General features: G+C 41.8%; 51 protein-coding genes and 2 tRNA genes (2 of these 53 only partly in view). 47 read left to right on the forward strand and 6 right to left on the reverse strand.

Translation table 11 applies throughout. From position 1 onward, the window contains the following. The 5 genes from DXB77_RS06835 to DXB77_RS06855 all read left to right on the forward strand — a co-directional run. A protein-coding gene (locus DXB77_RS06835) for an MBOAT family O-acyltransferase (RefSeq protein WP_118662874.1) crosses the window boundary here: on the forward strand, nucleotides 1–351 show its end. It extends 1,239 nt beyond the left edge of the window; the window shows 351 of its 1,590 coding nt (coding positions 1,240–1,590); the start codon falls outside the window, past its left edge; the stop codon is at nucleotides 349–351. Nucleotides 352–368: 17 nt separating this feature from the next. Then, on the forward strand, nucleotides 369–1,475 hold the full coding sequence (locus DXB77_RS06840) for a hypothetical protein (RefSeq protein ID WP_118662875.1): 1,107 nt from the start codon (nucleotides 369–371) through the stop codon (nucleotides 1,473–1,475). Nucleotides 1,476–1,485: 10 nt separating this feature from the next. Next, entirely contained in the window at nucleotides 1,486–2,961 is a 1,476-nt protein-coding gene (locus DXB77_RS06845) for a class I adenylate-forming enzyme family protein (RefSeq protein ID WP_118662876.1), read from the forward strand. A 4-nt stretch (nucleotides 2,962–2,965) separates the two neighbouring features. Continuing rightward, nucleotides 2,966–3,187, forward strand: coding sequence for a phosphopantetheine-binding protein (locus tag DXB77_RS06850; protein WP_008401081.1), 222 nt, complete (start codon nucleotides 2,966–2,968; stop codon nucleotides 3,185–3,187). Nucleotides 3,188–3,327: 140 nt separating this feature from the next. Further along, the gene (locus DXB77_RS06855) at nucleotides 3,328–4,494 is read left to right on the forward strand and encodes a DUF3810 domain-containing protein (protein ID WP_182439442.1); all 1,167 of its coding nucleotides are present in this window, start codon (nucleotides 3,328–3,330) and stop codon (nucleotides 4,492–4,494) included. A gap of 281 nt (nucleotides 4,495–4,775) precedes the next feature. Here DXB77_RS06855 and murI read toward each other — a convergent pair whose 3' ends face one another. Then, nucleotides 4,776–5,555, reverse strand: a complete 780-nt coding sequence (gene murI / locus DXB77_RS06860; RefSeq protein WP_118662878.1) for a glutamate racemase — start codon at nucleotides 5,553–5,555, stop codon at nucleotides 4,776–4,778. A gap of 391 nt (nucleotides 5,556–5,946) precedes the next feature. On the opposite strand from murI, the gene DXB77_RS06865 reads away from it, so the two are divergent. The 14 genes from DXB77_RS06865 to DXB77_RS06930 all read left to right on the forward strand — a co-directional run bounded on the left by DXB77_RS06865 (nucleotide 5,947) and on the right by DXB77_RS06930 (nucleotide 17,711). Further along, nucleotides 5,947–6,411, forward strand: a complete 465-nt coding sequence (locus DXB77_RS06865) for an HD domain-containing protein (protein ID WP_117785384.1) — start codon at nucleotides 5,947–5,949, stop codon at nucleotides 6,409–6,411. A gap of 201 nt (nucleotides 6,412–6,612) precedes the next feature. After that, nucleotides 6,613–7,896, forward strand: coding sequence for an O-acetylhomoserine aminocarboxypropyltransferase/cysteine synthase family protein (locus DXB77_RS06870; RefSeq protein ID WP_117808723.1), 1,284 nt, complete (start codon nucleotides 6,613–6,615; stop codon nucleotides 7,894–7,896). Nucleotides 7,897–7,992: 96 nt separating this feature from the next. Further along, nucleotides 7,993–8,814: a zinc ribbon domain-containing protein gene (locus DXB77_RS06875; RefSeq protein WP_226801033.1), complete on the forward strand. Its 822-nt coding sequence runs from the start codon at nucleotides 7,993–7,995 to the stop codon at nucleotides 8,812–8,814. Between the two features lie 2 nt (nucleotides 8,815–8,816). After that, on the forward strand, nucleotides 8,817–9,635 hold the full coding sequence (locus tag DXB77_RS06880) for an enhanced serine sensitivity protein SseB (protein WP_117822941.1): 819 nt from the start codon (nucleotides 8,817–8,819) through the stop codon (nucleotides 9,633–9,635). Continuing rightward, complete coding sequence (locus tag DXB77_RS06885; RefSeq protein ID WP_117808720.1) at nucleotides 9,628–10,104, forward strand: small multi-drug export protein; 477 nt, start codon at nucleotides 9,628–9,630, stop codon at nucleotides 10,102–10,104. The genes DXB77_RS06880 and DXB77_RS06885 overlap by 8 nt, the downstream gene beginning before the upstream one ends. An 89-nt stretch (nucleotides 10,105–10,193) precedes the next feature. Next, nucleotides 10,194–10,424, forward strand: a complete 231-nt coding sequence (locus DXB77_RS06890; protein WP_021943590.1) for a hypothetical protein — start codon at nucleotides 10,194–10,196, stop codon at nucleotides 10,422–10,424. 175 nt (nucleotides 10,425–10,599) lie between these two features. Then, nucleotides 10,600–10,749 carry a 50S ribosomal protein L33 gene (gene rpmG / locus DXB77_RS06895; protein ID WP_008401093.1) on the forward strand — a complete coding sequence of 50 codons (150 nt, stop codon included), beginning with the start codon at nucleotides 10,600–10,602 and terminating at the stop codon, nucleotides 10,747–10,749. Nucleotides 10,750–10,778: 29 nt separating this feature from the next. Then, nucleotides 10,779–10,982: a preprotein translocase subunit SecE gene (gene secE, locus DXB77_RS06900; RefSeq protein WP_008401094.1), complete on the forward strand. Its 204-nt coding sequence runs from the start codon at nucleotides 10,779–10,781 to the stop codon at nucleotides 10,980–10,982. A gap of 22 nt (nucleotides 10,983–11,004) precedes the next feature. Beyond that, the gene (gene nusG / locus DXB77_RS06905) at nucleotides 11,005–11,529 is read left to right on the forward strand and encodes a transcription termination/antitermination protein NusG (protein WP_008401095.1); all 525 of its coding nucleotides are present in this window, start codon (nucleotides 11,005–11,007) and stop codon (nucleotides 11,527–11,529) included. Between the two features lie 57 nt (nucleotides 11,530–11,586). Next, nucleotides 11,587–12,012 (forward strand): 50S ribosomal protein L11, encoded by a 426-nt coding sequence (rplK, locus tag DXB77_RS06910; RefSeq protein WP_008401096.1) that lies wholly within the window; start codon nucleotides 11,587–11,589, stop codon nucleotides 12,010–12,012. A gap of 60 nt (nucleotides 12,013–12,072) precedes the next feature. Further along, complete coding sequence (gene rplA / locus DXB77_RS06915) at nucleotides 12,073–12,765, forward strand: 50S ribosomal protein L1 (protein ID WP_021943593.1); 693 nt, start codon at nucleotides 12,073–12,075, stop codon at nucleotides 12,763–12,765. A gap of 216 nt (nucleotides 12,766–12,981) precedes the next feature. After that, nucleotides 12,982–14,307, forward strand: a complete 1,326-nt coding sequence (locus DXB77_RS06920; protein WP_118484664.1) for a phenylacetate--CoA ligase — start codon at nucleotides 12,982–12,984, stop codon at nucleotides 14,305–14,307. Between the two features lie 477 nt (nucleotides 14,308–14,784). Next, nucleotides 14,785–16,578: a glycerophosphodiester phosphodiesterase family protein gene (locus tag DXB77_RS06925; RefSeq protein WP_118662879.1), complete on the forward strand. Its 1,794-nt coding sequence runs from the start codon at nucleotides 14,785–14,787 to the stop codon at nucleotides 16,576–16,578. 101 nt (nucleotides 16,579–16,679) lie between these two features. Beyond that, the gene (locus DXB77_RS06930; protein WP_117808716.1) at nucleotides 16,680–17,711 is read left to right on the forward strand and encodes a branched-chain amino acid aminotransferase; all 1,032 of its coding nucleotides are present in this window, start codon (nucleotides 16,680–16,682) and stop codon (nucleotides 17,709–17,711) included. A 74-nt stretch (nucleotides 17,712–17,785) separates the two neighbouring features. On the opposite strand, the gene DXB77_RS06935 is transcribed toward DXB77_RS06930, so the two are convergent. After that, on the reverse strand, nucleotides 17,786–18,040 hold the full coding sequence (locus DXB77_RS06935) for a helix-turn-helix transcriptional regulator (protein ID WP_118662880.1): 255 nt from the start codon (nucleotides 18,038–18,040) through the stop codon (nucleotides 17,786–17,788). Nucleotides 18,041–18,460: 420 nt separating this feature from the next. On the opposite strand from DXB77_RS06935, the gene DXB77_RS06940 reads away from it, so the two are divergent. The 4 genes from DXB77_RS06940 (at nucleotide 18,461) to DXB77_RS06955 (ending at nucleotide 31,286) form a co-directional block, all read left to right on the forward strand. Then, the gene (locus tag DXB77_RS06940; RefSeq protein WP_118662881.1) at nucleotides 18,461–22,969 is read left to right on the forward strand and encodes a chitobiase/beta-hexosaminidase C-terminal domain-containing protein; all 4,509 of its coding nucleotides are present in this window, start codon (nucleotides 18,461–18,463) and stop codon (nucleotides 22,967–22,969) included. Between the two features lie 785 nt (nucleotides 22,970–23,754). Beyond that, entirely contained in the window at nucleotides 23,755–25,299 is a 1,545-nt protein-coding gene (locus DXB77_RS06945) for an ABC transporter ATP-binding protein (protein ID WP_347559478.1), read from the forward strand. A gap of 26 nt (nucleotides 25,300–25,325) precedes the next feature. Beyond that, a complete protein-coding gene (locus DXB77_RS06950) occupies nucleotides 25,326–27,164 on the forward strand; it encodes an ABC transporter ATP-binding protein (RefSeq protein ID WP_117808713.1) in 1,839 nt (612 codons plus the stop codon). A 309-nt stretch (nucleotides 27,165–27,473) separates the two neighbouring features. Next, nucleotides 27,474–31,286: an EAL domain-containing protein gene (locus DXB77_RS06955; protein ID WP_118662883.1), complete on the forward strand. Its 3,813-nt coding sequence runs from the start codon at nucleotides 27,474–27,476 to the stop codon at nucleotides 31,284–31,286. A 196-nt stretch (nucleotides 31,287–31,482) separates the two neighbouring features. On the opposite strand, the gene DXB77_RS06960 is transcribed toward DXB77_RS06955, so the two are convergent. Continuing rightward, nucleotides 31,483–31,556 (reverse strand) — tRNA-Arg (locus DXB77_RS06960). Between the two features lie 69 nt (nucleotides 31,557–31,625). Beyond that, nucleotides 31,626–32,366 carry a GTP pyrophosphokinase family protein gene (locus DXB77_RS06965; RefSeq protein WP_330584342.1) on the reverse strand — a complete coding sequence of 247 codons (741 nt, stop codon included), beginning with the start codon at nucleotides 32,364–32,366 and terminating at the stop codon, nucleotides 31,626–31,628. Between the two features lie 267 nt (nucleotides 32,367–32,633). Between DXB77_RS06965 and DXB77_RS06970 the strand changes: the two genes are divergently transcribed. The 21 genes from DXB77_RS06970 to DXB77_RS07070 all read left to right on the forward strand — a co-directional run bounded on the left by DXB77_RS06970 (nucleotide 32,634) and on the right by DXB77_RS07070 (nucleotide 53,707). Then, nucleotides 32,634–33,482, forward strand: coding sequence for a hypothetical protein (locus tag DXB77_RS06970; RefSeq protein ID WP_118662884.1), 849 nt, complete (start codon nucleotides 32,634–32,636; stop codon nucleotides 33,480–33,482). Nucleotides 33,483–33,613: 131 nt separating this feature from the next. Beyond that, complete coding sequence (locus tag DXB77_RS06975; protein WP_118662885.1) at nucleotides 33,614–34,132, forward strand: RNA polymerase sigma factor; 519 nt, start codon at nucleotides 33,614–33,616, stop codon at nucleotides 34,130–34,132. After that, nucleotides 34,129–34,944, forward strand: coding sequence for a hypothetical protein (locus tag DXB77_RS06980; RefSeq protein ID WP_118616000.1), 816 nt, complete (start codon nucleotides 34,129–34,131; stop codon nucleotides 34,942–34,944). The genes DXB77_RS06975 and DXB77_RS06980 overlap by 4 nt, the downstream gene beginning before the upstream one ends. A gap of 176 nt (nucleotides 34,945–35,120) precedes the next feature. Further along, a complete protein-coding gene (locus tag DXB77_RS06985; RefSeq protein WP_243100158.1) occupies nucleotides 35,121–36,956 on the forward strand; it encodes a VWA domain-containing protein in 1,836 nt (611 codons plus the stop codon). Nucleotides 36,957–37,145: 189 nt separating this feature from the next. Beyond that, nucleotides 37,146–38,885 (forward strand): indolepyruvate ferredoxin oxidoreductase subunit alpha, encoded by a 1,740-nt coding sequence (gene iorA, locus DXB77_RS06990; protein ID WP_021943606.1) that lies wholly within the window; start codon nucleotides 37,146–37,148, stop codon nucleotides 38,883–38,885. Beyond that, on the forward strand, nucleotides 38,885–39,454 hold the full coding sequence (locus DXB77_RS06995; RefSeq protein WP_117808707.1) for an indolepyruvate oxidoreductase subunit beta: 570 nt from the start codon (nucleotides 38,885–38,887) through the stop codon (nucleotides 39,452–39,454). The genes iorA and DXB77_RS06995 overlap by 1 nt, the downstream gene beginning before the upstream one ends. Nucleotides 39,455–39,777: 323 nt before the next feature. Next, on the forward strand, nucleotides 39,778–40,881 hold the full coding sequence (locus tag DXB77_RS07000; RefSeq protein WP_118662886.1) for a GGDEF domain-containing protein: 1,104 nt from the start codon (nucleotides 39,778–39,780) through the stop codon (nucleotides 40,879–40,881). A 210-nt stretch (nucleotides 40,882–41,091) separates the two neighbouring features. After that, complete coding sequence (locus DXB77_RS07005; RefSeq protein WP_117808705.1) at nucleotides 41,092–42,219, forward strand: SIS domain-containing protein; 1,128 nt, start codon at nucleotides 41,092–41,094, stop codon at nucleotides 42,217–42,219. Further along, entirely contained in the window at nucleotides 42,216–42,626 is a 411-nt protein-coding gene (locus tag DXB77_RS07010) for a PTS mannose transporter subunit IIC (RefSeq protein WP_118662887.1), read from the forward strand. The genes DXB77_RS07005 and DXB77_RS07010 overlap by 4 nt, the downstream gene beginning before the upstream one ends. Before the next feature lie 36 nt (nucleotides 42,627–42,662). Then, on the forward strand, nucleotides 42,663–43,130 hold the full coding sequence (locus tag DXB77_RS07015; protein WP_008401131.1) for a PTS sugar transporter subunit IIB: 468 nt from the start codon (nucleotides 42,663–42,665) through the stop codon (nucleotides 43,128–43,130). A gap of 22 nt (nucleotides 43,131–43,152) precedes the next feature. After that, nucleotides 43,153–43,947 carry a PTS sugar transporter subunit IIC gene (locus DXB77_RS07020; protein ID WP_173783667.1) on the forward strand — a complete coding sequence of 265 codons (795 nt, stop codon included), beginning with the start codon at nucleotides 43,153–43,155 and terminating at the stop codon, nucleotides 43,945–43,947. Next, complete coding sequence (locus DXB77_RS07025) at nucleotides 43,937–44,767, forward strand: PTS system mannose/fructose/sorbose family transporter subunit IID (RefSeq protein WP_117808702.1); 831 nt, start codon at nucleotides 43,937–43,939, stop codon at nucleotides 44,765–44,767. The genes DXB77_RS07020 and DXB77_RS07025 overlap by 11 nt, the downstream gene beginning before the upstream one ends. A gap of 18 nt (nucleotides 44,768–44,785) precedes the next feature. Next, nucleotides 44,786–45,646 carry an amidohydrolase family protein gene (locus DXB77_RS07030; RefSeq protein ID WP_330599193.1) on the forward strand — a complete coding sequence of 287 codons (861 nt, stop codon included), beginning with the start codon at nucleotides 44,786–44,788 and terminating at the stop codon, nucleotides 45,644–45,646. Next, nucleotides 45,646–46,074: a secondary thiamine-phosphate synthase enzyme YjbQ gene (locus tag DXB77_RS07035; RefSeq protein WP_021943613.1), complete on the forward strand. Its 429-nt coding sequence runs from the start codon at nucleotides 45,646–45,648 to the stop codon at nucleotides 46,072–46,074. The genes DXB77_RS07030 and DXB77_RS07035 overlap by 1 nt, the downstream gene beginning before the upstream one ends. Before the next feature lie 22 nt (nucleotides 46,075–46,096). Beyond that, entirely contained in the window at nucleotides 46,097–47,110 is a 1,014-nt protein-coding gene (locus DXB77_RS07040; protein WP_118484676.1) for an SIS domain-containing protein, read from the forward strand. An 18-nt stretch (nucleotides 47,111–47,128) separates the two neighbouring features. Then, complete coding sequence (locus DXB77_RS07045) at nucleotides 47,129–47,386, forward strand: HPr family phosphocarrier protein (RefSeq protein ID WP_117785315.1); 258 nt, start codon at nucleotides 47,129–47,131, stop codon at nucleotides 47,384–47,386. Between the two features lie 28 nt (nucleotides 47,387–47,414). Further along, nucleotides 47,415–49,034 (forward strand): phosphoenolpyruvate--protein phosphotransferase, encoded by a 1,620-nt coding sequence (ptsP, locus tag DXB77_RS07050; RefSeq protein WP_117808699.1) that lies wholly within the window; start codon nucleotides 47,415–47,417, stop codon nucleotides 49,032–49,034. Nucleotides 49,035–49,157: 123 nt separating this feature from the next. Next, nucleotides 49,158–49,919, forward strand: coding sequence for a GntR family transcriptional regulator (locus DXB77_RS07055; RefSeq protein WP_118484678.1), 762 nt, complete (start codon nucleotides 49,158–49,160; stop codon nucleotides 49,917–49,919). Continuing rightward, entirely contained in the window at nucleotides 49,909–50,643 is a 735-nt protein-coding gene (locus DXB77_RS07060) for a GntR family transcriptional regulator (protein WP_118662888.1), read from the forward strand. Before DXB77_RS07055 ends, DXB77_RS07060 begins: the two co-directional genes overlap by 11 nt. Before the next feature lie 94 nt (nucleotides 50,644–50,737). Continuing rightward, nucleotides 50,738–51,298 (forward strand): NUDIX hydrolase, encoded by a 561-nt coding sequence (locus DXB77_RS07065; RefSeq protein ID WP_118662889.1) that lies wholly within the window; start codon nucleotides 50,738–50,740, stop codon nucleotides 51,296–51,298. Between the two features lie 138 nt (nucleotides 51,299–51,436). Then, nucleotides 51,437–53,707, forward strand: coding sequence for a glycoside hydrolase family 3 C-terminal domain-containing protein (locus DXB77_RS07070; protein ID WP_118662890.1), 2,271 nt, complete (start codon nucleotides 51,437–51,439; stop codon nucleotides 53,705–53,707). Nucleotides 53,708–53,934: 227 nt separating this feature from the next. Here the strand turns inward: DXB77_RS07070 and DXB77_RS07075 are convergent, their stop codons facing one another. After that, on the reverse strand, nucleotides 53,935–54,669 hold the full coding sequence (locus tag DXB77_RS07075; protein ID WP_118662891.1) for an N-acetylmuramoyl-L-alanine amidase: 735 nt from the start codon (nucleotides 54,667–54,669) through the stop codon (nucleotides 53,935–53,937). 283 nt (nucleotides 54,670–54,952) lie between these two features. Between DXB77_RS07075 and DXB77_RS07080 the strand changes: the two genes are divergently transcribed. Beyond that, complete coding sequence (locus DXB77_RS07080; protein ID WP_118662892.1) at nucleotides 54,953–55,804, forward strand: amidohydrolase family protein; 852 nt, start codon at nucleotides 54,953–54,955, stop codon at nucleotides 55,802–55,804. A gap of 383 nt (nucleotides 55,805–56,187) precedes the next feature. Here the strand turns inward: DXB77_RS07080 and DXB77_RS07085 are convergent. Beyond that, nucleotides 56,188–56,260 (reverse strand) — tRNA-Gln (locus tag DXB77_RS07085). Between the two features lie 214 nt (nucleotides 56,261–56,474). On the opposite strand from DXB77_RS07085, the gene DXB77_RS07090 reads away from it, so the two are divergent. Continuing rightward, nucleotides 56,475–57,203, forward strand: coding sequence for an acyl-ACP thioesterase domain-containing protein (locus DXB77_RS07090; protein ID WP_021943622.1), 729 nt, complete (start codon nucleotides 56,475–56,477; stop codon nucleotides 57,201–57,203). Further along, a protein-coding gene (locus tag DXB77_RS07095; protein WP_118662893.1) for a S1-like domain-containing RNA-binding protein crosses the window boundary here: on the forward strand, nucleotides 57,200–57,671 show its 5' portion. 362 nt of this gene lie beyond the right edge of the window; 472 of the gene's 834 nt are visible here — the first part of the coding sequence; the start codon lies at nucleotides 57,200–57,202; its stop codon lies off the right edge, out of view. Before DXB77_RS07090 ends, DXB77_RS07095 begins: the two co-directional genes overlap by 4 nt.

Raw genomic sequence — 57,671 nt, forward strand, 5'->3', positions numbered from 1 at the left:
TTATGCGTGATCGGACGTATCATTTTTATGGGAAGTGGAATTCGTGCTTCCTTCCATATGATAGCTTCCTGTGTGGTTGACCGTGGTACATTTTATGACATTATAAATACATTTGCTTTGTCCCAGCGGGAATGGGGACTGGTTCTGATCGGTTGTATGATCCTGTTATGTGTATCAGTTGCACAGGAGATCCGGGAGCAGATGGGGATCAAAGAGGATATCAGAAGCTGGCTGCTACGTCAGAATCTCTGGCTGCGCTGGCTGGTTCTGATCGTTGGAATTTTATGTGTATTGACGTTTGGTGTATATGGTTCCGGCAGTCAGATCGCATTCATCTATGAACAGTTTTAAGTGTAGGAGAACAAAACATGAAAACAGGAAAGAAAAAGGTTTTGGCAATAATAAAAAAAGTAATTTCAATCCTTCTGTTTTTTGTCATATTGTTATATTCTATATCGAAGGTCGGACAGTTTGCCAGGCCGGATGAGAGTGACGCAGAAGCATGGGCAGAGTATTATGCGGAAGAAAAGGATACGGTCAATGCATTGATGATCGGATCCAGTGCAATATTCCGTTATTGGAACCCGCCACAGGCATATGAGGAACAGGATTTTACCTCGGCTATGCTGGCTAGCTCGATCCAGGATCTGAATATGGCACCATACATTATGGAAGAAGCGGTAAAAAGCCAGAATGTGGACGTGTTTGTTATCGAGGTCAGAACCATGATCGCCAGAAATACAAATGATGATCACAGCCAGGAAGAGCGGGACTATTGGTTTGAACTGCTTATATCCGGCATGAATCCATCCGTAACAAGGTTGCAGGCAATTCAGACTATACATGGTGGAAGCTGTGTGAAGAAAGCAGAAATGATGTTTCAGATATTAAAATATCATAATAACCTGCTGGAATTTGACCGGGAATTTATGATCAATCGTCTGAACAATCCATCCAGTGATGATAAATTTGCAAGACCAAAATCAACGATCACGAATCTCAAAAACAAGAAACCGGATTATACAACGGATCAGAGCCTTGAACTGTCACAGGCGTCTAAGGATACTCTGGATGCAATCGAGAAAAAGGCAAATGAACTGGGAAAAAAGGTGCTGTTTATAGCGACACCGTATGTACCGGATGAGAGTCAGATCCGGGAGCATCTGGCTGTGGATGCCTATTGTAAGAAACAGGGCTATGACTGCCTGGATCTAAATCAGTATGTTGATGAGATGGATATTGATTTTAAAACGGATTTCTATAATCCAAAGCATACGAATATAGCAGGATCAAAAAAGGTGACAAGCTTTCTTGGGGCATATCTGAAGGAGAAGTATCAGTTGCAGGAAACTCTGACTGAGGATCAGAAGGTAAGCTGGGAAGATGCCTGTAAGGTATGGGATGAGGAAGACCGGAAATTTATGGAAAAATGGAAGAAAAATGTAAAAAAGATTACAAAGAAAAAGGAGAAATAACAGGATCGATATGGAAACCGTGCTTCATTATGTAAAAAAATATGCAGAGACACAACCGGATACGCTGGCTGTCTGTGAGTTAAAAAAACATCTGACATATGCGGAGTATTGGACGGCAATCAGAAAGATGGCAAATGTCCTGCTTCAGAATGGTATAAAAAAGAATGCACATGTTATTTTACGATGCACACAGAACATTGAATATATGGTTTTGTTTTCAGCCTTGCAGTATATGCAGGTGCTTGTGATCCCTGTTGAGCGATCTACTTCACCGGAGCGTATGCAGGAAATCAGGGATAAGGTGGATGCAGAATGGCTGATCTCAAACAAAGAGTCAGAGGGGCTGCTCTGGTTATCCCCGAAGAAGCTGGTGGAACAGATGGAGAATACAGAAGAACTGGATGTTCCGCTTCCAAATGCAGATTCACGTTCGATGCTGTTGTTCACAACGGGTACGACCGGCAGTTCAAAGGGTGTTGTCATGCATCATAAGAATGATGTGGCAATTGCTGGGAATGTTATGAAGGGAACACAGATGAAACCAGGGAATGTGGAGATCATACCGATGCCACTCAATCATTCCTTTGGTATAAGACGGTATCAGTCGGATATGATTAATGGCGGAACTGTCTGTCTGATGAATGGTATGGCTATGATAGGCAATCTCTGGAAGATGCTTGAGCAGTACCATGCAACATCGATGGCAATTTCTCCAGCAACACTTGGAATGATCTTTCATTTGTCAGATGACAGGATTGCAGGATATGCCGATCAGATCGATTATATACAGGTGGGATCAGCCCCGCTTCCGGAAACGGACAAGGAAAAGCTGCTCCGGTATCTTCCACGTACAAGACTTTATAATTTTTATGGATCGTCGGAAGCTGGCTGCTCCTGTATTCTGGAATTCAGCCGTCAGAATAAGAATGGTTGTATCGGATATCCGACCGTCAATTCTCTAGTGCGGTTTATAGATGAAGAAGGGAATATTATAGAGAATGGATCTGAGAAACAGCCTGCTTTACTGGCCTGGGGTGGTTCGATTGTTATGGAGGGCTATTACAATGATCCGGAGCTTACTGCGAAAACGGTAGTGGATGGATATGTTATGACAAATGATCTTGGCTATATGGATGAAGATGGCAGTATTATTCTGGTTGGACGGGCAGATGATGTTATCAACTATGGTGGAAGCAAGATCTCGCCGGCAGAGGTAGAGACTGTTGCAATCCGGTATCCGGGGGTGGCAGATTGTGCTTACAGTTCCGTTCAGGATCCGATCACCGGAGAATTGCCGGTTATGCTGATCGTGCAAGAGGATGGATTTGACGAAACTGCATTCCAGAGCTATATGCAGCAACAGGTTGAAAGCTATAAGTTACCGCAGAAGATATTCTATATCGAGAAAGTTCCGAAGACATTTAAAGGCTCGCTTCTTCGAAAAGAAATAAAAAAGATAGCAGAATTAAAGAATAAAGGAGAATAAAACTATGAATGATTTTATTGCAATGTTAAAGAAGATCAAACCGAATGTTGATTTTGAAAATGAAGATGCACTGGTAGATGATGGAATACTGGAATCTCTGGATATCATAACGATCATTGCAGAGATTGCGGACAAATACGATGTTATCATTCCAAGTGATGAGATCACATCTGATAATTTCAATTCCGCAGAAGCTTTGTACGAACTGGTAGAAGATCTGAAATGATTTTGTTATAAATCTGTGAAGTGTGTCGTAAAAAGCAGAGCAGGATGATATACTGAACAGGTAGAAAAGGATGTTGTATGTATGAGAATCTGACAGGATGCATATCAGAAAATACACTATCTGGCAGGAAGAATAAAATTATGAATGTAATAGAGGAAAAGAAGAAAAAAAGGCATATTCACAGAACCCTTCTTTTTATAGGGATAATTCTGGTTATAGTGATAAATGCAGCAGCGTGGGCTGCTCCGTGGATCAGTGGAAAGACGGGATGGGAAAACTGGTGCGACTGGTATGCCAAACATGTGAATCCGGTTATCGTTGCAGTATTTGCAAGATTTGGCAATCTGTTTTCTTTTTCGCTCGGAGAGGTTATGATCGTTACGGCAATCCTGCTGATCCTTGCATTTCTGATTCTGAATATTCTGTTGATCTTTTTAAGAAAGCATAAGGGATATCGGAGATTTTGCAGGATCTATGACCTTGTTATTGCATATATAACGGTTGCGATCTGTCTTATTATGACCGGAAACTGTACGATCTATTATCATTGTTCCTCGCTTCCTGTAAATGAGGAAACGGAGGAACGGCAGTATAAGGTAGAAGAATTGCAGGCACTTCGCAATTATATCGTAAAGCAGTGTAACGAATACAGCACTAAAGTAGAGCGGGATGAAAACGGATACATAACATATGATGGAGATATGCAGGAACAGGCACGAAATGCTCTTCGGAAACTGTCCGGCCGGTATCCACGGTTGTCTGGCTACTATCCGGATGTCAAGCATATGATGTTTTCCGGGCTGATGAGCCAGAGTTATATGGCGGGGTATTATTTCCCGTTTTCGATGGAAGCAAACTGTAATGCAAATATGTATATCACAAATTATCCGGCAACCTATTGCCATGAGCTGGCGCATCTGCATGGGTATATCTATGAGGATGAGGCAAATTTTATATCTTATCTTGCCTGTATCGGCAGCGAAGATCCATTCTTTATTTATTCCGGGTATCTGAGTGTATTGTCCTATGTAGATAATGCCTATTATGAGGCTATCGGGGAGGATGCAGAACAGTATCTGGCAAATGAGAGGATTTCCGAACAGGTGCTTTCCGACGACATCTTTCTGCTCCCGGAGACTTGGAAAAAGGTAGAGGATAAGGCCATTCTATCGACGGATACCGTCAATCAGGCATCCAATACCTTCACTGAAACAAGCCTGAACCTGAACGGTGTCTCAGATGGTTTCGCAGCCTATGACCGCGTGACCGGACTGTTATTACGATACTACGATGAAGAGTTGTATTAAATGGTATGTTCATAAGAATTCGGCAATCTCTAACAGGATCATAGAAAAAGATTAACAGGTATCCGGTTTTATATACCTTTATGTAACAGACCTTTTTTCACGTCGGTCCTTAGCGAACTGCTAAAGGCAGTGAGGTTAGTACCGTTACGTGAAAAATAGAGCGCGAGCGTTCTGTGAAATAAAGGGTATATAAAACCGGATACCTGTTAATCTTTTTGCGAAATAGAACGAGAGTGATTTGCGAAATGAATGATAGCCTCCAGCTTCTTCCGTACGGTACATTATAATGCCAGCAGCTTCTTGCAGAGGGCAACATGTGCGTTCCCATCGGTCGTACAACTGTTATAAATCTCGACTGTACCCTGTTCAGCAGATTCTGACTTTAAGCCTGCGGCAATCAGGCGGCGACGCAGTTCTACGGCAGTTCCGTGGCTTCCGACAAAAATCTTGATATCCGGACCGACAACGGTTCGGATCATTTTTTCCACAAACGGATAGTGCGTACAGCCAAGCACGATCGCATCGATTCCCTTTTCCAGATAAGGCGATAGAATCTCCTGCAGATAATCATGAAGCTCCGGACTGTCCAGATCTCCGTTTTCCACAAAGCCAACCAGCTTTGGACATGGTACACGGTAGATTACGGATCGGTCTTCGTATGTATGCATAAGCGATAGAAACTTATCCTGTTTTAATGTCATAGGGGTAGCCATAACTGCGATCCGGTCATGTTCCTTCCAGAGAACGGCTGGTTTTAATGCCGGCTCAATGCCGATCACAGGGATGTCCGGATAGTCTGCACGAAGCATGGCAGCAGCAGCACTGGTTGCAGTATTGCATGCGATCACAATCGCTTTCGCGCCATGTTCAAGCAGGAATTCCACACAGTTCCGGCTTAGATGCTGAATGTCAGTGATCTGGCGTGTGCCATATGGAGCATTCGCGGAATCACCATAATATATATAATTTTCCTCCGGCATCAGTGAAACGATTTCTTTTAAAACACTGATACCGCCAATACCGGAATCAAATACGCCGATTGGACGGGAATTATCTTTCATTTGTAAAACCTCCTAAAAAAACCTGCACTTGAAAATTATACTACTATATGAAAAGAAAAGACAACCTATAAGTGAAAACAATACAAAACAATCTGCAGAAGACGATAAGACATAAATATTGGATAAACAGGGCGTACAGGAAAAAAGTTGCGTATTCTGTAGCAACCATATATAATCGGGGATGTGAGTACAGATAAAAACAAAAGAAAATAAGACAGAAATAGATCAGGTTAAATAAATATACTAAAACGGTCGGCAGACAGTCAGGAGGAAAGAAATGGAAACCGAGCAGAAACAGAGTACAGAAGCAGAGCAGAGTGAGAGATTGCAGCAGAATGTAGAAGATACGATTCCTGCAAGCCGGGAGCTGAAATCTCGGGTAAAAGAGAAGATGATCGAATATTATGCGGGAGATGCCAGACGGATCCATCATTTTCTGAAGGTTCATTCTTTTGCCAAGTTGATCGGGGAGATGGAAGGAGTCACAGGAGAAGAACTGGAGATCCTGGAAGTCGCTGCACTTGTGCATGATATAGGCATAAAGAACTCAGAAAAGAAATATGGATATAATACAGGAAAGACACAGGAAAAGGAAGGTCCGCCGGAAGCAGAAAAACTGCTTATTCCATTGACAGATGATGCTGCCTTTATTGAGCGGGTATGTTATCTGGTCGGACATCACCATACCTATTCCAATATTGACGGAATGGATTATCAGATACTGGTAGAGGCAGATTTCCTTGTGAACCTGTATGAGGATAAAGAGCATATCAAAGCAGTCCGGTCTGCTTATGAGAAGATCTTCCGGACACAGTCGGGAAGAAAGCTATGTAAGGAGATTTTTGCACTTTCGTAAAAATAAGGAAATCTTAACGGATTTTTAATTTTTGTAGGAGTACATGTGCTTGCAGGAACGGGATAAATTTTATATAATGAATTGATGTGCTAAATGGTACATGAAAAGACAGGTATTTATACTGGAAATAATAATGGATATGAATACAGAAACTTGGAATAGATCATAAAACACAGAAGATATAGTTATCAGGAGGATGTAATGAGTAAATACAAGATTAATACAACATGTGTACAGGGAGGTTATGAACCGGGAAACGGAGAACCACGTCAGGTTCCAATCTATCAGAGTACAACATTCAAATATGCAACAAGTGAAGATATGGGTAAATTATTCGATCTGGAGGCAGATGGATATTTTTATTCCAGACTTCAGAATCCGACAAATGATCTGGTCGCAAAGAAGATCTGTCAGTTAGAGGGCGGTGCAGCGGCGATGCTTACCGGTTCCGGTCAGTCAGCAAACTTCTATGCAGTATTTAATATTGCAAATTGTGGTGACCATGTTGTAGCATCAAATTCCATCTATGGTGGAACCTATAACTTATTTGCGGTAACGATGAAGAAGATGGGAATCGATTTCACATTTGTTGATCCGGACGCATCTGAAGATGAGATCCGTGCAGCGTTCCGTCCGAATACCAAGGCATTATTTGGTGAGATCATTGCAAATCCGGCTCTGACCGTATTAGATATTGAGAAGTTTGCAAAGGTAGCGCATGAGCAGGGAGTACCGCTTATTGTAGATAATACATTCCCGACTCCGATCAACTGTCGTCCGATCGAATGGGGAGCAGATATCGTAACTCATTCCACAACCAAATACATGGACGGACATGGAGCAGCTGTCGGTGGATGCATCGTAGATGCCGGAAAGTTCGACTGGATGAAATACGCAGACAAATTCCCGGGACTTACCACACCGGATGACAGTTATCATGGAATTACATATGCAGAGAAGTTCGGAAAAGAGGGCGCATTTATCACAAAGGCAACTGCACAGCTGATGCGTGATTTCGGTTCTGTACAGTCTCCGCAGAGTGCATTTATCCTGAATCTCGGACTGGAGAGTCTGCATGTCAGAGTAAAGCGTCATTGTGAGAATGCACTCGCAGTTGCAAAATATCTGGAACAGAATGATAAGGTTGCTTATGTGAATTACTGCGGGCTGGAAAATGACAAATATCATGCACTTGCAGAAAAATATCTGCCAAACGGCTCCTGTGGCGTTGTAAGCTTCGGTGTAAAGGGTGGAAGAAAAGCAGCGGAAGAATTCATGAAGCACTTAAAACTCGGTTCGATTGAGACACATGTAGCTGATGCAAGAACCTGTTGTCTGCATCCAGCAAGTGCAACACACAGGCAGATGAATGATGAAGAACTGACAGCATGCGGTGTATATCCTGATCTTGTCCGTTATTCATGTGGACTGGAAGATGCGGAAGATCTGATTGCAGATCTGGAACAGGCATTTGCGCAGATCTAGGATCTGAACCGGTCTGAAATATAGAAAGAAGATAGCCACAGCAGAACTGTTATAGAAAATAGCAAAGGAAATATCCTGCTGTGGATGGAGGAAGAAATGAAGTTAAGAATTGCCAAGGGTTGTATTGTAATTATGCCCATGATCGGTACTCTGGGACTGTTTATATTTACATTTGTTGGAAAGATCATATACGGATGGGGACTGTTTGTTATCATGCTGCTGTTGTCTGGTATTATCAATCAGATGTTTTTCCGTTGCCCGCACTGTGGGAAGTCAATTCCTGCAAATGCGACACTGAATCAGAAATACTGTCCGTTGTGTGGAGCTGACCTTGGTCTTATTGATTCACCGTTCAGTTATTATTCGAAATGCAAAAAAAATAAGAATGGACAGTATCAGGCATACACTACAGTTGGGTATCTGGCATTTATTGTTGGTACAGCTATCGTATTATTTATTGTTGTAGCACTTCTGGGATTTGACAGTGTATTCAAGGGAACCGGAAGGATTTTGCTTCTGGCAGCAATTGCTCTGGGATTATTGATCGGTATGATGTGCAGATGCATTGTTGGATCAGCGGCAAAGCTGGATAAGGAATATCTGTATTGCTGTAAGATACCGGGAAGGTGGAAGCGTTATGCAATTGCAGATATCAGAGAGCAGGCGAATGAGCATAAACCATTTTATCATGTGGTAAGAGGGTATGTAATGATGACATCGCAGGGAGTTGTTGCAATTCCGGTAGCAACCTATAAAGGAGGAAGAGAATTCCTTAAGAAGCTGACAGAGTATATTGGGGAACCAATGGTCGATGTTATGCCGGAGATGGTAGCATCCAAGCGAAGCGAAGAAAGTAAGAAAGCAGAAGCTGCATATAAAGAATATAAGGATAGTTTAAAGGAGAAAGGTGCAAAATAAGCATGGAAAATGGCAATAAGATAAAGAATGAAGCGTTGTTAGAGGCGATTGAAATATTTAAAGCAGAGAACAATCAGCAGAATCTGAAGAATTTCATCGAGAAGCTGTTACAGGCGAGATTTATCCTGCCTGCAACACTGGATCCAAAACCGGTAAAAGATGATCAGGGAAGGATCATGGGAGATGGAAAATTCAGAGTAAATTTCCGTGTTATCACAGATAATACAGGAAAGAACTTCTTCCCATGTTTTACAAATGACGAAGAATTCGAGCATGCGATCAAGGAAGTAGAAGTTGAGAAGATGGCACTTACTTATAAAGAGGTTGCCCCACTGGTTCTGAATTCCAATGGCCAGATCCAGGGAATCGTGATCGATCCCTACACAGTTGGTATGCAGGTTCCGGATGCACTTATAAAGACAGTGGATGAGAGCAGAAAGAGTGTGCTTGAGGAGCATAAGAATACGAATATCAAGAAGCATACAATTCCGGCAAATACAAAGATCCGTTTAAGAAGTCCGAAATATATGCCGGTTGATATGTTGGATGAAGCAAAGAAATTCCTGGCTGAACGTCCAAATGTAAAGGCAGCTTATATCCAGATGATGGAAAAAGAAAATTCAGATGAAGAGTATCTGATCACAATTGATTTTGAAGGTGATGAAGAAGATTTATTTGATTCCCTTCTTCCAAAGATAAAACCGCTTGCGTTTGGTATTCCAATCGCACTTACAGGAACAGATAACGGACTTGGAAAAAAGGTTACAGAGAATACAGAGCCATTCTATAAAAAAGAAATTGTAGGAGATAATAATGTTTAAAAAATATCTGATCATGTTTCTGATATCTATGGTTCCGATCGTGGAACTGCGAGGTGCGATTCCATATGCAGCGGTATTCGGAATACCGACATTTCGTGCACTGATCATCTGTATGATCGGCAACATGCTTCCGGTTCCGGTGATCTACTGGTTCGCCAGACGGGTTCTGATGTGGGGAAAAGATAAGAAATATATAGGGAAATTTTTTACATGGTGTATTCAGAAGGGCGAAAAAGGCGGACAGAAGCTGCTTGAGAAAACAGGCGGCGGAGTCTATATCGCACTGATGTTGTTTGTCGGGGTTCCACTTCCGGGTACAGGAGCCTGGACGGGTACTCTGGCAGCCAGCTTCTTAGATCTTGACTGGAAGAAGAGTGCACTTGCCGTTATGGGTGGTGTTGTACTTGCAGGACTGATCGTGGGAGTTGTAAGCTACGGACTGCTTGGCGCGATTGCAGCATTATTCTGATATCATAAATATGGAATAATATTTTAATAAGAGATATGTCTGCAGGACGAGAGAAGCTGCAAAACTTGCAGGCGTATAAGGAGATAGATATGGTAAATCCGGCATCAATTTTTAAGATAAAATCCGCATGGGAGAAATTTGCATCCAATCATCCGAAGTTTCCGATGTTTTTACAGGCTGCGATGGCAAGTGGGATCAAAGAAGACTATATTATAGAAGTAAAGATCACGGATCCGGAGGGAAAGCAGATCTGTACAAATGTAAAACTGACAGAATCGGATATGGAATTATTCCATACCTTAAAGGATCTGAAGGGGTAAATACAGACAATCCAATAAATGCGGCATATTTCTTTATAAAATTAAAAAATAGAGAATATGTCTAAAAACAGAAAAAGATTTCTTGACTTGCACTGTATACTTGTGTTATTGTTAATCGTGCGATGAAAGAGGTCTTTTTTTTATGCCTTAAAATAAGTAATGGAGGTAGATGGAAGTGCGCGTTAAAATAACATTGGCATGTCAGGATTGTAAACAGCGTAATTACAATATGACAAAGGATAAGAAAACGCATCCAGACAGAATGGAAACAAAGAAGTACTGCAGATTCTGCAAGAAGCATACAGTACACAAGGAAACAAAATAGTTCCGGACCAGTGAAGGAGGATTGGTTTAATGGCAAAAAGTGAAGAAAAATCAACAGCTCTCAAGAAAAGCTGGACCCAGGAACTAAAGGGTGAATTCAAGAAAATCACATGGCTTGACAGAACAACCCTGTTTAAGCAGTCAGCCGTAGTAATCGTTTCAACGGTAATCCTCGGAGCTATTATTGCAGTCGTTGACTGGCTTATACAAATAGGCTTGAATTTCATAATATAATGAGTAAAGGTTGGTGAATTATATGGCAGATGCAGAAAGCGCAAAATGGTATGTAGTCCATACCTACTCAGGTTATGAAAATAAGGTTAAAGCTGATATTGAGAAAACAATTGAAAACAGAAAATTACAGGACCAGATATTAGAAGTATCTGTACCCGTAGAAGAATCCATTGAGGTTAAGAACGGTGTACAGAAAGCTGTTACCAGAAAACTGTTTCCCGGCTATGTTCTGCTCAATATGATTATGAACGATGCCACATGGTATGTAGTCCGTAATACAAGAGGTGTTACAGGATTCGTAGGACCGGGATCAAAGCCGGTTCCGTTATCGGATGATGAGATGAAGTACCTTGGAATCAACAAGGAAACAATCGTGATCGACGCGGAAGTAGGCGATATGGTTGAGGTTACAGCAGGTGCCTGGGAAGGTACCGTGGGTAGTATTAAGGCAATTAACCCAAGTAAACAGACCATTACCATCGATGTAGAAATATTTGGCCGTGCAACATCTGTAGAGATTGCATTCGCTGATATCAAGAAATTGTAAGAGTGAGTGGAAGGGTATCCCCCGTTATTACCACAATATTTTTGGAGGTGCGCTAAGATGGCGAAGAAAGTAGAAGGATATATCAAATTACAGATTCCTGCAGGAAAGGCAACACCTGCACCACCTGTTGGACCGGCTCTTGGTCAGCATGGTGTTAATATCGTTGCATTTACAAAAGAATTCAATGCTAGAACTGCTAACGAAGGAGATATGATCATTCCTGTTGTTATTACAGTTTATCAGGATAAGAGCTTTAGCTTTATCACTAAGACTCCTCCTGCAGCACTTCTGATCAAGAAGGCTTGTAATATCAAATCCGGTTCAGCTAACTCAAAGAAGACAAAGGTTGCAACTATCTCAAAGGCTAAGGTTCAGGAAATTGCCGAACTTAAGATGAAAGATTTAAATGCTGCAAGCCTTGAAACTGCTATGAGCATGATCGCTGGAACAGCTCGTTCAATGGGCGTTACAGTTGAAGAGTAATTAAGAATAAAAACATTTTGGTGGGAGGGTCGCTCCCGATAAGACCACAGGAGGTTTATAATGAAGAAGAGTAAGAAATATATAGATGCAAGCAAGCTCTATGACAAAACAGCCGTTTACGAATTCGAAGAGGCAGTTGCTTTGGTAAAGAAGATGGCTACAGCTAAATTTGATGAGACAATCGAAGCTCACTTAAGACTGGGCGTTGATGGACGTCACGCAGATCAGCAGGTACGTGGTGCAGTTGTATTACCTCATGGAACAGGTAAGACAGTTAAGGTTCTCGTATTCGCTAAGGGAGATAAGGTAGACGAAGCTCTTGCTGCCGGTGCTGATTACGCAGGTGGTGAGGAGTTAGTTCCAAAGATCCAGAAAGACGGATGGTTAGATTTCGATGTTGTTGTAGCTACACCTGATATGATGGGTGTTGTTGGACGTCTTGGTCGTGTACTTGGACCTAAGGGCTTAATGCCAAACCCTAAGGCTGGTACAGTTACAATGGACGTAACAAAAGCAGTTAATGATATCAAAGCTGGTAAGATAGAGTACAGACTTGATAAAGCCAATATTATCCATGTGCCAGTGGGAAAAGCTTCCTTTACAGAGGAACAGTTAGACGAAAACTTCCAGACCTTAATGGATGCTATTGTAAAAGCAAAGCCATCAGCTGCTAAGGGACAGTACCTTAAGAGCGTTGTAATTGCTTCAACAATGGGTCCTGGTGTTAAGATTAACACAACAAGATTTGCGTAAATCTTATATACCAATATATTGACAGAACGACCATCATGCAGGACGCGCCTGTGTGGTGGTCGTTTTGTGCTATATGGAAAATCTTTAAGGGAAGGTAAAAACTTCCTTGACATATACAGGCTGCTCAGCTAAAATTTTTATGGGTAAACGCTTTAGTGTGGAAAAACATAAAAGCGAAAAAGTAAAGCCAAGATCAGACATGGAGGATAGTCACATATGAGACAGAAGAAGATTCATTACATCTATAACGATGCAATGGAATGTATGGATTTTGATGAAAGAAAAAAGCTTCAGGGAGAGAGACTGAGAGCTACCGTAGAGTTGGAATATAATAATGTTCCGGCTTACAGAAAGAGAATGGATGAAGCCGGAGTAAAACCGGAAGATATTAATGGAATTGAAGATATCGTAAAGCTTCCATTTACGCAGAAAACCGATTTGAGAGATAATTTCCCATATGGACTATTTGCTGCAGATCTTAAAGATATTGTACGTATTCAGGGTTCTTCAGGAACAACCGGAAAGCCGATCGTATCAGGATATACGGAAAATGATATTAAGGTATGGACAGAGATGGTTGCCAGAGCACTGACTGCTGCAGGCGGTACAAAGGATGATATCATTCAGGTTGCTTATGGTTATGGTTTATTTACCGGCGGACTGGGGGCACATCAGGGTGCAACAGAGATTGGGGCTACAGTAATTCCAATGTCATCCGGTAATACACAGAGACAGATTATAATGATGAAAGAGCTTGGTGCTACGATGCTCTGCTGTACACCGTCTTATGCAACATATCTGGCAGAAACCATCCATGAAATGGGAATCAAGCCGGAAGAATTAAAACTGAAATCCGGTTGTTTTGGTGCAGAGCCATGGACAGAGGAAATGAGACAGCATCTGGAAGATCTGCTTGATATTGATGCACTCGATATCTATGGACTTACGGAGATTGGTGGTCCCGGTGTTGCATTTGAATGCATGGAAAAGCATGGTATGCATATCAATGAAGATCATGTGCTTGCAGAGATCATCGATCCGGTAACAGAAGAACCGCTTCCGGATGATACACCGGGTGAACTGGTATTTACTACACTGACCAAGACAGGTGCGCCTATGATCCGTTACAGAACGCATGATATCTGTACTTTACATCACGGAACATGTGCTTGTGGAAGAACAACAGTTAAGATGAGCCGTATCACAGGACGTACCGATGATATGCTTGTTGTTCGTGGCGTCAATGTATTCCCAAGTCAGATTGAAGCTGTACTGATGGGTGTGAAAGAAGCATCTGCACATTATATGCTGGTAGTTGATCGTGTGAATTCACAGGATAAGCTTACTGTTCAGGTGGAATTAAAGGATGATGTTGATATAAACGATGCGGATAAGCTTGAGAAGCTGGTTGCATATATCAAGACACAGATCAAGCAGACTCTGCTGATCAGTGCCAAGGTAGAACTGCTTCCGCCGAAGTCTATTGCTCGTTCCGAGGGCAAGGCAAAGCGTATTACCGATAACCGAAACACCGGCTTCTAAACGAATGTGGCGGCATCCACGATAAATTTTATATCTTGAATATTATTTACACTATAAATGACTCACGGGGATTTCTATTCGCTGCATATGTCTGTTTCGTAAATGCTCCTGTGCCAACTCGTCCTTCGGACTCAGACAGACACTCGCATTTACTGACAATATGCAGCTCATAACGAAATCCTTGCGAATGTCATATTATAGCGCAAATAATATTCTGAGATATTAAAATTTATTGTGGGTGCCTTTTTGTATAGTGCGTTACGGTAAGTACGATTAATTGTGTAGAACATTTCCCCGGTTTTTATATATCGTCAGAAGCCGGATGTGTTCGGTTGTCAGATTATTGTGACAGAGAGTGCTTGCAGATAGCTTCGGTTGTGCCTATAATATAGACTATGAGATTAAACAGGCAATTGCAGAAAGCATAGAATATTCTGCAATGCCTGTTTTGAACAAACAACCAGGAGGCAGACAGATATGAAAGCGGAATATATGCTCCGGATCAGATATTTTCTGGCACATAATAAAATAAAGGTGGTACTATGTCAGCTTGCTTTTCTACTGGTTTCGTCGTTTATTCTGGTTCCGGTTGTATTTCGTGGATTCTATCTGGCGATCAAATTGTCCGGATACAGTTCGATCACGAAAGAGAACTTTCTGGATGTCCTGATTAAGCCGGGATCTATTATTTATATATTGCTTCTTATTGTGCTGCTCATGGTGTTCATGTTATTGAACCTTACGATGTATATTGTATTGTTTGATGCATCACTCCGGCACAGCAGACATGGCTTGATTGAATATCTGGTACAGGTCGAGAAGCATTTCTTCCGTTTCTTTGGAAAAAGGAAAATTGTGCGTATTTTCTACATGCTTCCATTTGCGTTTGCAGTATACATGCCACCGTTTCTGATGGCGTTAAATAATAATACGGTCACAAAATACCTGTTGAAATTGTGTATTCGGGGAACCGGAAAGAAAGCATTTTGGATCGGATTTGCAGTGATCTATCTGATATGTATCTGGGTTATGTCCGTAAAGATTCCATATATCCGGTTGCTGATCCTTGGAAATGTCGATGCATCGAAAGCAAAAGAGCAGACCCGGCTGACACGACGGGAAAGATTTCATCATTTTATGTTCCAGATGTTATGGGAATTGTTTATTGCTTTATTCTGTGCGGTACTATATGCAGTATTTATTCTGGTAAGTGTTCTTGTTATCAAGGCAAAATCTGATGGCGACAATGTTCTGATACTGTTTTATGAAGTGTATAATCGTATAAACATCGTTGTCGGAGGGCTGCTGCTTTTTATCTGTGGTATGTTCAACATTTCTGCAGCATTACAGCTCGCACGACCAAAGATGCTTATGTATTATGTAGATAATGCTGATCTTAACAAGCAGACCCATTATGTACTGGTCAGTATGGTTGCTGTTGCCTGTGTGCTGGCAATATATTTGAATATCAGATTTTTGTCTGCAGGTACGACACCGACATACGCTTCCCTTGGGGCAACGTTGATTACTGCACACAGAGGTTCCAGCAGTGAAGCTCCGGAGAATACGATCCCTGCATTTGAAAAGGCAATCGAAGAAGGAGCAGATTATGTGGAGATGGATGTACGACTGACTTCAGATGGGGTACTTGTGCTGATGCATGACCCATCGACTAAGCGGACGACAGGCGTTGATAAGCTGGTATGTGATACTACTTATGAGGAGCTGCAGCAATTGGATGCCGGAGCAGAATTTTCGGATGAATATGCCGGAACAAAGATTCCAACCTTACAGGAAGCAATCGATACCTGTAAAGGCAAGGTCATGATGAACATAGAATTGAAAACGGTTCGGAACGACGGGGAACTGGAAGCAAAGGTTGCGCAGATGCTCAAAGAGAATAACATGGAAGAGCAATGTATTGTCACATCCTTTAAGCAGCGGTCTCTTGTACGGATCAAGAAAGATGATCCGGATATCGTGACGGGCTATATATACAGCTTCGGATACAGCAACCGGACAAATTATGAAGCAATGGATGTGTTAAGCATTGATGCCAGATACCTGACCAGGCAGGTGGTAACCGGAGCACATAAAAAAGGTATTATGGTCTGCGCATGGACGGTAAATACCAGCAGCGAGATGCGTCGCATGATGGCAATTGGTGTGGATAATATCATCACGGACCGCGTACAGCTTGCAAAGAGAACCTTAAAGCATAAGGACAGTAATGCCATATCAGATATGGTAAAATATATATTTGAACAGTAAAAAAATTATCAATACTATAGAAATTGAGAAAAGAATGTGCTATAACAGAAGCTATGAATATTATTTTTTTTACGAAATAGAAACTGAAAGGATGAATAGTTATGGAGAAGAAAAATATTGACTGGTCAAGTATCGGTTTTGGTTATATCAAAACGGATAAAAGATATGTATCAAATTATAAGAATGGTGCATGGGATGAGGGAACATTAACAGATGATGCAAACATTGTATTAAGTGAGTGTGCAGGTGTTCTTCAGTATGCCCAGACAGTATTTGAAGGATTAAAGGCATATACAACAGAAGATGGCAGAATCGTATGTTTCCGTCCTGATCTGAACGCAAGCAGAATGGCAGATTCAGCAAAGAGACTTGAGATGCCTGCATTCCCGGAAGATAGATTTGTAAAGGCAGTAGAAGAGACAGTAAGAGCAAATGCTGCTTATGTTCCACCTTATGGTTCAGGTGCAACTCTTTACATCAGACCATATATGTTTGGTTCAAATCCTGTAATCGGTGTTAAACCGGCAGATGAGTATCAGTTCAGAATGTTCTGTACACCAGTAGGTCCTTACTTTAAGGGTGGTGCAAAGCCAATTACGATCAAGGTTTCAGATTTTGACCGCGCAGCACCTCATGGAACAGGCCATATCAAGGCCGGTTTGAACTATGCAATGAGCCTTCATGCAATTGTTACAGCTCATCAGGAAGGTTATGATGAGAACATGTACTTAGATGCAGCAACCAGAACAAAGGTAGAAGAGACAGGTGGAGCAAACTTCATCTTCGTAACAAAGGATGGAACAGTTGTAACCCCTAAGTCAAACAGTATCCTTCCATCAATCACAAGACGTTCACTTATGGTAGTTGCTGAGAAGTACCTCGGACTGAAAGTAGAGCACAGAGAAGTATACTTCGATGAGGTAAAAGATTTTGCAGAGTGTGGTCTGTGTGGTACAGCAGCCGTTATCTCACCGGTAGGTAAGATTGTTGATCATGGCAAAGAAATCTGCTTCCCAAGTGGAATGGAGAAGATGGGACCGGTTATCCAGAAGCTCTATGATACATTAACAGGTATCCAGATGGGCAGAATCGAAGCTCCGGAAGGATGGATCAAAGAGATCAAAGTAGATTAATTATTAAAATAGTTTCTATAAAGAAAAAAGATATGGCGTAAATTTCTCTGGTGGGATTTGCGTCATATCTTTTTTTAGGCATTTCCATGAAAATCCAGAAGCTTACGAACATCTATTTCAAGCACATCTGCAATATTAAACAGCAGATCCAGCGAAATGGATCGGACGATGTTGGGGGCTTCGACGGCTCCCAGATGTTGTCTTGAAATGTCTAGTTTTTCTGCAAGCTGTTCCTGAGTATATCCCTTATGCTTGCGATAATACGAAATATTATACCCCAATTCTATATATCGCTTATTATTATGAGTCACTTCAGCGTGTTTGCTCATATAATCACCTCAACTATGTATTTTATGTAAATTTTTATAAAATATAAATTAGACGTAATATTACATATGATATTAGTTATACGATATATGTCATTTGAAAATATTCGGTTTCCGTTTTCAGATTAATTATTAAGCTGGATAAAGACGGAAATTTACATAAATATTAAGTTTGTAATTAGCTATATGGTACAAAAATGCCCTTAAAAACAATAAAATGCGTATGTTTTATATACATTTATACGAAAATGACCTGAAAATTGCTTTTAATCTTGATATTTAATATACGACAATATATACTTCTATATTGTGAAATGTCACAAAATAAATAACAAAGAAAAAGGATGCCATAAGGGATGGTATCCGGAAAATGAACTGTAAAAAAAGGAATGAACAGTTCAGAATGAAGAATGGAGGTAAACTATGAAAAAGGATTTTTTCAAACGTGGAACAGCATTGGCGCTAAGTGCGGCAATGGCGATTAGTTTATTGCCGGTCATAAGCCCACTTTCAAAAGTTGACGCTGCGACAACTGAAACCGGAAAAACGATTTTAGGTATCGGCGTTTCAGGAATTGGGAATCCATATGGATCTCATAATGGTGACAAGTTGAGTACAACAGCTTCCTGGAAGGGAAGTTATGTGTACTATGGTAAGTATGATGGGGAACCGATCAAGTATCGTGTATTAGATACAGAAAGCCGGTATTCATTTTCTACTGGTGCTTCCAGTATGCTGCTTCAGACAGATAAAGTGGTCGGACCGCAGGTATACTCCTATACTTTTGCAGGTAAGACGACATCTACAGAGCAGTATTCCTATGCTGACAGTTCATTAGTTAAATGGATGAATGAAACCGGTTATAAAAAAATGACCTGTTCCATTACAAATAAAGAGATGCCTTATTTTTTAAATGGATTTTCTTCAGTTGAATTGAATGGAATCCTGGCAAGTACAAAAGCATCAAAAAACAGCAGTGATGGCGGCTTAAATTCTGCTGTAGGCGGTTCTGAATATATATATACACCGTTAAATAAGGACAAGGTGTTTGCGCTTGATGTTTCCGAATACAGAAATACAGATTATGGATATCCTGATACAGCAAACAAGGCAAAGCAGAGAGAACAGGATGTAAATAAAACACTGTATGGATATTTTATAAGATCTACTGCTAAGAATACCGGACGCGCAGGTGCAGTGGGTGTTCAGGTAAAAGATGGTGTTGAGCTTTGCTTCCAGGGACCACTGGCATCTACACCGGCATTTAACTTGAATAAAAATAATGTATTATTTACATCACTGGTATCCGGTACAGCCGGTCAATATGGAGCAGCATATAAGTTTACAATACTGGATCCGTCAATGGAGCTTTCTGTAGGAGGTTCTGTTGATCGAACCGGTAATGTTGTAACAGTGCCATATTCCGTGGCAGGAGATACGGGAAATCAGATATCATATCTGGTAACAGACAAAGCATATAACGCATCAGGTGTAAAAGTGCTTGCATATGGAAAAGCAGCAACAGCATCTATGGCAGGAGATGTAAGATTAAATCTTGCATCTATAGCAGCGAAGGTTGGAAATAGCTGTACCGTTGATCGTTTGGTAAAAAATTATAAAATTTATCTGGTTGTTGAAACAATAAGCAAGGATATAGCATCGACATCTAATATTGATGAGAGCCTGTTTACAGATTATGCAAGTAAGCCTGTTCAGGTATCTATTCCAAAAGCGGAGAATGAACCAGATGTAGACCCAGACGGTCCGATCATTGATCCGGATCCAAAGCCAGATCCAACAGAAAAATGGAAAGGAAATTATGTCTGGTTTGGTTCATATAAGAGCGAACCATTAAAGTTCCGTGTACTTGATACAGATTCCGGAGCGGATTTTAATACTGGCAACAGTTATCTGCTTGAATATGATTCAACCATTAACCATAAATATAATAGTGAAGATAGCGCATCAAATAATTATGTATTTAAGAATGAATGGATGAATGATGACAGTACCGGTTTCCTGGAGACATTTACATCGGTAGAAAAGAGCACAATTGCATCCAGTACAAAGACAGGAGTATCTGCAACAGATGGTGCAGGACTTGCCGGTAAAGTATCATATGAGGATAAAACACAGTTGAAGGATACCAAGGTTTTTGCATTGAGTGTGGGTGAGGCTACGAATACCAGCTATGGATATCCGGATATGATCCAGGCTTCTATGCAGAGAGTAAAGGGAACCAAGTATAATTTAAGAAGTAATTATGCTCCGCCTTATTATCATGTAGTGGGAAGCTATGTTGCATCAGATGGACAATTGGACAATGTATACGATTTTCCATGTAGAACATCACCAGCTATGAACATCAACAAGGATGCAGTTCTGTTTACGAATCTTGTAGCAGGCAAGGCTGGAACTTATGGTGCAGAATATAAGCTGACACTTTTAGATGATGGAATGACAACAGCAGTTACAGAGACTCCTTCCATGTCCGGTAATGTGGTTACAATTCCGTATAAGATCAGTGGAACCAATAAGAAGAGTGTAAATCAGCTTTCATATCTTGTAACAGATAAGAATTATAATGCAAAGAATGCAAATATCTTGGCATATGGAAAGCTGGAGAATGTAGCAGCAGCTACATTGTCAGGCACAACAAAACTCAATCTTGCAGCAGTTGTTAACAAGATTGGCAAGGCTGGAATAACAACGGAAAATATTTTTGACAAATATAAAGTTTATATTGTTGCAGAAGAAATCAATGTGGATGATCTTACAACGGTGGGTATTGATGAAGGTTTATACACAAATTATGCAAGTGAGCCGACATCTGTTCCAAAGCCTGTTAATACATCCGATGTAAATCTGAAACGTGTAGAAACTCCTACCGTTACAGTATCATCTGATAAGAAGACATTTACTCTTGCTACAAAGACAGCAGGTGCAACCATTTATTACACAACAGATGGAAGTAATCCAAGCAGCAAGAATGGAACCAAGTATACAGGAGCAATGTCAGTTAAGGATAATGCAGGAAAGAAGATTACCATGATCGCTGTAAAGGCTGGAATGAAGGACAGCTATATTGCGTACTTCCCAGTGAAGGAGCAGCCGGATCCACCAGTGATCGTGATCAAACAGGTTGATAAGCCAACTGCAACACTGACAGATGATAAGAGTGCAGTGATTCTTTCTACAACTACAGAGGGTGCAGATATCTATTACACAACAGACGGAACAACTCCAAGCAAGACACACGGTAAGAAATATACAGGACCATTTTCTGTAATAGGAGCAGATGGTAAGCAGATTGAGTTAGTAAAGGCTGTCGGTGTTAAAGATAACATGAAAGACAGTGATATTCAGGAATATACTGTAGAATCACTGGAGCCTGGTAAAGAAAATAAAGGTGATAAGGCTCAGGTTGGTAAGCCATCCGTTAAGGCTTCCGATGATGGTACATCACTGATCATCACAGCAGATCCGAAGGATGCAGATATTTACTACACAACAGACGGATCAACACCAAGCAAGAAGAACGGAACCAAATATACAGGGTCAATTCCTGCAACAGATAAGAATGGAAAGACGATTGATACGATCAAGGTTATTGGTGTAAAAGATAACATGAAGGACAGTGATATTGCAACTGTCAAGGTAGCAGATCTGAAGACCCAGAAGCCAACGATCGCAGCAAGCAGTGACAAAAAGACAATTACTGTTTCAGCAGTAAAGGGTGCAACGATCTACTACACGACAGATGGAAGCACACCAAGCAAGAAGAATGGCAAGAAGTATACAGGCCCGATTGATGCAGCTTCTGTTGCCGGTAAGACAATTAAGGCAATTGCATCTCTTCCGGGTAAGTTAAACAGTGATGTGGTATCAGCAGAAGTAAGCAAACTGATTCCGTCTACACCTGTAAATCCTGTTAAGGAACAGGTTGCAGCACCAACAGGAACACGTTCTAAGGATAACAATACATTTACCCTTGCAACAAAGACAGCAGGTGCAACGATCTACTATACAACAAATGGAAGTTACCCAACAACCAAGTATGGTACAAAGTATACAAAGCCACTTACAATTAAGAAGAATTCCACAACTACGATCACAGCGATCGCAGTTAAGAATGGTATGGAAGACAGTGATGCAGTACAGTTTGTTGTAATCCGTCTTTCAGATGGAAAAGTAACCGTTAAGAAACAAGAAGTAACACAGCCGGGACCAAAGCCAGGTACAAAGGAAGCTGATAAGTGGATTTCAAGCGACAAGGTAGACAAGTATACCAAGGGACAGCTTACAGGCAGAGCTTCTGCTACAACAAGCAAGGTGACCTTACGTTGGGAACGTTTGAAAGAGGCTGATGGATACATCATCTACGGTAACTATTGCAATAAGAAGAATAAGATTTACAAATATAAGAAGATTAAAACGATTTCTGCAAGTAAGTTAAAGGGTAAGAAGAACATTAGCTATACACTTACAAAGCTTGCAGGCGGTAAGAAGTTCAAGAAGAATACATTCTATAAATTTAAGGTTATTGCTTATAAGAATGTAAGAAATTCCAAGACTGGAAAGATAGAAAAGAGAATGATCGGCAAGTCCTTCCAGTTACATACAATAACTGCAACAAAGAAATACAAGTACAACAACCCGATCGGTGTTACTGTAAAGAACACAAAGGGTAAGACGGTTTCAAAGGTTACAGTTAAAAAGCGCAAATCCGTTTATCTTGATGCAACAGTCAAGATGGCTAAGAATAAGAAACTGAAAGTTCACTGTGAGAAGGTTCGTTGGATCTCAACAAATAGCAAGATCGCAACTGTTTCACAGGGAGGCAGAATCAAGGGTAAGAAGAAAGGTACATGTTATGTATATGCACTTGCTCAGAATGGTGCCCGTAAGAAACTGAAGATTACAGTAAAATAAAGCCCCCAATATATTATGTATTAAATATACAAGGAGACTCGTCTGTCCTAGTTGGCAGGCGGGTCTTTTTTCATTCTTTTTTTATGGGAATTTAATTGACTTTTATATAGGTAGTGATAGAATACCTCTACATGCGAAAATTATAGAGAGGTGAAACTATGCAGATAATTAAGAATTTGAAGCCATATTGGAAATCGGTTCTGATCATTGTTCTGTTATTGATCGTTCAGGCATATTGTGATCTGGCATTACCGGATTATACGTCGAAGCTGATCGATACCGGTATCCAGAATTACGGCATTGATCATTGTAGTCCGTTGCAGATCCCGGAAAAAGCGTATACCATTATTAAAGGGTTTATGGATGAAGATGATGTGATGGTGTGGGAAAAGTATTATGAGCAGTCGGATGATGGCATATACCGTATGACAGATGACGGCAAGGATCATATAGATGAGATCGATCAGGCGTGTATGGAGCCGATGATGATGTATTATTATCCATATACGATGGTGGATTCGGATGAAGATAATCAGTTAAAGCAGATGCTTGCAGCAAGCGGTATGACATTGGACGAGCTGCCGCCTGAGATGTGGAGTCAGATGGGAACGCAGATGAAGCAGATGATCGATTCCATGCGTGACAGTATGGGGGATGATATGATGATGTCATCTGCCATTACCTGTACAAGAACCTGTTATGACAGTATGGATTATAATTATAAGGATATCCAGATGTCCTATCTGAAACGTGTCGGTGTAGAGATGATCCTTATGACATTGTTAATGGTTGCATCGGCGATACTTACCGGTCTGGTAGCCGCAAGAGTGGCTGCAGGTGTGGGCTGTGATCTGCGGGAAAGCATTTTCAAACGGGTTATTTCATTCTCGGATGCAGAGATCAACCGGTTCTCGACTGCATCCCTGATCACGCGTTCGACAAATGACGTTCAACAGATCCAGATGGTTACGGTTATGCTGCTCCGTATGGTTTTATATGCACCGGTTCTGGCAGTTGGCGGTATCATAAAGGTTGTAGAGAGCGGCGCCAGCATGGGATGGGTGATTGTAGTTGCGGTAGCAGGCATCCTGGTTGTTCTCGGAGTGTTAATGGCGATTGCACTTCCAAAGTTCAAGATCATGCAGGATCTGGTTGACCGTGTTAATCTTGTGTCCAGAGAGATCCTGACCGGTATTCCGGTTATCCGGGCATTTGGCAGAGAGAAGTTCGAAGAAGAACGTTTTGATAAGGCGAATAAGGATCTGACAAAGACATCATTATTTGTAAACCGTGTAATGACATTTATGATGCCGGTTCTGATGTTTATTATGTATGCGGTTACGATCCTGATCGAGTGGGTTGCGGCTCACAGAATCGATTCGGGTGAGCTTCAGGTTGGATCCATGACAGCGTTTATTACTTATACGATGATGATCATTATGTCCTTCTTAATGATCGGTATGTTGTCCGTTATGCTTCCAAGGGCAGGCGTGGCAGCAGACCGAATCAAGGAAGTGATTGATACAGAGAGTACGATCTGTGACAAGCCGGATTGTAAGAAGTTAGAAGCTGTAAAGGGTGTTGTCCGTTACGAACATGTAAGCTTCGCATATCCGGGAGCGGATGAAGATGTTCTGACAGATCTTGATTTTGAAGCAAGACCGGGCGAGACGACAGCAATCATAGGAAGTACCGGCTGCGGTAAATCTTCCCTGGTGCAGCTTATGCCAAGATTCTATGATGTCACAGGTGGTAAGATCACGATCGACGGAACGGATATCCGGGATGTATCAATTGAGAGCCTTCGGGAGAATATCGGTTATGTGCCGCAGAAGGGTGTGCTGTTCTCCGGCACGATCGCATCTAATATCCGGTTTGGTGCAGAGGATGCAAGCGATGAACAGATGAAGAAAGCGGCAGCGATCGCACAGGCAACAGATTTCATTGAGGAAAAGGATAAACAGTATGACAGCAGCATTTCACAGGGTGGTACAAATGTTTCCGGCGGTCAGAAGCAGAGACTTGCGATTGCCAGAGCAGTAGCCCGGAATGCAAAGATCTATATATTTGACGACAGCTTCTCCGCTCTTGATTTCAAGACGGATGTAGCAGTCAGAAAAGCACTACGTGAAGACATGACAGACAGTACGGTATTCATCGTTGCCCAGCGTGTCAGCACGATCTTACATGCAGACCAGATCCTGGTACTGGATGAAGGAAAGATCGTAGGCAAGGGTACACACAAAGAGCTGATGGAGAATTGTCCGGTATATGAGCAGATTGCCCGTTCGCAGTTATCTGAAAAAGAGATTGCGGCGAGCATAGCGTAAGAACTCAGGAAAGGAAGGTAACAGACATGGAAGAAAACAGACCAAGACGTGGTGGACGACATATGGGACCTCCTGGAATGGGAGGCGGCGAGAAAGCAAAGGATTTTAAAGGAACCATATCGAAGCTGGTTCGTTATTCAAGAAAATATCTGCCGGCAGTGATCGTGGTCATGGTCATTGCGGTGTTCAGTACAGTATTCAATGTTGTCTGCCCGAAGGTACTCGGTAAGGCAACGACAGCATTATCAGAAGGCATTATGCGGAAGATAAATGGAATCGGCGGAATCGATTTCACCTATATCGGTAAGATTCTCCTGTTCTGTCTGGGATTGTATCTGTTAAGTGTATTATTTAACTTTACACAGGGTATCATCATGACAGGTGTAACCCAGAAGCTATGTTACAAGATGCGTAAGGATGTATCTGAGAAGATCAACCGTATGCCACTTAAGTATTTTGAATCCAGAACCTATGGTGAGGTATTATCCCGTATTACAAATGATATTGATACGATGGGAAACGGATTAAATCAGAGTATCACACAGCTTATTACTTCGGTATCGACTGTTATCGGTGTATTTATCATGATGCTTACGATCAGCCCGCTTATGACGATGATCGCAATTATCATCCTGCCGATCAGTGTGGCATTAATGGGTATCATCATTAAGAAGTCTCAACGTTTCTTCAAACAGCAACAGGAGTATGTCGGACATATCAACGGACAGGTTGAAGAAGTTTATGGCGGACATACGGTAATCAAAGCATTTAACAAAGAGGAAACAACCTTAAAGGAATTCCATGAGACAAATGAAGTCTTATACAAATCCGCATGGAAAGCCCAGTTCTTTTCCGGTCTGATGCAGCCGGTTATGATGTTTGTCGGTAATCTCGGATATGTAGGCGTAGCTATTTCTGGTGCGGCTCTTGCCATTCGTGGTACGATCACGATCGGTGATATTCAGGCATTTATCCAGTATGTGAAGAATTTTACACAGCCGATCCAGCAGGTAGCACAGGTTACAAATATGATGCAGCAGATGGCAGCAGCGGCGGAACGTGTATTTGAACTGTTAGAGGAAGAAGAGGAGGTTCAGGTTGTTGAGCATCCTGCTTCTGTCGAGGATATAAAGGGTGAAGTAGATTTCCGTCATGTAAAGTTCGGATACGATCCTGAGAAGATCATTATACATGATTTCAGTGTTCATGTTGATCCGGGCAAACAGGTAGCGATCGTTGGCCCGACCGGAGCAGGTAAGACCACTATGGTTAAGCTGCTGATGCGGTTCTATGATGTAAATGAAGGAGCCATCCTGTTAGATGGTCACAATGTTAAAGAATATAATCGAAGAGAGCTTCGTGATGCTCTCGGTATGGTTCTTCAGGAAACATGGCTGTTTAAGGGGACGATCATGGAGAATATCCGTTATGGAAGACTGGATGCGACGGATGAGGAAGTAATTGCGGCAGCAAAGGCAGCTCATGCACATCGATTTATCTCGGCACTTCCGGGTGGTTATCAGATGGAACTGAATGAGGAAGTGACGAATATTTCACAGGGACAGAAACAGCTTCTTACGATTGCAAGAGCAATTCTTGCAAATAATCCGGTTCTGATCCTGGATGAAGCGACATCTTCCGTTGATACCAGAACAGAACACAGCATTCAGCGTGCAATGGATAATCTGATGAAGGGCAGAACAAGCTTTGTTATTGCTCACCGGTTATCGACGATCAAAAATGCAGATATCATTCTGGTCATGAAGGATGGCGATATCATTGAACAGGGTAACCATGAGGAACTGATGGCACAGAACGGATTTTATGCAGAGCTATATAATTCACAGTTTGAACAGGTATCTTAGTGCAGTATATAAGATATAAAAACAGAATATGAACAAGTACAGAACAGTCCTGTTTTTCTTATTTGATTACAAGAACTTCTCTTATTCGGATAAGAACAGGACTGTTTTTACTTTACAGGACTGTTTTTACTTTACAGGACTGTTATTTATAATATGACAAATAATATTTTTTTATGTGATACTATGTCGAAATTGTATAAAATGCACAGAAAATAACGCGGTGTAAACTTTTTTTAGTCATTTTTATATACTTTTCTGCTTAATTATGCTAAACTGAAAAAGGATTTTGTATTTTAGAGGGGAGTATATATGGAGCGCAGAAGAATTGGAGTTATTATCGCACAGGCAGAAGAGAATTCACAGAGTCTGTTTATGAAAGGATTAATGGAGGAGGCATATGTCTATGGATATGATATATGTGTATTTTCCATGTATTTAAGATTTCAGGATACGCTGTATAGACAGATTGGGGATTCGAATATTTATAATCTGATTCAATGGGATGCATTTGATGCGATCATTGTTCTTCCGGATACCATTCAGGCAACCGATATAGCAACCCGGTTAGAAGACAAAATTCACGAGGTATTCTCAGGAGTTGTTCTTTTCGTAGATAAGGACAGTCGTTATTTCCCGACTGTAAAGATAAATCATTATAAACCATATAAGAAATTGATCGATCATTTGATCGAGGTTCATCATTATTCCGATATTATGTTTTTAGATGGGTGGAAGAATCATGTTCATTCCATACAGAGAGAACAGGCATATAGAGACAGTCTGACGGAGCATGGAATTCCGGTTGATCCGAATAATATTTATTATGGCAATTACTGGTATGATTCCGGCAAAGAGGTTGTGAAGCTGATATTGGATTCCAGAGAGAAACTTCCGGAGGCGATCGCATGTGCAAATGACTGTATGGCGATCGGGGTAGCGGCGGAATTATTCAGTAATCATATTCATGTACCGGAGCAGGTAGCAGTGATCGGTTACGATTCTACCGAAGAAGGGAAAAACCTGAAATGCAAGTTAACATCCGCTGATATTCCGGCCAGAGAATGCGGCAGATATTGTGCGAAATATATCCATGCATCCTTTGAGAAAGAACCGATACCGGAATTTGAATCAGAATCTGTGATCTTTCAGGGGACAAGCTGCGGATGCGAAGGAAAAATACAGTCGGAAAAACATTTTGATGAAAAAGAGAATTTCTGGAATACGGATCATGCGAGGACGGGATACTCTTCTTATTATAACAAGTTTATGGAGGATTTGTTATCTGAACGGGATCACAGAGGTTTTTTCAATACGATATTTCAGCATGTATATCAGGTGCGGCCATTCCATTCGCTTAGTATATGCATGAATGATTACTGGAATTCATCGGAGGTTATGACCAGTGAGGATGCACTGCGCTCTAACGGCTATACGGATAAGATATATCGTATCATAAAATGTGGACCGAGTGAACACACAGACAATCGTATCAGCTTTGATGATATATTTGAAATGAAAGAGATGATACCGGAACTATCTGAGCAAAGAGAATATCCGGAGACATTTTTCTTTACACCATTGTATTTTGATAACCGAAGCTTTGGTTATGCAGTTATTGGTTTTACAGATATAGAAGCACAGTTTACAGAGGTTTACAGAAACTGGTTAAAGAGTATTATGCAGAGTATGGAAGCATTTTATCGTCAGAATGGTCTGCGGGAGTTGCTGCGCCAGATGGAAGCAACACAGATTCGTGATGCAATGACCGGTTTGTATAATTATAAGGGCTTCTTACAGAAGGGAAATGAACTTTGCGAGAATGCGACATTTGATGGTAAATCAATAGCAGTGATCGCGATTGATATTAATAAATTAAAGGATATCAATGCAGGCTATGGAAGAAAAGCAGGGGATGCTGCTATTTTGAAATTGGCACAGTTGATATCGGAAAGTCAGGATGATGATGCTATATGTGCCCGTATCAGTAATGATGAATTTGTTGTTGCGTTCCCGGTTGAAGCATCCGATGAAACATGTGGAGAGGCGTTTATCAAACGTCTGTCGGATAAGATAAAACAGTATAATGAATTGCGTAAAGAGGCATATGGGCTTGAAATCTGCACGGGTATTCGCTGCGATATGATCTCCGGTTCGGAAGCCCTGGATCATCTGATCAATGAAACTATCAATGTGAAGAATAATAAGAAAGCCATAGAGCAGGGAAAAGAGGAAAGGGCAGGTGTTCTGACGGATAAACAGAAAGCGGATGACCATCTGATGGAATTTATTCTGGATAATAACCGGTTTGTTTATCATTTCCAACCAATTATCAATGCCAGAACAGGAGATGTTTATGCATATGAGGCCCTGATGCGTGCGGACACAGAGCGTAGGATTTCGCCGCTTGATATGTTGGAAAGTGCAGATCGTCTGAATCGTTTATATGATATAGAAAAAGCGACATTTTTTAATGTAGTTGATTACATAGAGGAACACTATCAGGATTTTGAGGGTAAGAAAGTATTTATTAACAGTATTCCGGGGTATCAGCTGACAGGTAAGGATAAGAAGAAATTAACAGAGATTATGGAACAGCACGCAGGAGAGCTTGTTGTTGAATTTACAGAAGAAACAGAGATGGGGGATGATCAGTTAAAGGAGCTGAAGAACTCCTTTGCAAAGATGAATATTGAGACTGCTATTGATGATTACGGTTCTGGTTATTCCAATGTAAATAATCTGCTTCGGTATATGCCTCGGTTTGTAAAAATCGATCGTATGCTCATGACAGATATACACAAAGATATCCAGAAACAGCATTTTGTAAAGGATATTATAGAATTTGCGCATGATAATGATATTCTGACGTTGGCAGAGGGAATTGAATTGACGCAGGAGCTGAGGGAGGTTATTAAGCTGGGCGTTGATTTGATTCAGGGCTATTATACATCAAGGCCGCAGCCGTATGTTGTGCGTTCAATCGATGAGCGTGTCATGAATGAAATTGTTCAATATAATCAGAGCCTGAATGCCAGACTGTATAAGAAAGAATATGAGACGGATTATAATGATACGGTTTCCATGGTACAGCTTGCTGCTAATAAATATACAAGCATTAAGGTTAAGAAAGCGCGTGGAATCAATAAAAAGATCATAATCAAGGGTTCTGTCGGCTTCCAGCCGAATATATTGATGTCTGTAGAAGATGGATTCCGTGGCACCATCATACTTGAGAATGTCAGTCTTGCGGGAGAACGCGGAATTCCGTGTATTGATATCGGTAAGAAGTGTAATGTAAATCTTCAGATTACCGGAGAAAACGAACTACGTACAGGAGGTATCAGAGTTCCGGACAGTTCAGTGCTTACGGTTGTAGGAGACGGTAATCTGACGATTAATCTGAATTCGGGAAAATACTTTGGCATTGGTAATTCATTGGATGAATATCATGGCGAACTCAACTTCTATCAGGATGGTGGAATCATCATCAATGCAAATGGTATGAAGGGCATTGGTATTGGTTCCGGACTTGGCGGTGTTATCAATATCAAACGCGGACATTATGAGTTTGATATGAAAGGTCAGGAAGGAGCCTGTATCGGATCTGTAAACGGTGATTCCGAATTGTTTATAGAATACTGCGACATGGATATTTATTCCGGTATATCAAACGGTACGATCATTGGATCTGTAAATGGTGATGCAGATATTAAGCTTGAGAATATATCGGCAAAGATTCAGGGGGCAGGTAATGTTATAACCGGTATCGGAACGATTGCCGGTAACAGCTGTATGGTTCGTCTGGAAAATGTAAATATCTCGTCGAATATCCGTGCAAAGGAATGTTATGGCATTGGATGCCGTGCAGGAAGAACGGATATCTATATCGGATATGCAGCAGTTAAAAGCGTGGTACAGGGCAAGTCAGCGGTTGCCTTTGGTAATTCGGTCATGTCTGCCAAGCTGTACTGTTCCAATGCTGATGTTGGAACGAATGCCGTTACAGAGTTCAATTCAGATATCGGAGCACTTGAAAAGAATATACAACTGGAGAACGGTCGTGCAGAGTTTATCCTGAATGGACAGGAGGTCAAACGTCAGATTCTCGCAGCAAGATTATAAATAATTCCCGGCAGACTATTTCTGACAGATGGAAGTGCCCCACGACAAATGACGAATTAAGATTTCGTTGTGAGCAGTTTCATCTGTCAGGGATAGTTTGCCGGGGCTTTTTGAATTATAAAAAGGCTGTTCGTAGGTGACGGTGTTGGAATAAAAAAACAGGTTTGCTTTTTTGAAGCAAACCTGTTTCAGTTTACGTGCATGAGAGGATTCGAACCCCCGACACCTTGGTCCGTAGCCAAGTGCTCTATCCAGCTGAGCTACATACACACGTTGTTCAACAACAGATAGTATTCTATACCAGTTCTATAAATTTGTCAAACAAAATCTAAGATTTTCTTAAAAATTTTCTGTATTTTTTTCAAGACACAATTTGATCTGTGGCTGAGCACCATCTCCGTAGATCATATTTTTAATCTCCTGCATTTCGAGGTCTGTTTGAGAGATAACATCAGCACAATGTTTTAAGCGACCGGAGATAAGTTCGGGATCGGCGACATCCTTTTTATAACGGAGCTGGTGGTCAAGACTTGCCCAGAAGTCCATCGCGATGGTACGGATCTGAACTTCTACCCGCATATTTCTCGTATGGTCGGCAAAGAAGACAGGAACTTCTATGATCAGATGAAGACTACGGTAACCATTTGGCTTTGGATGGCTGATATAGTCTTTTGCTTCAATCAGAGTAATGTCATTCTGACTGATGAGCTTCTCTGCAACGGCGTAGATGTCATCGATAAAGGAGCAGATAACACGAAGCCCCGCAACATCATTTAAATTATATACGATATTTTCCACGGATACCTGACATCCTCTTGAAGACAGCTTTGTTGCGATGCTGACCGGTTTCTTGATGCGTGATTGGATAAATTCAATCGGATTTCGGTTATAGCGGACGCTAAAATCTGTATTTAATACATCCAGCTTGGTCTGAACTTCCTTGATCGCACAGGAGTACATCATCATAAGCTCCTCGAATCGTTTCATGTCTTCTATAAAAGGATTCTGCTCCGGATATAGAAGTGCATCGATATAGCTTCTGTATATATTTGTATTTGTATTATTATCTTTAGCAGACATATTCATAATCTCCGTTTCTGTTTTAGGCAATCTTTATTTAATCAATTTGCATGAATAGACAAAAAATCATTGTCCCTATCATTCTACTACATTTTAAAGGTAGAGTATACTATAAAAACGTGATAAAATGAGCATTGCGACGGAATGTGCTTGCACATGCCGGCATAATGCGAAAAAAACATAGAGCCGACAGGTGACATGATAAAATGAGCATTGCAACGGATGTGCTTGCACATACCGGCATAATGCGAGAAAGAAGTGAATTATATGAGATATTTGGATCGGCTGATTGCATCAGAGGTTCTTCCGAATGCTTATAAAGAGTGGCGGGGATACCGACAGAAGCTGACAGACTTTATAGAAGAAAATTGTGTGGCCGAAGGAGGACGTAAGCCTGTTCTTGCTATATGGGGAGCAGGACGGTCAAATGACATCGATCTGGCAAGACTTGCAGAGAGATTTAAGCTGGTTTTGATCGACCGGGATGCAGAGGGACTTGCACAGGCGTGTAAGGCCTATGGATTGGAGGAAACAGATGCTATTTGTGTGGATCTTCCTTTCTGGAATGTAGAGCTTGAGACTTATGAAATGTTTGAAGCATTGCTTGCAGAGGGTGAAGAAGCAGAGATCGTGATCGAGCATTTGAAACAGGTTGCATTTGACAACAGCCACAGGGTATTGCCGGATATCGGACGAAGGTTTGACTACAGCGTCTGCATAGGACTTCACAGCCAGTTGAATGCGAGATTTGCAGGCCTGTTATATATGTATCGGGAGAATTATGACGAGGAAGAATTGCAGATGATCGAGAATGCGATCCGGGCATTAAACGAAGCCGCGGTTACCCGGACAAATGATGTCATCTATATGCTGACGGAGAAGTTAATGGTGTTCGGGTTAGAATGGGCAGTTGTAAATGAATCCGCTATGGAGCAGTGGGAGAAGCTTGTTCCGGAGGATATTGAAGGTGCGTTGCAGCTTCGTCATGACATCGGAATGCATAAGGATTTTGATATCCGGATTGAAGCGGAACGGCGGTTGTTCTGGCCATTTGCATGGAAGGAACGGAAGAAGGGGTATGTGATGGAGTTGCTGGCAGTACAGCCTCTTGAATAATAGAGAATTGGGGCTATACGAAGCCGAAACCGAATATTAGCAAATTGAAGTGGAATGAAAAGTAATAGAAAATCGGAATAATTCCATAAAAAACAGGGGTAAAAACGTATAGCGGTTATAGGGAGAGACAAATGACAGACAGAGAATTTGGAAAATATATGTCTGCGATCGCACAGGGAGACAGGGAGAGCCTTCGGGCAGTGTATGACGAATATCTGAAGCTGATCTTTGCGGTGGTCTATGATACGATCCGGCAGAGAGAGGAAGCGGAGGATGTGACATCGGAGTTCTTCATCAAGCTTTATCGGATCGCAGACAGTTATAAGAAGGGAACCGGTCATAAGAGATGGCTTGTGACAATCGCAAAGAATATGGCGATCGATCGGATACGCAAGATCGATCGTGAAATGCTGGTGGATGAAATGCCGGAGCGAAACGAAGGAAAGACGATGGAGAGTCAGATAGTGGAGAACCTGACATTGAAGCAGGCAGTTGCCACGTTAAAGCCGGAGGAGCAGGAGATTCTGGATCTGAAGGTAGTCGGAGGATTTACATTTAAAGAGATCGCGGACATGAAAGGGCGACCGATCGGAACGATCGCATGGATCTATAATCAGGCAATACAAAAATTAAGGAGGTGCAGGCTGTGAGAGATGAACAGAATAAGAACAGACAGACGGAAGAAGACAGATTCATAGAAGCTTATCTGAACCGGATCGATGCAGATGCACCGGATCTGTGGGATCGGATCGAAGCAGGGCTTGACCGTGAAGCAAAGGATGTAGAAGAAAAACAAAAGAAAACCTCAAAGGTAAAATATGTAATTCCGGTTCTTGCGATCGCAGCGGTTCTTCTGGCCGCAGTGATCGCGACACCGTTGCTGTCTGATTCTAAGCGACATTCGAAAGAAATAAATGCAGGCAGGACAACGGATGTTTCAAATGATGGGCTGGATGCAGCAGAGAATTCAAATATATCCGATCGGGCGGAAGATTATGTGGATGAAACAGCGGATTCCATACCGGAGACAGTACAGAATGAAACTGCCAACAGACCGACACAGAATACAACAGAAGCTATACTGATGAATGGAGCCGGTGGGGATTCGTCCGATGTTCAGGCGGAAGCAGGCCATACAAAGAGTCAGACAGATGCACAGGAAAATGCGGGATGTACAGATCTTCAGGTGTCGGAATCAGCTGATATGGATGCATGGCAGGAAATGAGTAATATAGCAGTTACACTTCAGATCACAGAGATTGTAACAGCAGAGCCGGATGCGGTACAAAAATATGCCGCAAAACTCTTGCAGGTATCTGATGCATCCGGGGAATTAATAACCGGTCAGGACATCGTATTGCAGCCGGAAGAAGCAGAGACATTTTCAGTAGGGGAAGAAGTAACAGGTACACTTCTCCGATATGATTCTGAACGACAGGCATGGATCTTAAACAGACAGTAGTTGATCTGTAAGAAAAAAATCCATAAAAAGAGGATACCCATCCGTATCTTAGTCATAAATAGAACAGATAGCTGTAAAATTTCGTTTTTACATTCGACAATTGCTAACGTCAGAGGTGATCAGAGCAGAAATTATGCAGCTATCGGATAGTGACTAAGATAAGGAGGGTATTTTTTATGAGAAAAATCAGACGGATGGTAAGTGTGGTTATAATCTCCTGCATGATGGCGGGCTGCCTTGCAGGCTGCGGAAGTGGGAGAGAAACAGGAGGCACGCATGGAGAACGACAGGGAACGGAAAGCCGGTCGGGTACGGAGCGGGAGAGCATCGCAGAAAGATACAGACAGAAAGCCATAAAAGAGGAATTTGAAGAAAATATAGCGGAATCCGGACAGTCACAGCAAAATATGGCTGTGCCGGAATGTATAGAAGAAGAGGCTTGTGATAGTGTGGTTTCGGCTGCCGATACATATAACTCGGTAATGGATAGTGCATCAAATTCTGAATATGTAAAAATCGGATATGGAGAATCCGGTTATGATACCAGAGAGTATGACTATCAGGAAGAACATCGGTTTGTGTCTACTAAAGATTCACCGCTTTCAACATTTGCGGCAGACTGTGATACAGCATCCTACAGCAATATCAGAAGTTATATCGAAGAAGGAACGCTGCCGCCGACAGGAGCAGTCCGGGTCGAAGAAATGATCAATTATTTTGATTATGACTATGTATCAGACCCGGAGGCTGGGAAGAAGTTTGCAGTATATACGGAATATGCGGATTGTCCATGGAATAAAGATACAAAGCTGATGATGGTAGGACTGAATACGGCCGCGATCGATATGAGTGAGAAGAAAGCATCCAATCTGGTATTCCTGATCGATACATCCGGTTCTATGTATGAGGAAAATAAACTGCCGCTGGCACAGAAAGCATTTAAGATGCTGGCGGAGAATCTGGATGAAAATGACAGGATCAGTATTGTTACATATGCGGGTTCAGATACGATTGTTTTAAATGGCGTGGCAGGTTCGGAGGCCTATACGATATGCGAGGCACTGGATTCGCTGGAAGCATCCGGCAGCACAAATGGAAGTGCGGGACTGATCACGGCATATGAGATCGCAGAGCAGCAGTTTATAAAAGACGGAAATAATCGGGTGATCCTTGCGACGGACGGGGATCTGAATGTCGGGCTGACAAGCGAGAGTGATCTGGTAGGATTGATCACTGAGGAGAAGGACAGCGGTATATTCTTGAGTGTTCTGGGATTTGGCTCTGATAATCTGAAAGATAACAAGTTAGAAGCATTGGCAGATCACGGAAACGGTAATTACTCGTATCTGGATTCAGTCTATGAAGCAAAGAAGGTTCTGGTTGATGAAATGGGTGGAACCTTATATACGGTTGCAAAGGATGTCAAATTACAGATTGAATTCAATCCGGAGCAGGTGAAAGGTTATCGGCAGATCGGATATGAGAACCGGACGCTTTCTGCAGAAGATTTTGCAGATGATATGGTGGATGGCGGCGAGGTCGGAGCCGGTCATGTGGTGACTGCACTCTATGAGGTGGTTCCAGTCGATTCGGAATTTGACGTGCCGGAGACAGAGACAAAATATACATCGAAAAAGCAGAGTACAGATTATTCCGGCGAACTGGCAACCGTGAATATCCGTTACAAAGAGCCGGATGGAGATAAGAGCACACTGGAAACAGCCGTTATAAAGGCAGAAAGCGGTAAAAAGGGAATGTCTCATGACCTGAGCTTTGCATCGGCGGTTGCGGCATATGGAATGCTGCTTACGGACAGCACATATAAAGGAACAGCGACGTATAAGATGGCGGAAGAACTTGCGGAAGCAGGAATCACGGTTGAGATAAATGAAAGGGACATGGCTCAGGCAAGCAACGATCAGTTATACCGGAGCCAATTCCTTGAACTGGTGCGGAAGACGGAGAAGTTATCTCAACGTGAACCTGAGGCACAGATGTGGCAGTGCGATTAACAGACGGCCGGTTATTTATACTCGAAATTCATAATAAATATAAGCCGTAAAAGGTGTATTTTTTCTCTGATATATGCTTTTTTATTTTTAAGCGTATAGAAGCACTTCCCTTTTATTGATAATTCTTGTATAATAAAGCATTAGAGTTGCCAAAAGGCAAATATAAGAAATGACAGGAAGGATAAATTAATGGGTGAAAAAAAGATAATGCTCGGTAATGCAGCGATCGCCAGAGGCGCATATGAAGCCGGTGTAAAGGTATCAGCAGCATATCCGGGTACTCCAAGTACAGAGATCAGTGAGAATATTGTAAAATATCCTGAGATATATGCAGAATGGTCTCCAAATGAAAAAGTTGCAACAGAGGTTGCGATCGGAGCATCATTTGCCGGTGTCCGTTCAATCGTGTCAATGAAGCATGTAGGTGTGAACGTAGCTTCAGATCCATTATTTACAGCAGCATATACCGGTGTAAAGGGTGGTATGGTTTTAGTAGCAGCCGATGATCCGGGTATGTATTCATCACAGAATGAACAGGATTCCAGACTGGTAGCAAGGACAGCGATGATTCCGGTGTTTGAACCATCTGACAGTATGGAAGCAAAGGAGTTCACAAAGTATGCATTTGAATGCAGCGAGAAGTACGATACTCCGATCATGCTCCGTACAACAACCAGACTGGCACATTCACAGGGCGTTGTTGAATTAAATGACAGAGTAGAAGTAGAAGACAAGCCATACGAGAGAGACATTAAGAAGATGGTTATGATGCCGGGTAATGCGATCCCTCGTCATGTATTTGTAGAACAGAGATTAAAGGACATGGCAGCAGACGGTGCGGATATGCCGATCAATCGTGTAGAGATGAATGATACCAGCGTTGGTGTTATCACCAGCGGTATTCCATATCAGTACGTAAAGGAAGCAATGCCAAATGCCTCCGTATTAAAGCTCGGTATGGTAAATCCGCTTCCTAGAAAGTTGATCGAAGACTTTGCGGCAAAGGTTGATAAGCTGTATGTTATTGAGGAGTTAGAGCCTCATATCGAGACACAGGTAAGAGCCTGGGGCATCGATGCAGTAGGTAAGGAGCTTCTGACCGTTCAGGGTGAATACAGTGCAAATATGTTAAGAGAGAAGATCCTCGGCGAGAAGGTTGAGCAGGAAGAACCTGCAAAGGTTGCGCCTAGACCACCTATCCTTTGTCCGGGATGTCCGCATAGAAGTGTATTTTCAGTATTAAACGAACTGAAGATCCATGCAGCAGGAGATATCGGATGCTATACACTGGGAGCAGTTGCGCCGCTTAGCGTAATTGATACAACCGTATGTATGGGATCTTCCATTTCTACATTACATGGTATGGAAAAAGCAAAAGGAAAAGATTATATCAAGAACTGGGTTGCGGTTATCGGTGATTCCACATTCATGCATACAGGTGTAAACTCTCTGATGAACATGGTTTACAACAAGGGTACAGGAACCGTTATCATCCTTGATAACTCAACAACCGGTATGACAGGACATCAGGATCATGCAGCGACCGGTAAGACCTTGCAGGGTGAACCTACATATGCAATCAACATTTATAAATTGTGTAAGGCGATCGGTATTGACAGTGTACATGAGATCAATGCATTTGACATTGACGGTTTAAAGAAGCTGATCAAAGAGGAAGTTGCAAAGGATGAGATCTCTGTTATTATCACCAAGTCTCCTTGTGTTCTTTTAAAGACAACCAAGGTAACAGGTGTATGCAGAGCTATCCCGGAGAAATGTAAGAAGTGCGGTATGTGCTTAAAGCCGGGATGTCCGGCAGTTATCAAGCAGCCGGATGGAACGATCCAGATCGATGAGACCATGTGTAATGGTTGCGGACTGTGTATGAAGCGTTGTAAGTTTGATGCGATCGAAAAGGAGGAATTCTAATGGCTGTAAAGAATATTATGATAGTTGGTGTCGGTGGACAGGGAACTCTTCTTACAAGCCGTATCCTCGGTGGTATTACGACAGCAGCAGGTTATGATGTAAAGCTCTCCGAGGTTCATGGTATGAGCCAGAGAGGCGGTAGTGTTGTTACATATGTAAGATATGGTGAGAAGGTTGCGGAACCGATTGTAGAAGAAGGTCATGCAGATGTTCTGATCGCATTTGAGAAGCTGGAAGCTATGCGTTATGCTCATTTTCTGAAGAAGGATGGCGTAATTATTGCAAATGATCAGAGAATCGATCCGATCACGGTTGTAACCGGTCAGGCAGAATATCCGGATCACATCTTAGAGACATTATCAGAGAAGCATAAGGTGATCTCGATCGATGCGATGGCAGAGGCAAAGAAGCTGGGCAATCCAAAGGTATTCAATACGATCATAATCGGTGTTGCCGCAAAGCATATGGATTTTGACCATGACAAATGGGTTGAGGTCATCAAGGCAACAGTTCCTCCAAAGACTGTTGAGATGAATCTGAAAGCATTTGAAGTTGGTTATGCATTATAATAAAAAATATAGATACAGATCAAACCAAGGATGCCTCCTGTTCAAAAGACAGGAGGTATCTTTGTGTCAGCTGGCGTTTGTATAGTAAATGTCGCTGACTACTTTAACCGGAAGATACGAAAATCAACCTGATTAATGAGAAAAATCCAACGTCAAAATTGGTAAATGTTACATTATGTATAGGTTTTCATCTGTAAAATGTGTTTTTTTAGGTATTTTTGACAAAAAAGAGTGGACGATACAGAGGATATAGTGTAAAATCATCTATGTGAGTGTTTTCACATGGGAAAGGAAAACTGAGGGCTATTTAAGGAGAATTCGTGATGAACGATACAATCACTGTTAATATCAGCAAAAAATGGCAGATGTTGTTATGGAAGGTATTTCTGACGTTAGCGTGTATATTCATGGTTGTTGAATTGATCATGTGTATGACGAATATAGGAAATGATAAGGCAGATCTCGGGATGTCCGGTGGAGCATATATTACATTATATGTTGTAGTGCCATTTCTGATATATGCAGCAGCATTGACAGGAACGCTGGTCGCTTTAAAGAAGAATAAATTAACCGATAATGGTGCAGACTGGCTGGTTTCCCTGATGATGTTTACAGTGTTGGCAGTACCTGCATTTGAACATTACAATTCGATCATTCTGGTGCTGATGCCAACGATCACTATCGTGATCACGGCTATCTTTGCGAATCAGAATATTACGATCGTGATCGCACTTCTTGCATCGGCAAGTCTTATCATCAATGAGATTCATCTGCATCATTTATATGACTGGACACAGATGCGGTTCAGTGGATATGTTGTTACATCATTTGTATTGGTATTTATACTGACCTTTGTAACGTGCTTACTGAATATGCATACGAAGGAACTGATGGAATCCATCGGCAATTTCACAGTTCGTCAGATGAGTCTTATGACAGAGCTTCGTAAAGATCCGCTGACAGGATTATATAACAGACGTTCCTTTGAGGAGAGTCTGGAGAAAGAAATCCTGCAGACCGAGGAGACCGGTGAGAAAGCATATATTGCGATCTTTGATATCGACCATTTCAAGAATGTAAATGATACATACGGACACAGCAATGGTGATGTGGTTATCAAGGCTCTTTGTAAGATGCTGAAGGAGAAATCAAAAGACTATGGTCTTGCATTCCGTTACGGTGGAGAGGAATTTGTTATATTGTTCAGCAACATTGAACTGCCAAAGGTGATCAATGTCGTAGAGGATGTAAGAACAGAATTCCGATGCTACTACTTCCAGTTCATGAATAACAGTGGAATCACCTGTAGCTGTGGTGTTGCGGAATATTCCAAAGGAGAGAGTGCAAAGGCATGGTTCAATCGGGCAGATAATTCGCTGTATCAGGCGAAGGAAGCCGGACGTAACCGTACGGTTGTAAGTGAATAAGATAATTAAAAAGATGCAATCCGTAATTTAAAAAAATGATATCAAAAAAACAGAGAAATTGGTACTATAAGTATACCGGTTTCTCTATTTTTTTGCGAATTTTCAAGTTGGTATAAAAAAATATAAAATTGGTATTGCAAAACCAGTTGATAGGTGGTATATTATATTTACAAAGTGGTTCACAAAAAGAACCACAAAAGGAGATGGAAAATGAAGAAGGATATGGAATATTATATTCAGGTTTCCGGTCGTATTATGAAAGATAATCTTGATAAGAGAAAGTCTCTTACCAAAAAGATATGCGACTGGTATCTGGATCAGGACAAAGAAGATATATGTCTGATCGCATCCGGATCGTCCCTGAATGCAGCATATGCAGCTCGACCGTTTCTTTTAAAATACAGTAAATTCGATATCAGTGTATTAAGTACAGTGGAATATCTGGATGTTTACCGGGAGAGAGAAAAGAACCGGTTTACGATTTTAATATCCCAGAGTGGCTGCAGTACAAACATAATAGAAATTATGAAGGAGCTAAATAAGGAGCATCAACCATTTGTTTTGTTAACCGGGAATGAAAATGGCAGTGCAAGCAGATACACGGATCGTCTTGTGGAGTATGGAGTTGGAAATGAAACCATTGATTATGTAACGCTTGGATATTCTACTTTGATCGAGTTCCTCATGCTTATGATATTGGAGATAGGTTTTCAAAAAAGAGAAATTAGTGATCAGAAATATGAAACTGCAGTAAGCCAGATCCGGAATGCTTGTGAAATGCAGGAGCTTTGCCTGATGCAGGCGAAAGAATTGGTACAAAAACGATATCAGGATCTGTTGTGTATGGAAAAAGCAATACTGGTCGGCGATGGAGCCAATCTGGCAACGGTCAGAGAGGGAGCGTTGAAATTTCAGGAAACTCTGAAAGTTCCGACGGTATATTATGAAAGCGAAGAATTTATACATGGACCGGATATGCAGCTTACTCCGGATTATTCGGTTTTCTTTATAGATTGTGGTAAAACCTCTGATCGACTGTATGATATTTATAAAGCAACATTGTTGATCACGGAGCACTGCTATATGATTACGGATCAGGTTCACGATAAACGAGATGGACAGATTCGGATACCATGCCGGCTTCCGGCAGAGATCACACCGTTATATACAGCTGCATTGTTTCAATATATAGCGGCTCATGTAACAAAGGAAAAAAATAATTTTACTTGTCATCCGCTGTTTTCCCGGATGGAACAGGCTGTTTCGCCAAAAACAGAAGACTATGACAGGATTATGAAAGAAAAGCTTGAAAGGAGCAGAAGGGAGGAGAACGGATGAGAAAATATGTTTTAGCAACACACGGAAAGATGGCCGAAGGAATGTTGACAACGATTGAAATGCTGGCAGGTGCACAGGAAAATCTGACCTGTATCAATGCTTATACAGATGAATGCCCGGATCCGCTTCCGGAATTAAAGAGAATTGTTGAAGCGGATTCAGAGGCAGAGATTGTGATAATGACAGATCTTTTAGGCGGAAGTGTGAATAATAATGCATCCGCATTATTGTCTGATCCAAGGATACATGTTGTTGCCGGTGTGAATCTGGCTGCAGTGATCGGTATCCTGCTGAGTGCAGAGGATCAGGATACGGCGTCTGTAATTGAGGGTGCGGTTGCAGAGGCTAAAGATATGATGGTTTATTGTAATACAGTAAATACAACGTATGATGATGAAGATTTTTAATCTGTGTATTAACAGAAAAGAAAGGAGAAGGTTTATATGATCAAATCAATTCGTGTTGATTATCGTCTCTTACATGGACAGGTAGCAGTATCATGGACAGCATCATTAGGGGCAGATTGCCTGCTACTGGTAAGTGACACGGTTAAAAATGATCCGCTGAGATTAAACGCACTAAAGATGGCGAAACCATCCGGAACAAAGGTTGTAGTAAAAAATACAGCGGAAGCTGTAGAGGCATTGAAAAGCGGGGTAACTGATAAATATAAATTATTTATCATCTGTGAAACGGTAGAAATAGCCAAAGCAATCATTGAAGCTACAGGAGAAAAGACATTAAATATCGGCAACATTGCATACCATGAAAATGCAAAATTATATGGTAGAAGCGCATATATGGATGCAGCCGAGCTGGCTCTGGTAAAAGAGATGGTTGATGATGGCGTTGATGTATTTATTCAGATGATCCCGGCTGATAAAGTAATTAAATGCAAATCGCTGTTTTAACGGATGAATGGAGGGACAGATTATGATATTAAAAACAATACTTATTTTTCTGATCGGCCTGCTTGGTTATTCAGAATGGCTGCTTGGTACAAGCTGCCTGCAGCGACCGATCGTTCTTGGACCGTTAGTAGGTCTGGTAATGGGAAATCTTCCGGCCGGTATTATTATGGGGGCAACTATGGAACTTGCACTTGTAGGAGCCGTATCGATCGGTGCATATAATCCGCCGGATCTGATCGCAGGCACTGTGCTCGGTGTTTCACTTGCGATTCAGTCAGGAGGCGGAGCGGAAACAGCTTTAGTACTTGGTATTCCGATCGCAACCGTAATGCTTGCGGCAAATACCGGTATCTGCCAGCCGTTGATGCTTGTTATGATCCACAAATGTGACCGTGATGCTGAAAAAGGTAATATACGGGCATTTAACAGAGATTATCTGATCGCAGGATATCTTCAGAATCTTTTTGGTATTGTCTGCATCCCACTTGCATTTTATTTTGGCAGTGATGCAGTAACAGCACTTCTTGGTAAAATACCTGAATTTGTTCAGTCCGGTATGGATATAACAGCAGCACTGCTTCCTGCACTTGGTTTTGCAATGCTTGCACAGCAGATGATGAATCGCAAGGTTGCACCATTTTTCTTCCTTGGCTTTTTCCTGGTATCATACCTTGGAATATCCACAACAGGAGTTGCGATTTTTGCCGTACTTATTGTGATAATCGGAGTAACATTTGGCATATTCGGAGACAAGCAACAGGGGGCGGTACCGGTAGTTGAAACCGCAGATAACGGAGGTGATTTTGATGAGTTCTAAGATACATGCAGACTACGATAAGGTAGTTACGAAAAAAGATCTCACAAAGGTGTTTTTAAGAGAGATCACATATGAACATACATGGAATTATGAACGAATGGGAAATGTAGGATTTTGTTTTTCCATGTATCCGGTGTTAAAGAAACTATATCCGGATAAGAAGGATCTGGCAGCTGCTATGAAGCGTCATCTGACGTTATATCAGACCAGCCATTATCTTGCAACATTTCAGATGGGTATCACAGCCGCAATGGAAGAGGAAAATGCACAGGATGCAGATTTTGATACAGATTCGATTGGCGCAGTAAAAACAGCATTAATGGGACCTATAGCAGGAATCGGCGATTCTCTGTTCTGGGGCACGATCAAGGTAATCGCAACAGGAATTGGATGTTCACTTGCCTTGCAGGGGAACATTCTCGGACCTATTCTCTTCCTTTTGATCTTTAACATTCCGGCATATCTCTGCAGATGGTTTGGAGTATTCCTTGGATATAAAATGGGTCGTGAATCCATGGCAAAGATTGTTGAATCCGGTTTGATGAAGGTAGTTATGGAAGTAGCCTCTATCATGGGTATTATGGTAGTTGGCGGCATGACGATGGATATGACGTCGATTAATTTTATAACGCAGATTGGAAGCGGCGAAGAAGCAAGTACAATTCAGGATCTGTTAAATGGCATTGTCCCGGGCCTTCCGGTGCTGTTGCTATTTGGAGTTACTTATTGGTTATTGAAGAAGAAGGTTAATCCGTTGCTTATTATGTTGATCATGCTTGTACTTGGAATAGCAGGAGCATTCTTTGGCTTCCTTGGTTAAAAAGGAGGTAGTAGTAAGGTGAAAAAAATAGTAATTGATATGCATGTACATCCTGCATTTTTAGAGCCGGTATGCAAAACGGAATATCAGAATGAATTTGCAAAAAAGATGTATGGCTTATACAAGACGGATCAGATCCCGGTTGATGCACTGTTAACCTTGATGGATTGTTCCGGAGTGGATAAAGCGGTTTTGCTTCCACTGGATCTGACTACGGAATATGGAGGCATACTAGGAACAAATGACCAGGTAAAGGAATTGACAGCAACATATCCGGATCGTTTTATCGGATTTGCCAGTGTAGATCCTCACAGGCCGGATGCGACAGAGATACTTGAAACAGCATTTGCAGAGTATCATCTGGCAGGCCTGAAGCTTCATCCGTCAAAGCAGAAGTTCTATCCGGGAGATGAATACATGGAGCCGATATATCAGATATGCGAGAAGTATAATAAACCGATCGTGTTTCATTGCGGAATGTCGGTAGAGCCGGATACCTTATCTAAATATGCGAGGCCGGTTGAGTTTGAAGAAACAGCATACAGACATCCAAAGCTTCGAATCTGTCTTGCACATTGCGGATGGCCATGGGTGCAGGAAACTTGTATGCTGATGCTCAAATACAGAAATGTTTATGCGGATACAGCATTCCTGTATTTTGATACAGCCCCGGAGTTTTATCACAAGGTATTCGAAGTGGATATGGGACCGCACTGGATCGATCGAAGCTTCAGACATCAGATCATGTTTGGCTCTGATGATCCGCGGTTAGAGATGCGGAGAATGAAAAAGGCTATAGAAGCTATGGATATAAGAGAATCTACCAAGGATCTGATATTTGGACAGAACGCGATTGAGTTTCTGGGATTGGAGGTATGATGGTAACACATGGCAGTATAGAGGTGCTGACAAAAGAATATAACTGTTTGGTGAAAATTACAGATGATATCAGGCAGGTTGTAGAAAAAAGCAAAATCAGAAATGGAGTTGTATATGTTATAACAGCACATACGACAACAGGAATTGCAGTTAATGAAGGACTGGAGTGCCTGGAATATGATATTGGGCATCTGATGGAAAGACTTGTTCCTGAGGATGGAGAATATGCCCATGGAAGGCTGTTAGATACCTACGGTGCGATGGCAGGCAATCCGACCGGACATTTAAAAGCCCATCTGACCGGAAATCATTGTGTATTCCCGGTTATAGATGGAAAGCTGAAAAGTGGAAGTGCACAGGACATATATCTGTGTGAATATGATGGACCACAATATAGAACAATTTATATAACAATTATAGGGGAATAAAAAATAACAGGAGGAAAGAACTATGGCATTAAAAAAATTTGACGCAGAGAAATATTTAAAGGACGGAGCAAAGACATACTCATTAAGAGGAGAGGTTGAGGCATTGATTGACCGGATCACGGCAAAGGAATATGACAGCGTATGTATGCTTGGTATCGGTGGAACATGGGCAGAATGGTATCCGGTTGTAGAAGTAGCCAAGAAATATACAGATCTTCCAATCTATCTTGAAAATGCAGGTGAATTTCTGGTAAAAAATAAAAAACATATTACAGATAAGACTCTTGTATTTACCTCTTCTGCATCAGGCAATACTATGGAGATCTTGAAGGCAGTAAAATATTGTAAGGATCAGGGAATCAATGTATATGGATTTACAAAGGATGAGACAACTCCTTTAGCAAATCTGCTGACAGACCCGATTTATAATGCATGTGGTGACTGTGAGCATTCTTACTTATTATACTATTTTGTAATGCTCCGTATCTTAAAGAACAGAGGAGAATTTCCACATTATGACAGATGGGCAGATCAGATGGAAAATCTGTTTAAGGATCTCCTTGCGGTAAGAGAAAAATTTGAGCCAAGAGCGATCGAGATCGCAAAGACATATGCACATGAACCATATACAATGTTTACAGGCTCCGGTGTCCTTTGGGGTGAGACCTATCTCTTTACAATGTGTATCTTAGAGGAGATGCAGTGGGTTCGTACAAAGACTGTTTCATCTGCTGATTTCTTCCATGGACCATTGGAGTTAGTTGATGACAGAGTTCCGGTATTTGTAATAAAAGGTGAGGACGAATATCGACCATTGGATGAAAGAGTAGAACGATTTGTAAAAGAACATACAAAGAAAGCTGTTATTATTGATACCAAGGATTACATTCTGGATGGTATCGATGATGAGTTCCGTGTAATCTGCTCTCCGATGATTATTACCGCGATATTAACAGAACGACTTGCTATTCATTATGAGCAGAATACAGGACATAGTCTGGAATTCAGACGTTACTATCGTCAGTTTGAATATTAAAAAGGTCAGGCGGTTATTATGGTTGAATTCACATATGTAATTACAGATGAGCAGGGACTTCATGCCAGACCGGCTTCACAGTTTGTTATGGCTGCTGCAAAATGTAAGAGCACAGTATCCGTAACATTTGGATCCAGAACCGTAAACGCAAAAGGAGTTATGGCAGTTATGAGTCTGGGAGCAAAAAAAGGTCAGGAGATCCTGATAAAAGTAGAAGGTGAAAACGAGGCAGAAGATGCAGCAAACCTGAAAGCGTTCGTTCAGGAACATCTGTAAAAGGATCGGATTTTAAAGAGGTGACAATATGGTAATATTACAGGGTAAAAGTGTATTTGGCGGAGTTGCTATCGGGAAGATACAATTCTTTAAAAGGGACGAAATCCAGATAAAACGACGTCATGTCGATGATCCGGAGGCGGAAATACGCCGCTTCCGGACTGCAAAGGAAAAAGCACTTTCTGAATTGCAGCAGTTATATGACAAGGCACTTACTGATGTGGGAGAAGCAAATGCCATGATCTTTGAAGCACATCAGTTAATGCTTGAGGATCCGGATTATAATGATTCTGTAGAGAATATTATAAATACACAAAAGGTAAATGCTGAATATGCAATAGGTGTCACATCTGATAATTATGCAGCAATCTTTGAAGCGATGGATGATGCCTATATGCAGGGAAGGGCAGCAGATGTAAAGGATGTATCGAACAGGCTCCTTTCCCAGTTTGCAAAAAAACAGAATGCTTCATTTGAAATGACGGAGCAGGTAATCATCGCGGCAGATGATCTGACACCAAGCGAGACTGTTCAGCTTGATAAAGATAAGGTGCTGGCATTTATTACAGTGGAAGGCTCGGCAAATTCCCATACAGCGATTCTTGCCAGAACCATGAATATTCCGGCTGTTATAGGAATCGGTGATACATTAACACCGAAATATGACGGAAGACTTGCAATCGTAGACGGTCAGGAAGGAAAGATCTATATTGATCCGGATGAAGAAATCCTTGTTGCTATGAGAAAAAAGCAGGCTGTCGAACAGGAACAGCGTGAGCTTCTGGAGACATTGAAGGGCAAAGAAAATGTAACCAGATCCGGGCAGAAGATTAACCTTTATGCCAATATTGCCAATGTATCAGATGTAGGAGCGGCACTCCGAAATGATGCCGGTGGTATCGGGTTATTCAGAAGCGAATTCTTATATCTGGAAAATGAAACTTATCCAACAGAGGAACAGCAGTTTGCAGCTTATAGACAGGTAGCGGAAATGATGGCCGGAAAAAGGGTGATCATCCGTACGTTGGATATCGGAGCAGATAAACAGGTTGGATATTTTAATCTGGAAAAAGAGGATAATCCGGCAATGGGGTTCCGTGCGATCAGGATATGTCTGACCAGACCCGAATTATTTAAGACCCAGCTTAGAGCTATTTTCAGAGCATCCGCGTATGGCCAGATTGCGATCATGTTTCCGATGATCATTTCGGTATCAGAGGTTCGTCGTATTAAAGAGATAATGGACGAGGTGAAGACCGGACTTCGTGCAGATGGAATAGCATTTTCCGATCAGATTGAAACCGGTATAATGATTGAGACTCCGGCTGCGGTTATGATCAGCAGAGAGTTGGCAAAGGAAGTGGATTTCTTTAGTGTCGGAACAAATGATCTGACGCAGTACACTCTGGCAATTGATCGCCAGAACCGGAATCTGGATTCCTTCTATGATTCACACCATCCGGCGGTGTTATCTATGATCCAAATGGCAGCAGAGAATGCTCATGCAGAAGGAAAGTGGATTGGAATATGCGGTGAACTTGCAGCCGATCTAAGTCTGACAGAAAGGTTTTTACAGATGAACATTGATGAGTTATCAGTTGCACCGGGTATGATACTTCCGTTAAGGAAAAAAATAAGAGAGTTATAAAAAGTATACAGAGACAGATCCGCACATGTACGGGTCTGTTTTTGGTCTTATAAACTGACATTTCCTGCTTGTTTGCGTTTGGAAAAGTTGCTATACTTAATAAAGTACAGGAGGGAGTTTGCCATGAAATTGATGAATAAAGATGAGTTTATTGCGTATGAATTAAAATTTTACTTTATGAAAAATAAACTGAAAGAAGGAGAAAAACTCCCATCTGAACGGGATCTGGCTGAACAGTTTGGGGTACAGAGAGCTACCGTCAGATCTGCATATAAATTATTAGAGGATGAAGGGATCATAGAATGCAGGGAACGGAGCGGCAACTACATAGCCCACAGAAGAATGATATCCAATCTTGACCGAATTCGATCATTCAGTGAAAAGCTGGAAAAGATGGGGGCACAAACAAGAAGCAGATTGTTGGCGTTTGAGCGTGTGGAAGTAGATAAGGAACTGAATAAAAGTATTAAGCTTCCGTTAGGAACTCCGTTATTCAAAATTACCCGTATCCGTATGGTCGTAGAAGAAGACAGGGCTGTTCCGATCACCATAGAATATTCATATATACCGGAAAGCAAGGCTCCTAAGCTGATGCGGTTTGATCTGGAAGATAATTCGTTATTTGATATCTTGATTCAGGAATATCATCATATTCCCAAAAAACAAGAATTAACAGTCGGAATTGTATATGCTGATGAAAATGAAGCCAAAGCCTTGAATGTTGACAAGCTGACTGCTCTTGTAAAAAAAGAGGGAATCACATATGACGAGAAAGGTGAGGTTATGGAATATCTGCAATCGGTGATCAATAAAGAATGGGTCGCATTTGAAAAAGAAGATCCTGTCATTAAGCAAAAGATGGAGGAGGTGCTCCATGGATTATAGAATGCCATTATATATTCAATTACAGGATTCTATTATCAAGAAAATAGATGAAAAAAAATATCTGCCGGGTGAAGCAATACCAAGTGAGAGAAAAATGGCGGAAGCCTATGGTGTGAACCGTATGACCGTAAAACGTGCGGTTAGTAAGCTTGTAGAAGAAGGATATCTGGTTTGTAAACCGGGTTCCGGAACGTATGTTGCACAAAGAGATAAGAAAAAGATCGATCTGGATAATTCAAATGAAGCAGGAAATACCGGCATCACAGCGACGCTCCGTAAGGGTGGAATGGAGGTAAAAAACCGCCTTCTCGGGACCGGTGAGATCACAGGAAGTAAATATCTGGGATATAAGCTTGGAATTTCGGATGATGAGATGATATATGGAATTTACCGGGTACGATTAGAGGGTGATATACCATTTGCAGTGGAGTATACATATGTACCGAAAAAATATTTTGATGACCTGGATGAATTTGATTTCGCCAAAGTGTCTTTATATGATTATATGGAAGCAAAAGGACATATGCCATGCCATTTTGGACAGAAGCTGGTCATATGTGAGGCAAATGAACGGCTCGCAGAGCTGCTGCAGGTGGAACGTGGAACTGCGATTTATAAGATCGATTATCAGGGTGCGGATGCAGATTATAATATTGTAGAGTTTACCATGAGTTATCTGAATCCTGCTTATACAAAATTCCGATTTGATGTTGAGGTTTCTTAAAGGAAAGACATAAGCGTTTCTGTTACGGATCATATGGATCTTGTTATGCCGGCTTCGGTTTATAATATTAGTACTTGAAAGGTGTTATTTGAAAATGCAATTCAAAAAAGTAGAAAAGAAATGCGAAGGTAAATTTATTACCCGCTATGATATAACATATGAGACAGTGGATCATCAGAAGAAGGTATATGAGATGATCAGCCGGAATGGTGACATTACGGATTTTGAAGGACTGCATGGCAAAATGGCAGATGCAGTTGTGATCATTGCTACGAATGAGACCGGCGAGAAGATACTGATCGATAAGGAATTCCGTCTTGCTCCGGGAGAATGGGTATATAACTTCCCGGCAGGTCTGATCGATCCGGGTGAGACGCCGCAGGAGAGTGCGAAGCGTGAGCTTCGTGAGGAGACAGGGCTGGAATTATATGAGATCGATGATTTCATCGGAACCAGCTACAGTGCGGTCGGTTTTTCAAATGAAACAAATGTCTGCGTTGTTGGAAAGGCACGGGGAGAGTTCCATAAGAGTACCTCTACATTAGAAGAGATCGAAGCCGGCTGGTATACAAAGGCAGAAGTCAGAGAACTTCTTAAGAAAGCGAAATTTGCAGCGAGAACACAGGCATACTGCTATGTGTGGAGCAGAGAATAGAGGATAAAAAGTAGAATCTAGAGGGGCACAGGGGACGGAGTTTGAAGTGAAAGCCGGCACAACGGTTCTTACAGCCTGCAGCAACCGTATCGTTTGCAGATAAGGGTTGTAAATATCTGGACAGAAAGGAAAAATACGATGTTTCACAAAGATTATGAAAGAAAGATCGATCAGTTAGTAAATGAACTGACATTAGAAGAGAAAATAAAGATGATCCATGGTGCGGGTCTGTTCCGCACCGGGGCAGTAGAAAGACTTGGAATCCCCCCAATCGTGATGTCGGACGGCCCGACAGGGGTGCGGTTCGAATTCTTTAATGATAACTGGGGCAGAGCCGGACATAATGATGATGGAGTTACATATTGTCCGAGTAACAGTGCGATCGCCGCAACCTGGAACCGGGAACTGGCAGGAAAATCAGGAACGGTACTTGGTGAAGAAGCCAGAGGACGTGGCAAGGATATCATACTTGCGCCGGGTGTCAATGTTATGCGGACGCCACTTTGCGGAAGAAATTTTGAATATTTCAGCGAAGATCCTTATCTGATATCAGAGATGGCGGTTCCGGTGATCGAAGGGATCGAGAGTTCTGACGTGGGTGCCTGTGTGAAACATTTTGCTGTTAATAATCAGGAAACAGAGCGGAACTGGGTGAATGTCGAGATCGATGAACGAACGCTCCGTGAGATATACTTGCCTGCATTTGAAGCAGCAGTAAAGAAAGCAAAGGTAAGATCTATTATGGGTGCTTATAATCTGTTCCGTGGGGTTCATTGCTGTGAAAATAATGAACTGCTCGGTGAGATACTGCGGAAAGAATGGAATTATGACGGCCTGATCGTTTCGGATTGGGGTGGCATCCACGATACAAAGGCCGCAGCAGAAAGCCCGATCGATGTAGAGATGTCGATCTATGCAAACTTCGATGAATACTGCATGGCAGATCCATTGTTAAATGCGGTAAGGAATGGCGAGATCGAAGAGGAAAGAATTGATGAAAAGGTAAAGAGTATTCTCCGATTCATGCTTCGTGCCAAGATGATAGATATTGTAGAAGTCGAAAGTGGGGACAATGAACAGACGGCTACATATGCTGGCTACACGGAACAGAAGCCGGCCGTCTATGCGGTTCGTGACTGGAGCCGGAAGAAAGGAAGTTATGATACTTCAGCACATCAGGATGCAGTGTTAGAGACAGCCAGAGAATCAATTGTACTGTTAAAGAATGAAGAACAGAGACTGCCGCTTGCACCTGAGAAGACACATCGGCTTCTGGTGATCGGACATAATGCAGCAAAGCTTCATTCAAATGGTGGCGGAAGTGCGGAGATTGCGGCACTTTATGAGATCAATCCACTGCTTGGTATTAAGATGGAGCTTGGCGGTAACTGCGAAGTGACATATGCAGAAGGTTATTATGTGCCGGATAAGAACAGACAGCAGGTACTGAATTGGCAGGAGGTAAGTCTGGATGAACTGGCATCGGAGCAGGGGGCTTATGAAGGAAATGATCCGGAAGGACGGAAGATCCAGAAGGCACTTCGTGAAGAGGCGGTTGCACTTGCTTCAGAATATGATGATGTGATCTTTGTTGGCGGTTTAAATCATGATACAGATGAAGAAGGATACGACAGACCGGATCTGAAGCTTCCATATCATCAGGATGAACTGATCACGGAGCTCTTAAAAGTGAATCCGAATATGGTCATTGTCATGATGGCAGGTAATCCGGTTGATATGAGCGCATGGATTGATGATGCAAAGTCGATTGTATGGATGAGTTATGCAGGAATGGAAGGTGGCAGAGCACTCGGTGAAATCCTGTTTGGTGAAGTAAATCCATCCGGTAAACTTGTGATGACCATGCCGAAATCTCTTGATCAGGTACCGGCGATGGTTTTTGGAGATTTCCCCGGAAGAACCTTAACGGAAGAAGAACATGAAAGAATGAATGCAAAATTGACGGAAACATACAGAGAAGGCGTATTTGTCGGATATCGGTATTATGACAAATATCAGATCCCGGTACAGTTCTCATTTGGTCATGGATTATCTTATACGACATTTTCCTATGGAGATATGCAGGTAAAAGAGCCGGATGGTCAGACATTCAAGGTACAGATCCCGGTAACAAATACCGGAAAGCTTGCCGGAAAAGAGACGGTAGAGCTGTATGTCGGAGAAACGGAAGTAAGTCCGGAGAATCCTGTGAAGGAGTTGAAGGGCTTCTGCAAGTTATCACTTGCACCGGGAGAAACAAAGTATGCGGAATTTGAATTGACAGCCGATGCATTCCGTCATTTTGATGAGAAGACGGATGCGTGGAAGGTCATAGCAGGAAGTTATACGATCTATATCGGAAGTTCTGTTTCTGATATTCGGTCGGTAACAACCATAACAATAAAATAATTAATAAATAAAATGCCGGTATGAACGGTCTGTCTGCCGGTGCTATGAAACATCACGTTTGCCTACCTTCTTTCATACAATTTTATATGCATATGTCTCCGCTGCGATAAAGTCGTTTGCAGCTCCGACATAGCACAAAATTGTATGAAAATCAGTCGGCTTCTCTATGGATGTTTCATAGTACCAGCAGACAGACCGTTTATACCGGCATTTATATACATATTGTTTTATTGATATTCGTTGAGCCATTCGATAATGCCGTTAGCGATGGCGGCGGCGTAATCGTCCATGTTATCATCGTAGAGCTCTACGTCTTTTTCGTTGCTGATAAAGCCCATCTCGATGATCAGACTTGTCATATTTGTCTGTTTGATAACGATGTAATCGTTGTCACTGTCAAACTGTGTTCCGGTACGGACACCACGGTTATCGGAGATTCCGACCTTTTCCAGATTGGACAGGATGGTTTCTGCGATTGCGTGATTCTTTTCGGAACCGGAGCTGTAGATCCATGCTTCTACACCACAGGCCTCAGGATTTGCTGCGTAGTTCCTGTGGAGTGCCAGATAGAGATCTGCGTCGCAGTCATTTGCAATCGCAGCACGTTCTTCGGAAGAAACGGTAGAATCATCATCACGCGTCATGACAACTTTTACTCCGTTTTTCTTTAATAGTTTTGCAACCTTTAAGGAAAGCTTCAGGTTTCCGTCTTTTTCATGAATATTATTAATTCCGGTTGCACCGATATCGGAACCGCCATGTCCTGGATCCAAACAGACTGTGTATTTTCCGTCCGGTTTTATGATCGAGACGGCATCCTTGCTGCTTTTTGACCGACTGACCGCCAACAGGACGGACAGAACGATAACGGCGATGAGCAGGACGATGTTGACACCGATCAGGAATTTTATGACAGACCGCATCTGTGTAACGGTCAGTTTCTTTTTTGTTTTTCCAGCCATAATGTATAAAACTGCCGGAGCAGCCCTTTCTGTTTCTAGTTTATTCTCAACTAAGATACTCTAAAATGATCGGATTTTCAATACGATAGAAAAGATTTAATATTTGTGTATATGGGCAATATACGAAGAAAGATGGAATGACAGGTGACATAATACAGCAATTTATATAGAAAAAACCAAAAGAAACCGATAAATTTCTAAAGATTTCAATATTGTCAAATGAAAATATGAGTGTTACCCTAATATAGGGTGGCAGGGAGAAGATAAGAAAAGGAATAAAAAGATGATCGTAGATTTTCATACCCACACATATCCGGATAAAATGGCTTCAAAGACACTTGAACTGTTAGTAAGTAGATCAAAGACAAAGCCGGCATCGGATGGTACACTTGCAGGCTTGCAGCATTCAATGGCGCAAAGCGGCGTTGATATCTCTGTTGTCCTTCCTGTTGTAACCGCACCTCATCAGGTGGAGCGGATCAATACCGTGGCAAAGACAGTAACAGCCCAGTTTACGGGTAGTGGTGTCTGGTCATTTGGCGGAATCCATCCCGGAAATGATAACTATAAAGAGATTTTAAATGGTATCAAGTCTGCCGGATTAAAGGGAATTAAGCTGCATCCGGATTATCAGGATGCCATGTTCAATGATATCCGTTATAAACGGATCATCAGTTACGCAACAGAGCTTGGTCTGGTCGTTGTGGTTCATGCCGGAGTAGATATCGGGCTTCCCTCTGTAACACATTGTACACCGGACATGGTGTGCGAAGTATTAGATGAAGTTCAGCCGGAGCGGCTCGTTCTTGCACATATGGGTGGCTGGAATCTCTGGGACGAGGTACTTGCGAAGCTGTGCGGAAGAAATGTATATATGGATACAGCATTTTCCTATGGAGAGATTGCATGGCTTTCGGGTGCTGAACATCGTTGGAAGCTGGTATCGGAGGAGATGTTCCTGAAACTGATCAGAGCACATGGAGCAGATCGAATCGTATTTGGAACAGACAGTCCGTGGACAGATCAGAAGCGGGCCATAAAGGACATACAGGCACTTCCGTTATCAGATGAAGACAAGAAAAAGATCCTTGGAGAAAATGCATTGCAGCTTTTGGGACTGCCGGATGCAGAATAGAAAATATAAAATGGAATATACAATATATTTAAAAGCATTAGAGGATTCATACATAAAAGTAAAATAAATTTCCGATAAATTAGTAAAAATAGACATTGCGCAAAAATTAAAAATGTGTTACAATTTTGTTACAATAAGAAAAGGAGAGAAGATAGCTCCTAAGACATCCGAAATTTAAGTCGTTGTTTTTTTCACAAAAAAATATTCATAAATACAAGGGACTGCCTGTAAGATGGCGGTCCCTTTCCCTTTCTTGTGCAATCAGGTTCCTCTCGTCTAACGACTCGATGATTAGCGGTCGTCAAATGCAGCCATGCAAGCATGCCGCACTTGACTCGTCGCCATAACAAAAAAAGAACCAGATCACATCTGGTTCTTAAGAGCTGGGCTACAAGGATTCGAACCTTGAAAATGCTGGAGTCAGAGTCCAGTGCCTTACCATTTGGCGATAGCCCATTGCTGTCAACAGATGATATTATATTACAACAGTTTGAAAAAAGCAAGCACTTTTTTAAAAAAATTACAAAAAGTTATTTATACGCAATGAACACGAAAAATTTGAGAATAAAAATCAATGGAAATAGAAAATCCAGGTAGAAATAATAGCCCGGCTGTTGTATAATGGGAGCACTTGTGGAGATGACATTATAATAGGAAATGGAGAATACATATGTACAGTTTTGATGCGATCGTAAGATACAGCGAAACGCATGGAAGACAGGAAGCAAATGCGGCAACGATAGCAAATTACTTTCAGGATTGTGCGATCTTCGATTCAGAACAGGCAGGAATTGGAATTGAATATCTGAAGGACCATAACCGGGCATGGTTTCTGATCTCGTGGCAGATTGATGTGGAGCGGTATCCGGTATTACAGGAGAAGATCAGGGTTGGAACCTGGGCATATGATTTTAAAGGTTCCATGGGATATCGTAATATAGTTATTCGGGATGAGAATGGAGCGAATATTGTACAGGCAGCTTCCCAGTGGAGTTATATTGATACTGATACGCTTCGTCCTGTAAGAATTGAGCCTGAAGTAGGAGCAGCATATCCTCTTGCAGAAAAGCTTCCGATGGAATATGCTCCGAGAAAGATCCGGCTGATCGAAGGCATGGAAGAGACAGACAGAAGGGTTGTTCTGCCTTATCAGATTGATTCGAATAACCACATGAATAATGAAGCATATATTGCGCTGGCGTTGGAATATATCGATTCGGATGACATGATCTGTCAGATCAGAAGCGAGTATAAGCGGCAGTTTGTAAAAGATGAATGTATCGTAATAAAGAAAGCAGAAAGAGATGATCTGATACAGTTTGTATTTGCAGATGAAGAAGATCAGACCAGATGTATAGTAGAATTTAAAACAAAGAGAACGGGGAGACAGACAGCATGATCAAGATTGGCGAATGGAACCATTTAGAGGTTGTAAAAGAGAAAGATTTCGGCATTTACCTTGCCGAGAAAAAATACGACGACGAGGAAGTCCTGCTTCCGAAGAAACAGGTACCTGCGGGAACAAGAATGGGAGATCAATTAGATGTATTTATCTATCGTGATTCCGCAGATCGTCTGATCGCAACAACAAATCATCCGATCATAACGATGGGAGAACTTGCACTATTAAAATGTGTCAATGTGACAGGCATCGGTGCATTTATGGACTGGGGACTGGAAAAAGATATCCTGCTTCCTTTTAAAGAGCAGACAAGCAAGGTAAGGGAAGGTCAGTCGTATCTGGTCCGGATGTATGAGGATCGTTCCAAGCGTTTGTGCGTCAGCATGAAGGTATATGCCTATCTGGAGACACAGTCCCCATATAAGGCAGGGGATTCCGTAAGTGGAACGGTATTTGAATTTAATC

Source organism: Clostridium sp. OM05-9 (assembly GCF_003481465.1).
GTDB classification, from domain to species: Bacteria; Bacillota; Clostridia; order Lachnospirales; family Lachnospiraceae; genus Coprococcus; species Coprococcus ammoniilyticus.

Excerpts from the sequence above, each read along its gene's own strand:
- rplK (WP_008401096.1), top strand. The coding sequence starts at position 11,587 with ATGGCGAAGAAAGTAGAAGGATATATCAAATTACAGATTCCTGCAGGA.
- DXB77_RS07060 (WP_118662888.1), top strand. The coding sequence starts at position 49,909 with ATGGATTATAGAATGCCATTATATATTCAATTACAGGATTCTATTATC.
- murI (WP_118662878.1), bottom strand. The coding sequence starts at position 5,555 with ATGAAAGATAATTCCCGTCCAATCGGCGTATTTGATTCCGGTATTGGC.
- DXB77_RS06880 (WP_117822941.1), top strand. The coding sequence starts at position 8,817 with ATGGAAAATGGCAATAAGATAAAGAATGAAGCGTTGTTAGAGGCGATT.
- DXB77_RS07015 (WP_008401131.1), top strand. The coding sequence starts at position 42,663 with ATGATCAAATCAATTCGTGTTGATTATCGTCTCTTACATGGACAGGTA.
- DXB77_RS07040 (WP_118484676.1), top strand. The coding sequence starts at position 46,097 with ATGGCATTAAAAAAATTTGACGCAGAGAAATATTTAAAGGACGGAGCA.
- DXB77_RS06875 (WP_226801033.1), top strand. The coding sequence starts at position 7,993 with ATGAAGTTAAGAATTGCCAAGGGTTGTATTGTAATTATGCCCATGATC.
- DXB77_RS07055 (WP_118484678.1), top strand. The coding sequence starts at position 49,158 with ATGAAATTGATGAATAAAGATGAGTTTATTGCGTATGAATTAAAATTT.
- DXB77_RS06920 (WP_118484664.1), top strand. The coding sequence starts at position 12,982 with ATGAGACAGAAGAAGATTCATTACATCTATAACGATGCAATGGAATGT.
- ptsP (WP_117808699.1), top strand. The coding sequence starts at position 47,415 with ATGGTAATATTACAGGGTAAAAGTGTATTTGGCGGAGTTGCTATCGGG.
- DXB77_RS07020 (WP_173783667.1), top strand. The coding sequence starts at position 43,153 with ATGATATTAAAAACAATACTTATTTTTCTGATCGGCCTGCTTGGTTAT.
- DXB77_RS06985 (WP_243100158.1), top strand. The coding sequence starts at position 35,121 with ATGAGAAAAATCAGACGGATGGTAAGTGTGGTTATAATCTCCTGCATG.
- rplA (WP_021943593.1), top strand. The coding sequence starts at position 12,073 with ATGAAGAAGAGTAAGAAATATATAGATGCAAGCAAGCTCTATGACAAA.
- DXB77_RS06930 (WP_117808716.1), top strand. The coding sequence starts at position 16,680 with ATGGAGAAGAAAAATATTGACTGGTCAAGTATCGGTTTTGGTTATATC.
- DXB77_RS06935 (WP_118662880.1), bottom strand. The coding sequence starts at position 18,040 with ATGAGCAAACACGCTGAAGTGACTCATAATAATAAGCGATATATAGAA.
- DXB77_RS07005 (WP_117808705.1), top strand. The coding sequence starts at position 41,092 with ATGAAGAAGGATATGGAATATTATATTCAGGTTTCCGGTCGTATTATG.
- DXB77_RS06965 (WP_330584342.1), bottom strand. The coding sequence starts at position 32,366 with ATGTCTGCTAAAGATAATAATACAAATACAAATATATACAGAAGCTAT.
- DXB77_RS07025 (WP_117808702.1), top strand. The coding sequence starts at position 43,937 with ATGAGTTCTAAGATACATGCAGACTACGATAAGGTAGTTACGAAAAAA.
- DXB77_RS07000 (WP_118662886.1), top strand. The coding sequence starts at position 39,778 with ATGAACGATACAATCACTGTTAATATCAGCAAAAAATGGCAGATGTTG.
- DXB77_RS06945 (WP_347559478.1), top strand. The coding sequence starts at position 23,755 with ATGGTTGCATCGGCGATACTTACCGGTCTGGTAGCCGCAAGAGTGGCT.
- DXB77_RS06865 (WP_117785384.1), top strand. The coding sequence starts at position 5,947 with ATGATCGAATATTATGCGGGAGATGCCAGACGGATCCATCATTTTCTG.
- DXB77_RS06925 (WP_118662879.1), top strand. The coding sequence starts at position 14,785 with ATGAAAGCGGAATATATGCTCCGGATCAGATATTTTCTGGCACATAAT.
- DXB77_RS06975 (WP_118662885.1), top strand. The coding sequence starts at position 33,614 with ATGACAGACAGAGAATTTGGAAAATATATGTCTGCGATCGCACAGGGA.
- DXB77_RS07070 (WP_118662890.1), top strand. The coding sequence starts at position 51,437 with ATGTTTCACAAAGATTATGAAAGAAAGATCGATCAGTTAGTAAATGAA.
- secE (WP_008401094.1), top strand. The coding sequence starts at position 10,779 with ATGGCAAAAAGTGAAGAAAAATCAACAGCTCTCAAGAAAAGCTGGACC.
- DXB77_RS07065 (WP_118662889.1), top strand. The coding sequence starts at position 50,738 with ATGCAATTCAAAAAAGTAGAAAAGAAATGCGAAGGTAAATTTATTACC.
- DXB77_RS06940 (WP_118662881.1), top strand. The coding sequence starts at position 18,461 with ATGAAAAAGGATTTTTTCAAACGTGGAACAGCATTGGCGCTAAGTGCG.
- DXB77_RS06995 (WP_117808707.1), top strand. The coding sequence starts at position 38,885 with ATGGCTGTAAAGAATATTATGATAGTTGGTGTCGGTGGACAGGGAACT.
- DXB77_RS06950 (WP_117808713.1), top strand. The coding sequence starts at position 25,326 with ATGGAAGAAAACAGACCAAGACGTGGTGGACGACATATGGGACCTCCT.
- DXB77_RS06955 (WP_118662883.1), top strand. The coding sequence starts at position 27,474 with ATGGAGCGCAGAAGAATTGGAGTTATTATCGCACAGGCAGAAGAGAAT.
- DXB77_RS06970 (WP_118662884.1), top strand. The coding sequence starts at position 32,634 with ATGAGATATTTGGATCGGCTGATTGCATCAGAGGTTCTTCCGAATGCT.
- DXB77_RS06840 (WP_118662875.1), top strand. The coding sequence starts at position 369 with ATGAAAACAGGAAAGAAAAAGGTTTTGGCAATAATAAAAAAAGTAATT.
- DXB77_RS07090 (WP_021943622.1), top strand. The coding sequence starts at position 56,475 with ATGTACAGTTTTGATGCGATCGTAAGATACAGCGAAACGCATGGAAGA.
- nusG (WP_008401095.1), top strand. The coding sequence starts at position 11,005 with ATGGCAGATGCAGAAAGCGCAAAATGGTATGTAGTCCATACCTACTCA.
- DXB77_RS06845 (WP_118662876.1), top strand. The coding sequence starts at position 1,486 with ATGGAAACCGTGCTTCATTATGTAAAAAAATATGCAGAGACACAACCG.
- DXB77_RS07035 (WP_021943613.1), top strand. The coding sequence starts at position 45,646 with ATGGTAACACATGGCAGTATAGAGGTGCTGACAAAAGAATATAACTGT.
- DXB77_RS07075 (WP_118662891.1), bottom strand. The coding sequence starts at position 54,669 with ATGGCTGGAAAAACAAAAAAGAAACTGACCGTTACACAGATGCGGTCT.
- DXB77_RS07045 (WP_117785315.1), top strand. The coding sequence starts at position 47,129 with ATGGTTGAATTCACATATGTAATTACAGATGAGCAGGGACTTCATGCC.
- iorA (WP_021943606.1), top strand. The coding sequence starts at position 37,146 with ATGGGTGAAAAAAAGATAATGCTCGGTAATGCAGCGATCGCCAGAGGC.
- DXB77_RS06850 (WP_008401081.1), top strand. The coding sequence starts at position 2,966 with ATGAATGATTTTATTGCAATGTTAAAGAAGATCAAACCGAATGTTGAT.
- DXB77_RS06870 (WP_117808723.1), top strand. The coding sequence starts at position 6,613 with ATGAGTAAATACAAGATTAATACAACATGTGTACAGGGAGGTTATGAA.
- DXB77_RS07010 (WP_118662887.1), top strand. The coding sequence starts at position 42,216 with ATGAGAAAATATGTTTTAGCAACACACGGAAAGATGGCCGAAGGAATG.
- DXB77_RS06885 (WP_117808720.1), top strand. The coding sequence starts at position 9,628 with ATGTTTAAAAAATATCTGATCATGTTTCTGATATCTATGGTTCCGATC.
- DXB77_RS07080 (WP_118662892.1), top strand. The coding sequence starts at position 54,953 with ATGATCGTAGATTTTCATACCCACACATATCCGGATAAAATGGCTTCA.
- DXB77_RS06890 (WP_021943590.1), top strand. The coding sequence starts at position 10,194 with ATGGTAAATCCGGCATCAATTTTTAAGATAAAATCCGCATGGGAGAAA.
- DXB77_RS06855 (WP_182439442.1), top strand. The coding sequence starts at position 3,328 with ATGAATGTAATAGAGGAAAAGAAGAAAAAAAGGCATATTCACAGAACC.